At 40.8% G+C, this 57,671-nt stretch carries 53 protein-coding genes (2 of these 53 running past the window's edge); 29 read left to right on the top strand and 24 right to left on the bottom strand.

All coding sequences use genetic code 11. The features are described 5' to 3' along the window. Positions 1 to 754 carry the 5' portion of an ATP-dependent RNA helicase DbpA gene (gene dbpA / locus PVK79_RS02620; protein WP_145239907.1) on the bottom strand. The gene continues 635 nt to the left of window position 1, outside the view, so 754 of the gene's 1,389 nt are visible here — the first part of the coding sequence; the start codon lies at positions 752 to 754; its stop codon lies off the left edge, out of view. 224 nt (positions 755 to 978) lie between these two features. Here dbpA and PVK79_RS02615 point away from each other — a divergent pair, with 224 nt between their 5' ends. Then, positions 979 to 2,382: a M20/M25/M40 family metallo-hydrolase gene (locus tag PVK79_RS02615; RefSeq protein WP_149982165.1), complete on the top strand. Its 1,404-nt coding sequence runs from the start codon at positions 979 to 981 to the stop codon at positions 2,380 to 2,382. Positions 2,383 to 2,476: 94 nt separating this feature from the next. Continuing rightward, a complete protein-coding gene (locus PVK79_RS02610; protein ID WP_182732303.1) occupies positions 2,477 to 3,415 on the top strand; it encodes a tetratricopeptide repeat protein in 939 nt (312 codons plus the stop codon). A gap of 78 nt (positions 3,416 to 3,493) precedes the next feature. On the opposite strand, the gene PVK79_RS02605 is transcribed toward PVK79_RS02610, so the two are convergent. Continuing rightward, positions 3,494 to 5,455 carry an alpha/beta hydrolase family protein gene (locus PVK79_RS02605; RefSeq protein WP_257325246.1) on the bottom strand — a complete coding sequence of 654 codons (1,962 nt, stop codon included), beginning with the start codon at positions 5,453 to 5,455 and terminating at the stop codon, positions 3,494 to 3,496. 191 nt (positions 5,456 to 5,646) lie between these two features. Between PVK79_RS02605 and PVK79_RS02600 the strand changes: the two genes are divergently transcribed. Continuing rightward, entirely contained in the window at positions 5,647 to 6,936 is a 1,290-nt protein-coding gene (locus PVK79_RS02600; RefSeq protein ID WP_257325245.1) for a hypothetical protein, read from the top strand. Positions 6,937 to 6,992: 56 nt separating this feature from the next. Here the strand turns inward: PVK79_RS02600 and PVK79_RS02595 are convergent, their stop codons facing one another. Beyond that, positions 6,993 to 7,913: a DUF808 domain-containing protein gene (locus PVK79_RS02595; protein WP_145239915.1), complete on the bottom strand. Its 921-nt coding sequence runs from the start codon at positions 7,911 to 7,913 to the stop codon at positions 6,993 to 6,995. 123 nt (positions 7,914 to 8,036) lie between these two features. Between PVK79_RS02595 and PVK79_RS02590 the strand changes: the two genes are divergently transcribed. Further along, positions 8,037 to 8,321 carry an MliC family protein gene (locus PVK79_RS02590; protein WP_182735747.1) on the top strand — a complete coding sequence of 95 codons (285 nt, stop codon included), beginning with the start codon at positions 8,037 to 8,039 and terminating at the stop codon, positions 8,319 to 8,321. A gap of 76 nt (positions 8,322 to 8,397) precedes the next feature. Further along, positions 8,398 to 10,419 (top strand): methyl-accepting chemotaxis protein, encoded by a 2,022-nt coding sequence (locus tag PVK79_RS02585; RefSeq protein WP_257325244.1) that lies wholly within the window; start codon positions 8,398 to 8,400, stop codon positions 10,417 to 10,419. 84 nt (positions 10,420 to 10,503) lie between these two features. Here PVK79_RS02585 and PVK79_RS02580 read toward each other — a convergent pair whose 3' ends face one another. After that, a complete protein-coding gene (locus PVK79_RS02580; RefSeq protein WP_257325243.1) occupies positions 10,504 to 13,137 on the bottom strand; it encodes an EAL domain-containing protein in 2,634 nt (877 codons plus the stop codon). Between the two features lie 166 nt (positions 13,138 to 13,303). Here PVK79_RS02580 and ubiD point away from each other — a divergent pair, with 166 nt between their 5' ends. The 6 genes from ubiD to PVK79_RS02550 all read left to right on the top strand — a co-directional run bounded on the left by ubiD (position 13,304) and on the right by PVK79_RS02550 (position 17,255). Continuing rightward, positions 13,304 to 14,770 (top strand): 4-hydroxy-3-polyprenylbenzoate decarboxylase, encoded by a 1,467-nt coding sequence (gene ubiD / locus PVK79_RS02575; protein ID WP_145239922.1) that lies wholly within the window; start codon positions 13,304 to 13,306, stop codon positions 14,768 to 14,770. 86 nt (positions 14,771 to 14,856) lie between these two features. Next, on the top strand, positions 14,857 to 15,570 hold the full coding sequence (gene fre, locus PVK79_RS02570) for an NAD(P)H-flavin reductase (RefSeq protein ID WP_145239924.1): 714 nt from the start codon (positions 14,857 to 14,859) through the stop codon (positions 15,568 to 15,570). Positions 15,571 to 15,672: 102 nt separating this feature from the next. Next, positions 15,673 to 15,996, top strand: coding sequence for a hypothetical protein (locus PVK79_RS02565; RefSeq protein ID WP_257325242.1), 324 nt, complete (start codon positions 15,673 to 15,675; stop codon positions 15,994 to 15,996). Between the two features lie 29 nt (positions 15,997 to 16,025). Continuing rightward, complete coding sequence (locus PVK79_RS02560; protein ID WP_257325241.1) at positions 16,026 to 16,166, top strand: HTH domain-containing protein; 141 nt, start codon at positions 16,026 to 16,028, stop codon at positions 16,164 to 16,166. A 3-nt stretch (positions 16,167 to 16,169) separates the two neighbouring features. Continuing rightward, positions 16,170 to 16,739, top strand: a complete 570-nt coding sequence (locus tag PVK79_RS02555) for a helix-turn-helix transcriptional regulator (protein WP_257325240.1) — start codon at positions 16,170 to 16,172, stop codon at positions 16,737 to 16,739. A 108-nt stretch (positions 16,740 to 16,847) separates the two neighbouring features. Further along, positions 16,848 to 17,255, top strand: coding sequence for a CBS domain-containing protein (locus PVK79_RS02550; protein WP_145239928.1), 408 nt, complete (start codon positions 16,848 to 16,850; stop codon positions 17,253 to 17,255). Positions 17,256 to 17,326: 71 nt separating this feature from the next. On the opposite strand, the gene PVK79_RS02545 is transcribed toward PVK79_RS02550, so the two are convergent. The 9 genes from PVK79_RS02545 to cyaY form a co-directional block, all read right to left on the bottom strand. Continuing rightward, the gene (locus tag PVK79_RS02545) at positions 17,327 to 18,337 is read right to left on the bottom strand and encodes a hypothetical protein (protein ID WP_257325239.1); all 1,011 of its coding nucleotides are present in this window, start codon (positions 18,335 to 18,337) and stop codon (positions 17,327 to 17,329) included. A gap of 133 nt (positions 18,338 to 18,470) precedes the next feature. Further along, positions 18,471 to 19,478, bottom strand: a complete 1,008-nt coding sequence (gene add, locus PVK79_RS02540) for an adenosine deaminase (RefSeq protein ID WP_145239932.1) — start codon at positions 19,476 to 19,478, stop codon at positions 18,471 to 18,473. Between the two features lie 125 nt (positions 19,479 to 19,603). Then, complete coding sequence (locus PVK79_RS02535) at positions 19,604 to 22,297, bottom strand: CHASE domain-containing protein (RefSeq protein WP_257325238.1); 2,694 nt, start codon at positions 22,295 to 22,297, stop codon at positions 19,604 to 19,606. A 38-nt stretch (positions 22,298 to 22,335) separates the two neighbouring features. After that, the gene (locus PVK79_RS02530; protein ID WP_182717471.1) at positions 22,336 to 23,445 is read right to left on the bottom strand and encodes a heme biosynthesis HemY N-terminal domain-containing protein; all 1,110 of its coding nucleotides are present in this window, start codon (positions 23,443 to 23,445) and stop codon (positions 22,336 to 22,338) included. Further along, a complete protein-coding gene (locus PVK79_RS02525; protein WP_257325237.1) occupies positions 23,442 to 25,307 on the bottom strand; it encodes a uroporphyrinogen-III C-methyltransferase in 1,866 nt (621 codons plus the stop codon). Before PVK79_RS02525 ends, PVK79_RS02530 begins: the two co-directional genes overlap by 4 nt. Then, positions 25,308 to 26,246: a hydroxymethylbilane synthase gene (gene hemC / locus PVK79_RS02520; protein ID WP_149982317.1), complete on the bottom strand. Its 939-nt coding sequence runs from the start codon at positions 26,244 to 26,246 to the stop codon at positions 25,308 to 25,310. 62 nt (positions 26,247 to 26,308) lie between these two features. Continuing rightward, complete coding sequence (locus PVK79_RS02515; protein WP_145239940.1) at positions 26,309 to 27,211, bottom strand: DUF2914 domain-containing protein; 903 nt, start codon at positions 27,209 to 27,211, stop codon at positions 26,309 to 26,311. Between the two features lie 25 nt (positions 27,212 to 27,236). Continuing rightward, complete coding sequence (locus tag PVK79_RS02510; protein WP_257325236.1) at positions 27,237 to 27,893, bottom strand: alpha/beta hydrolase; 657 nt, start codon at positions 27,891 to 27,893, stop codon at positions 27,237 to 27,239. Then, the gene (gene cyaY / locus PVK79_RS02505; protein WP_145239944.1) at positions 27,890 to 28,213 is read right to left on the bottom strand and encodes an iron donor protein CyaY; all 324 of its coding nucleotides are present in this window, start codon (positions 28,211 to 28,213) and stop codon (positions 27,890 to 27,892) included. Before cyaY ends, PVK79_RS02510 begins: the two co-directional genes overlap by 4 nt. 148 nt (positions 28,214 to 28,361) lie before the next feature. Here cyaY and lptM point away from each other — a divergent pair, with 148 nt between their 5' ends. The 8 genes from lptM (at position 28,362) to PVK79_RS02465 (ending at position 34,514) form a co-directional block, all read left to right on the top strand. Further along, entirely contained in the window at positions 28,362 to 28,556 is a 195-nt protein-coding gene (gene lptM / locus PVK79_RS02500; protein ID WP_149982183.1) for an LPS translocon maturation chaperone LptM, read from the top strand. After that, positions 28,556 to 29,809 carry a diaminopimelate decarboxylase gene (gene lysA / locus PVK79_RS02495; protein ID WP_149982184.1) on the top strand — a complete coding sequence of 418 codons (1,254 nt, stop codon included), beginning with the start codon at positions 28,556 to 28,558 and terminating at the stop codon, positions 29,807 to 29,809. Before lptM ends, lysA begins: the two co-directional genes overlap by 1 nt. Positions 29,810 to 29,871: 62 nt before the next feature. Further along, a complete protein-coding gene (dapF, locus tag PVK79_RS02490; RefSeq protein ID WP_257325235.1) occupies positions 29,872 to 30,702 on the top strand; it encodes a diaminopimelate epimerase in 831 nt (276 codons plus the stop codon). Beyond that, positions 30,699 to 31,331, top strand: a complete 633-nt coding sequence (locus tag PVK79_RS02485) for a DUF484 family protein (RefSeq protein ID WP_182779224.1) — start codon at positions 30,699 to 30,701, stop codon at positions 31,329 to 31,331. The genes dapF and PVK79_RS02485 overlap by 4 nt, the downstream gene beginning before the upstream one ends. Further along, the gene (locus PVK79_RS02480; RefSeq protein WP_145239954.1) at positions 31,328 to 32,293 is read left to right on the top strand and encodes a tyrosine recombinase XerC; all 966 of its coding nucleotides are present in this window, start codon (positions 31,328 to 31,330) and stop codon (positions 32,291 to 32,293) included. The genes PVK79_RS02485 and PVK79_RS02480 overlap by 4 nt, the downstream gene beginning before the upstream one ends. Positions 32,294 to 32,305: 12 nt before the next feature. After that, positions 32,306 to 33,019 (top strand): HAD-IA family hydrolase, encoded by a 714-nt coding sequence (locus PVK79_RS02475; protein ID WP_149982187.1) that lies wholly within the window; start codon positions 32,306 to 32,308, stop codon positions 33,017 to 33,019. 17 nt (positions 33,020 to 33,036) lie between these two features. Further along, entirely contained in the window at positions 33,037 to 34,149 is a 1,113-nt protein-coding gene (locus PVK79_RS02470) for a retroviral-like aspartic protease family protein (protein WP_145239958.1), read from the top strand. A gap of 8 nt (positions 34,150 to 34,157) precedes the next feature. Beyond that, a complete protein-coding gene (locus tag PVK79_RS02465) occupies positions 34,158 to 34,514 on the top strand; it encodes a HopJ type III effector protein (protein WP_145239960.1) in 357 nt (118 codons plus the stop codon). Here the strand turns inward: PVK79_RS02465 and PVK79_RS02460 are convergent. Continuing rightward, positions 34,507 to 34,917, bottom strand: a complete 411-nt coding sequence (locus tag PVK79_RS02460; RefSeq protein WP_145239962.1) for a GNAT family N-acetyltransferase — start codon at positions 34,915 to 34,917, stop codon at positions 34,507 to 34,509. The two genes, PVK79_RS02465 and PVK79_RS02460, sit on opposite strands and share 8 nt — an antisense overlap. A gap of 46 nt (positions 34,918 to 34,963) precedes the next feature. Beyond that, positions 34,964 to 35,269 carry a DUF6482 family protein gene (locus tag PVK79_RS02455; RefSeq protein ID WP_145239964.1) on the bottom strand — a complete coding sequence of 102 codons (306 nt, stop codon included), beginning with the start codon at positions 35,267 to 35,269 and terminating at the stop codon, positions 34,964 to 34,966. Between the two features lie 85 nt (positions 35,270 to 35,354). Here PVK79_RS02455 and PVK79_RS02450 point away from each other — a divergent pair, with 85 nt between their 5' ends. From PVK79_RS02450 to PVK79_RS02440, 3 genes are all read left to right on the top strand, one after another. Continuing rightward, positions 35,355 to 36,047, top strand: a complete 693-nt coding sequence (locus PVK79_RS02450; protein ID WP_145239966.1) for a pseudouridine synthase — start codon at positions 35,355 to 35,357, stop codon at positions 36,045 to 36,047. An 81-nt stretch (positions 36,048 to 36,128) separates the two neighbouring features. Further along, positions 36,129 to 36,503: a BlaI/MecI/CopY family transcriptional regulator gene (locus PVK79_RS02445; protein ID WP_145239968.1), complete on the top strand. Its 375-nt coding sequence runs from the start codon at positions 36,129 to 36,131 to the stop codon at positions 36,501 to 36,503. Positions 36,504 to 36,512: 9 nt separating this feature from the next. Next, complete coding sequence (locus PVK79_RS02440; protein WP_257325234.1) at positions 36,513 to 37,724, top strand: M56 family metallopeptidase; 1,212 nt, start codon at positions 36,513 to 36,515, stop codon at positions 37,722 to 37,724. 235 nt (positions 37,725 to 37,959) lie between these two features. Here the strand turns inward: PVK79_RS02440 and PVK79_RS02435 are convergent, their stop codons facing one another. Next, positions 37,960 to 38,343 (bottom strand): MAPEG family protein, encoded by a 384-nt coding sequence (locus tag PVK79_RS02435; protein ID WP_257325233.1) that lies wholly within the window; start codon positions 38,341 to 38,343, stop codon positions 37,960 to 37,962. 273 nt (positions 38,344 to 38,616) lie between these two features. Here PVK79_RS02435 and PVK79_RS02430 point away from each other — a divergent pair, with 273 nt between their 5' ends. Continuing rightward, complete coding sequence (locus PVK79_RS02430; protein ID WP_145239974.1) at positions 38,617 to 39,498, top strand: DMT family transporter; 882 nt, start codon at positions 38,617 to 38,619, stop codon at positions 39,496 to 39,498. A gap of 56 nt (positions 39,499 to 39,554) precedes the next feature. Here PVK79_RS02430 and PVK79_RS02425 read toward each other — a convergent pair whose 3' ends face one another. From PVK79_RS02425 to PVK79_RS02415, 3 genes are all read right to left on the bottom strand, one after another. Next, positions 39,555 to 39,872: a DMT family transporter gene (locus PVK79_RS02425; protein ID WP_149982191.1), complete on the bottom strand. Its 318-nt coding sequence runs from the start codon at positions 39,870 to 39,872 to the stop codon at positions 39,555 to 39,557. Next, positions 39,872 to 41,404 (bottom strand): bifunctional GNAT family N-acetyltransferase/carbon-nitrogen hydrolase family protein, encoded by a 1,533-nt coding sequence (locus PVK79_RS02420; RefSeq protein ID WP_145239976.1) that lies wholly within the window; start codon positions 41,402 to 41,404, stop codon positions 39,872 to 39,874. Before PVK79_RS02420 ends, PVK79_RS02425 begins: the two co-directional genes overlap by 1 nt. A gap of 308 nt (positions 41,405 to 41,712) precedes the next feature. Continuing rightward, positions 41,713 to 44,004: a penicillin acylase family protein gene (locus tag PVK79_RS02415; RefSeq protein ID WP_182759931.1), complete on the bottom strand. Its 2,292-nt coding sequence runs from the start codon at positions 44,002 to 44,004 to the stop codon at positions 41,713 to 41,715. Positions 44,005 to 44,258: 254 nt separating this feature from the next. Between PVK79_RS02415 and PVK79_RS02410 the strand changes: the two genes are divergently transcribed. The 3 genes from PVK79_RS02410 (at position 44,259) to nadE (ending at position 49,233) form a co-directional block, all read left to right on the top strand. Continuing rightward, positions 44,259 to 47,624: an ATP-binding protein gene (locus tag PVK79_RS02410; protein ID WP_257325232.1), complete on the top strand. Its 3,366-nt coding sequence runs from the start codon at positions 44,259 to 44,261 to the stop codon at positions 47,622 to 47,624. Between the two features lie 38 nt (positions 47,625 to 47,662). Continuing rightward, on the top strand, positions 47,663 to 48,286 hold the full coding sequence (locus PVK79_RS02405) for a YceH family protein (RefSeq protein ID WP_145239982.1): 624 nt from the start codon (positions 47,663 to 47,665) through the stop codon (positions 48,284 to 48,286). A gap of 110 nt (positions 48,287 to 48,396) precedes the next feature. Then, positions 48,397 to 49,233 carry an ammonia-dependent NAD(+) synthetase gene (gene nadE / locus PVK79_RS02400; protein ID WP_149982194.1) on the top strand — a complete coding sequence of 279 codons (837 nt, stop codon included), beginning with the start codon at positions 48,397 to 48,399 and terminating at the stop codon, positions 49,231 to 49,233. Here the strand turns inward: nadE and PVK79_RS02395 are convergent. Then, positions 49,230 to 50,126 (bottom strand): sulfite exporter TauE/SafE family protein, encoded by an 897-nt coding sequence (locus PVK79_RS02395; RefSeq protein ID WP_257325231.1) that lies wholly within the window; start codon positions 50,124 to 50,126, stop codon positions 49,230 to 49,232. The two genes, nadE and PVK79_RS02395, sit on opposite strands and share 4 nt — an antisense overlap. Positions 50,127 to 50,344: 218 nt before the next feature. Between PVK79_RS02395 and folM the strand changes: the two genes are divergently transcribed. From folM to folX, 3 genes are read left to right on the top strand one after another with little or no spacing between them, the layout of a single operon-like run. Then, entirely contained in the window at positions 50,345 to 51,064 is a 720-nt protein-coding gene (gene folM, locus PVK79_RS02390) for a dihydromonapterin reductase (protein WP_182735035.1), read from the top strand. A gap of 19 nt (positions 51,065 to 51,083) precedes the next feature. Next, positions 51,084 to 51,638, top strand: coding sequence for a GTP cyclohydrolase I FolE (gene folE, locus PVK79_RS02385; RefSeq protein WP_145239988.1), 555 nt, complete (start codon positions 51,084 to 51,086; stop codon positions 51,636 to 51,638). Positions 51,639 to 51,642: 4 nt separating this feature from the next. Next, positions 51,643 to 52,002, top strand: a complete 360-nt coding sequence (gene folX / locus PVK79_RS02380) for a dihydroneopterin triphosphate 2'-epimerase (protein WP_145239990.1) — start codon at positions 51,643 to 51,645, stop codon at positions 52,000 to 52,002. On the opposite strand, the gene PVK79_RS02375 is transcribed toward folX, so the two are convergent. The 4 genes from PVK79_RS02375 to PVK79_RS02360 form a co-directional block, all read right to left on the bottom strand. After that, positions 51,999 to 52,433, bottom strand: a complete 435-nt coding sequence (locus tag PVK79_RS02375) for a YqaA family protein (RefSeq protein WP_145239992.1) — start codon at positions 52,431 to 52,433, stop codon at positions 51,999 to 52,001. The genes folX and PVK79_RS02375 overlap by 4 nt on opposite strands. A gap of 66 nt (positions 52,434 to 52,499) precedes the next feature. Continuing rightward, on the bottom strand, positions 52,500 to 52,871 hold the full coding sequence (locus tag PVK79_RS02370) for a DUF4870 domain-containing protein (RefSeq protein ID WP_145239994.1): 372 nt from the start codon (positions 52,869 to 52,871) through the stop codon (positions 52,500 to 52,502). 185 nt (positions 52,872 to 53,056) lie between these two features. Next, positions 53,057 to 55,237: a S9 family peptidase gene (locus tag PVK79_RS02365; RefSeq protein ID WP_145239996.1), complete on the bottom strand. Its 2,181-nt coding sequence runs from the start codon at positions 55,235 to 55,237 to the stop codon at positions 53,057 to 53,059. Between the two features lie 168 nt (positions 55,238 to 55,405). After that, on the bottom strand, positions 55,406 to 57,671 hold the 3' portion of the coding sequence (locus tag PVK79_RS02360; protein ID WP_145239998.1) for a S8 family serine peptidase. The gene runs 2,132 nt beyond the window's last position; 2,266 of the gene's 4,398 nt are visible here — the last part of the coding sequence; its start codon lies off the right edge, out of view; the stop codon is at positions 55,406 to 55,408.

Genomic DNA, 57,671 nt, shown 5'->3' with positions numbered 1-57,671 from the left:
TATTACAAAACACCACACAACTTTCTGGTTGAAACTTCAGCAGCAACAATTTTAATGTATTAAAACGTTGTTTGTTATTATCCATTTTATAAAAGTACTGTTTAATAGTACTTTTTTCTTGCTCTTCTTCAACCTTCACCATAACAGGATTGCTTAATACACGCTTGGCAATCGCTTCTATTGCGCGCGGAAAAGTGGCGCTAAATAATAAAGTTTGACGCTGTTTTGGTATACGCTCAATAATTGCATCCAAAGTGTCTTGAAAGCCCATATCAAGCATTTGATCGGCTTCATCAAGTACTAGCGTGTCTACATCATCTAAACGTAGCGTACCTTTGCGAATATGATCATCTACACGCCCAGGTGTGCCAACAATAATATGTGCACCATGCTCTAGTGAACCAATTTGTGGACCAATCGACACGCCACCACATAGAGTTAATATTTTTATATTGTGAATACCACGCGCTAATTTACGCATTTCCACAGCTACTTGCTCAGCCAACTCACGGGTTGGACAAAGCACTAAAGACTGTATACGAAAACGCTTAACATTAAGCTTGGCCAACACACCTAAACTAAATGCGGCAGTTTTACCTGAGCCAGTTTTAGCTTGTGCAATGATGTCTTTACCTTCAAGCACTGGCGGCAGGCTTTGCGCCTGTACAGCGGTCATTTGGGTGTAACCTAAAGTCGATAAGTTATCGACCAAACCTGATGGTAAAGCGAGTGATGAAAAAGCTGTAGCGGTCAAAGTAATTTCCAGTGCAATAAGTAAACATGAAAAGCCGCTGCAGATGCCCGACTTAGTTATGCTGCATAATAGCAGAATATACAAATTGCTACCATTAAGCTGACCATATTCTCAATAAACATTCACCATAACATCGCCACCGATAGGCATTTATCTCATCTACTTTTGTTGCTCAGTATTAAATGCTTTAATAACTCTCACTTGAAAATATAACCAGGTCAATAATGAAAAAAATCATCACCGGATTACTGCTCGCCGGCAGCTTTTTAGCCAATGCCGCCGAGCCTGAATTTACCGCAAAGCAACTTCAGCAAGTCACCGAACTAAGAACTAATGCCAGTAACAGCGAGTTAAGCTATCAATTGCTTGAATCGCTTACTACTGAAATAGGACCTCGCTTACCTGGCACAGAAAACGATAAAAAAGCCGTTGCGTGGGCCCAAGCTAAATTTAAAGAGCTTGGTTTTGATAAAGTATGGCTAGAAGAAGCAACCTTTCCTGAATGGCGCCGTTTTAGTGAAAGTGGCAAAATTTTAACGCCAAGCGAGCAACCTTTGCACCTAACAGCATTAGGCCACAGCGTTAGCACACCGAAAGATGGCATTACCGCTGAAGTTGTATTATTTGAAACGCTTGATGAACTTATCGCAGCACCAGCAAACAGCTTAAAAGGTAAAATAGCTTATATAAATTACCATATGAACCGTCATATTGATGGCAATGGTTATGGTCCTGCTGTTCGTGCTCGCTCAACAGGTTCAGTTGAGGCTGCAAAAAAAGGCGCGATTGGTTATATGATGCGTTCTGTTAGCACCGCACACCACCGCTTTGCTCATACCGGTGGCAGTCACTATCAAGAAGGTGTTACGAAAATCCCTAATGTGACCATTGCTAACCCTGATGCAGATCAGCTAGCTCGCTTAGTTGCACTAGGTAAAAATGTTACCGTAAATATCAATGTGCAAACTGAAGATCGCGGCCAAGGTACTGGCTATAACGTGATTGGTCAGTTCAATGGCACACAAAACCCTGAACAGTACGTACTGATTGGCGGTCATTTAGATTCTTGGGATTTAGGCACTGGCGCACTTGATGATGGTGCAGGCGTTGCGTTAACCATGGCTGCTGCCAAACATATTAGTGAAATAAAACGTCCTAAACGCAGTATTCGTGTAGTGTTATTTGCCGCTGAAGAGCTAGGATTATGGGGCGCTAAAGCTTATTTTAAAAAGCATGCAAATGAACTTGATAAAATTGTTGCCGCCGCTGAATCTGACTTTGGTGCTGATGTAGTGTATGGCTTTGAATCGAATGTCTCTGCAGCCTCGTTGCCAGTAGTGCGTGCAATAGCCAAGCAACTTGCGCCGCTAAATGTTGAATACATAGGTAAAAATAGCGCTAATGGTGGGCCTGATTTAATTCCATTTAAAAATGCCACCAGCGCGCCAATTTTTGAGCTGCACCAAGACGGTACTGATTACTTTGACTACCATCACACTGCTGATGATACGCTTGATAAGATCGATCCGGCTAAACTTAAGCAAAATACCGCAGCATATGCTGTATTTGCGTTTATGGCAGCTGATGCTAAAACTACAATTAAAGCAAAGCCTGTAGCGAGTAAATAAGCTAACCAAACATACTTTATTACAATTTTTTACTTTGCATCTAACCCTCCTTGTTTTAATTTAACGTAAAACAAGGAAGGGGAAAAAAGGCCATATGCTACTATTCAATACCAGCGATTCATTGTCGTTTTTCAGCCAAACAAAAACCTGCCCATACTGTCATCACGATGACTATCGACTACAAAACCACAGCCGCTTTTTGCGTTTTTCAATTGTCCCTATGCTGCCATTAGCATGGCATTACCAATACCAGTGTAGCCATTGTCAGCACAATGTGCAGCTTTCAATTATGCAACTGCCATGGTTAGAAAAGCTTTCTTTGATCAAATATTTTATAGGCTCGATATTACTTATCTGGTTATCAATTTACTTCTATACACAACATCTTGATGAGCTAAAAGCCAAGCAAGCAATACTCAGCCAGCCACAAGCATTCGATACTTACTTGGTACATGCTGATAAGTTTTCTAACGAACCATTGCGCCCTGAAAACCTAAAAGTAGCCCAAGTACTCGAGTTTGATGACCAAAATATCACCTTTCAAATCAGCAATTATCGCTATAAACGCGACAGCGGCATTACTATGGCTATGCGTACCAGCTTATTGATACAAAAAGGTTATTTCTCATCAAAAACAATAATTTTACCGCGCAGCGAAGTACAGCGTTTATATGATGAAGGCGCTATTTATGATGTACTACGCCCTTATGCATATAGCTTATATGGTGGTTTTGTGATGTTCCCACCACGCCCTAAACCGCTATATGAAGGGTTGAAGCTTAATAAAAATAATCAGCAAGGCATCATCTATTACAAAGATGGGTTATTTCCTGAAGCGTTCGAAAGCTTTTTACTCGCCAGCAAAGAAGGCTCACAATGGGGTCAGCTTAATACTGCGCAAATGTATCGTGATGGTGAGGGGGTAGAAAAAGATATCAGCCAAGCTATTTATTGGTATCAACAAGCTGCGAGGCAAAATAACCACAAAGCCAAAGTACAACTCAAAGAGCTGTGCCTTGAGTATTCCTGTTAATATAGCCAAACTACCCACAACAAGTGGATATAAATATGGCAAGCTTTTAGCTTGCCATTTAACACGTAAATACGACTGTTACATTGTTAAGTGTTGGTCTAAAAAGGTCAGCACTTTTTGATAATAACGAGTGCGATGTTCTTGCTTATAAAAACCATGCCCTTCATCTTCAAGCAGTTCATATATATAAGGATGTTTAGCTTTTTTAAGAGCCGCAATCAGTGATTCGGCTTGCTCAATCGGTGCACGCTGATCTTCACCACCATGCACTATCAGCACTGGAGCCTTTAACTTATCAATATTATAGCTAGGTGAAAAAGCCTTTAGTTGCGCTTCATCTGTACCCAAAACATTCTGTAAATAACGTTGGCCACTATCGCGCTCCGCAACATCCCCTTCTTTAAACATTAAGGGCAAATCATAAACGCCAACAACGCCAATCGCACACTTAAACATATCAGGTTCTAAAATCGCACTTTGTAACGCTGAGTATCCACCAAAGCTCGCGCCCATAATGCAGATATTGTTTTTATTAACTGTACCCTGCTCAACTAAATACTTCACACCATCTATAATATCAAATTGAATTTCAGCTCCCCATTTTCGATGCCCAGCATGCTCAAAGTTACGGCCAAAACCACCTGAACCTCTAAAATTAACTTTTAGTACGGCCAAACCACGGCTTGCAAGCAACTGTGCATCAGGGTCGAATCCCCACCAATCGCGCGGGCCATGTGGACCACCATGTGGCATAACCACTAAAGGTAAGTTTTTTTCTATGGTGTTATTCGGTACTGTTAAGTAGCCATAAATAGTTAAACCATCTCGACTGGTATAACTTACAGGCTTGGTCTGCGCCATTTGTTCTGCATCAATCCAACTGCGGGATGCAAACAAAAATCGTAAGTTATTACTTTTGGCATCGAATAAATAATATTGTCCAGGGTTACGATCATTAGAGGCATAAATAATATTAGTGTCGCCATCTTCAGTACTACTAACGAGTTGCACTTGTTCACCAGGTAAAGCGGAGATTAATGATTTTAAACGCATGCTTTTATCTGATTGCCCATCGACAAAAGCATAAGTTGGATAACCTAGTTCGGTTTCAATCGCAAATAGCTCTTTTGATGCTTCATCGACCCATATTTGCTTTGGTGAGACTTTCTCTTCCTTATGAATTAAATCAATTGCTCTGGTTTTTAGATTCAATTTATATAAGCCTTGAGCTTCACCACTTATTGATGCTGTGATATAGACAGCATCACCACTACTATCAAAAGCGTGCAACTCAACATCACTGTAAGTCAAACCAGCTAAATTAAGCGCTTGCCAATCTCCACCTGACTTTTCACGGATATGTATTGTAGGCTTAATGTAATCATCACTGGAAACAGCCACTCTGACATTTCCTTCATGGTCAGTCAAAAAGTTGGCCATACGTGACGGGGAGCGCGTAACTTTACGACGCTTCCCTGAAAAGATATCAACCTCATAAACAACCGTGTGCGGTTCACTACTTGATGTCCACGGGTAAGTCACTATAAGCATTTTATCTTCATCGTGGATTAAAGGATCCAGCAAATAAGAGGTACCATAAAGTGGTGTGGCCTTTTTGATACGAGAGCCAGTTTGCATTTCGCCAAGATAGCCAACTAAGTACTTAGCTTTTGAGCCATCAGCATTCACGCCATATAATTCCCCATAATATTCAGGGTGATCTTGCCAGCCGCGTAAGTATTCTTTTGCAACTACAACCCGATCATCACTTACCCAATGATAAGCACCAACTTGGGCATTGCTCTCAAAATTAATAGCGTGGTGAATTGTAAATTTTTTAGCATCTAAAATAACTAGCACCTTTTTACCTTCAGGTTGCATAATTACTGCAAGGTAGCTCCCATTAGGAGAGATTTTAACTTGGCTATATTCACTGCTGCGGCTGAAGTCATCGACTGCTGGAGCTGATTGATTTGCATCACTCATGAAGCTGACAACACACAAAGCAATAACAACAATAAACTGCATTATTTTACCCATACAACATCCTTTTATATTTATATTTATATTTATATTTATATTTATATTTATATTTTTTGCAATTGTACCCAGTAAGATTTTAAATAGATATCCATCCAAATACTTAAGTAAAGAACGAAGAGTACTTATTTACTTTGATTAAGTTACATTATAACATTGCCGATACATTATAACAAAACACCGGAATGTTAATGATTTTACCTAACTTTAAAACTAGCCTGATCGCATCTATGGTCACCGTACTGTGTGCTTGTAACAGTGAAATTGATGATCTTGCAGATAAAAATGCTGGGCTGGCAGATAACCATGATCATATCGGAATCACCTCAACAGGGCGTTTAGCCATTAGTCATGCTGATACTGCAAACGTATCAATTTTCGATACTGATAATGACACGCTACTTGAAATGTTTAATACTGCAAATATTGTTAGCGGCTTATATGCAAGTCCTAACAATCGTTTTGCGGTACTTATACAACGCGCGGATAACTATGTAGAATTTATTGATGGTGGTTTATACCAAGAAGATCATGATGATCACCTGCATGATTACGAACAACTACCTTCCTTTTCAGGTTTTACATTAACAAATGATAAGCCAACTCATTTTGATATAAGCGAACAGCAAGCGGCACTGTTTTTTGATGGCAATATAGATGCGGGGATCCCAGCAAGCTTTGCTATTTTAACTGATACATCAATTGAAGATGGCGAAATACTTGCAGCTCATAGCTTTACTAATGCCATGCATGGTACAGCGCAAATTCGCGGTGAATCGGTAATAACAACTTATCGCAGCGAAGATATAACTAGCGTGCTGCCAAATTATGTTGAACAACTGCATATTCATGGTGATCACTTTCATCAAGAACAGCGGTTTGCAGTGGATTGCCCTGCACTACATGGCAGTGCGCAAAATCACCAGCATATCGCTTTTGGCTGTAGCGATGGTGTATTAGTTATAACTGAAAAAGGTGGTGTGTTTAACGCAGCCAAAGTAGCTAATCTCAACAGCTTTGCTGAAGGTACGCGTATTGGCACAATTAAAGCGAGTAAACACAGCGAACTATTTTTAGGTATTGCACAAAGTAAGCTTTTTTACACCATCGACCCAGCATCAGCTGAAATGACACAGCTTGCATGGCAACAAAATACTGAAAATACCGTATTAGCAAGTGCACTCGATAGGATTACTGGCGAGTTTTATGTGCTTGGAAGTGACGGTTTCTTGTCGGTGCTACATGCTGAAGATGATTGGCAAGTCAGTGCACACTTTAAAGTACTCGAAAACCCAGCTGGTAACTATGCACTCGCTGCCTCTGCGGCCGACGATACTTTATATATCAGTGATGCAAACAACCAAACAGTATTAAGTATCGACACGCATGAGCAAACGACTAAAACTATTCTTAACCTTGATTTTATCCCTAATCAAATTACCTGGTTAGGTATAGCTGCTGAATCAAAACATGAACACTAATTAATTCAAGCAAATAACTTTCATAGCATTCCCTTGCTAATTCATTGCCAGCAAATTTACTTTGCTGGCTTTTTTGCTTTCATGCTGGCAATTCCATGATGAACCAACACAGCAACCGCACCGGCTAATACACCGAATAAACCATCGAACAGTAAAGGCGCAATAATCTCTCCCAGCGTACCTAAATTTGCTAGTGCAAACTCAGCAACAGCGATTTGCCAATGATGCAACACACTAATACCATGCACTAAAATTCCACCACCCACTAAAAACATCGCTACCGTACCTGCAAATGCTAAAAACGCCATTAAGCGTGGTGCTGCGGCTAATAAACCTTTACCTAATAATGCTTTAAAACGGTTTCCTGTTTGCTGTGCTTGGTTAAGCAAATACAAACCAGCATCATCGAGTTTTACAATCCCTGCCACTAACCCATAAACGCCTATGGTCATGATCACCGCAATAACACTTAAGACTAACGCTTGATTTAGTAGACTTGCACCCGCCACGGTGCCTAGAGTGATAACTATTATTTCTGCCGATAAAATAAAGTCGGTTCGAATAGCTCCTTTTACTTTTTGTTTTTCGTACTCAACTAAATCTAAATTTTCGATAGCATCTACATCATCATTTTTCGTAGCTGGTAATAACTTTTCGACTAACTTTTCAGCACCTTCAAAACACAAAAATAATCCACCAACCATTAATAAAGGTGTAATAAGCCAAGGTAGCCAAACACTTATTAATAACGCTGCAGGAACTAAAATTGCTTTATTTAAAAAGGAGCCTTTCGCTACCGCCCACACGACTGGTAGCTCACGATCGGCAGTGACTCCTGTCACTTGTTGCGCGTTTAAGGCTAAATCATCCCCTAACACACCCGCAGTTTTCTTCGTGGCGACTTTACTCATAGTGGCAATATCATCTAATAAAGTGGTGATATCGTCCAATAATGTCAATAGGTTAGTACCTGCCATCTCATTTCCTTTGCAGTTAAAAAATTTATAATAATCAACATAGCCTAAACAAGTATTTTCACCAAAGGTTAATTTTCGTTTGCTATGCTAGTTGCTAAACACACTTAGCCAAGGTACTTGTTTATGTATAAAATCCTATTAATTGCACTCGGTGTTATTAGCCTCAGTGCATGCACAGAACAATTAAATAGTCAGTCTTTCTCCTGCGATAGCCAACTAAGCGCCGTTATTACCAGTAATGATGAAGAAAGTGCCACGCTAAATTACAATCAAGTAGATCATTCGCTGACCAAACAAATCAGCGCCTCGGGCGCAAAATATACCAATGAAGATGTGCTGTTTTGGACCAAAGGGAATGAAGCAATGTTGATAATTGATGGCAACAAATATCATTGTAATTTAGAGTAATACAATCGCTCGCCAAACTTATAATTTATAAAAATACTGCTACACTCATAAATAATTAAGTATTTACGGGTTCACTATGCGCGCTATTGCTATTAAAACGAAACTAATTTTTGCCTTTGCCACAATTGGTTTTTTAATGCTCGCCAGCAGTAGTTTTTTTTACTGGTCATTAGGACAAATTAATCACGCCACTTCGGATATAGAAACTTTAGCTGTACCTGTACAACAGCAAAGTCATGCCTTGCGGTTATCGCTGTTATCAATCACCAAATTTAATGCTGTTGCATACAGCCAAACAAGTAAAGCCAGTTTGCAACAGCAGCAACAGAGCACTCATGAAGAACAAACTTTATTTAAAACCAAGCTAGAAGAATTAAGCTCTCAGCTGCACGACCAACCACAAATGCTGCAATTACTATCACAAATAACACAACGTTATCAAAAGTTTAGTGACACTAGCGCAACAATGTTTAACACCAAACAACAAGGCCTAACAGCAGCAACTCAGGTTACCTTATTAGCAAATGATTACGCTAATAATCTCGCTGATTTAAGTAATGGCTTACTTGATTTAGAACTAATCGAAGTAACACCGGCGCAACAGTCGTTATTAGCCGCTATTGTTGGTACCGCGACCCGCATTGACGACTTGCTATTCACTTTAGGCAATAATGTTAAGAGCATCAACCACATTAGCTCCCTACAAACACTCACAGAGCACCAACAAGATACCGCTTTTTTATTAGACAATATCCAATCTAATTTTACATACCTACAACAGCAAGCGAGTGAGTTAAAAAATCAAACAAATTTCAGCAACCTAAAAGACCTTCTCAGCTTAATTAATGAACAGTTGGCAACACTGTACCAGCAACAAAGTACTCTTTTGACCAGTAAAGTTGCGACCGAGCAAGCCTTTGCTGTATTCCAGCAACAGTTTCAACTTACCGAGCAGCTCATTATTGAGTTAAATCATTTAGCCGATAAACGCTTTGATACCTTGCAGGCAGATGCTCAGTCGGTGATCACTACCGGTTCGCGACTCGCGATTATTATAAGTTTAGTGCTTATTTCATTTGCAGCCTTGATCTGCTTTTTAACCACCAAAGCAATGTTAAAACCACTAAATGCTGTAAATAAAGCACTATCACGTATCGCTTCTGGGGATTTATCGAAACGTACAAAGCCCCATAATGATGATGAATTTGGTGTACTTTTAAACAATATCAATCAATTAAGCGATGATCTAAGTACATTACTAAGTGCGATAAGTGATAACGCCCACACCTTAGATCAATCAGCAATTCAAACCAGTGCACAAGGCCAACATATGACCGAAGCAGCACAGCAGCAATTAGATCGTATTGCAGAGGCCGACTCGGTGGCGCATAGCATGCATAGTAATTCCCAAGCGGTCTGTGAACGAGCTGATAACACCTCTAATGAAGTTGCTAATGCTTCGCAGTTTGCCCATGATGTAAACCAGATTGCTGATCGTAACAGCCAGCGTATCGCAGCGTTGCTTACTCGACTTGATCAAGCAGTACAAAGTACTAATGAGCTAACCCAGCACACACAATTAATTGGCGCGATCGTGGATACAATTAGTAGTATTGCTGAGCAAACTAATTTGCTTGCGCTCAATGCTGCAATTGAAGCTGCTCGTGCAGGAGAAAATGGCCGAGGCTTTGCTGTTGTGGCAGATGAAGTACGCTCTTTAGCTGCACGAACGCAAAACTCGACTAGCGAAATACATACAATGATCCAAACACTGCAACATCAGGCCAACACTGCTCATCATGAAATTAACGATGGGCAACAACAAGCAAAAGAATGTGTAGCAAATAGTAGTGAATTAAACCAAGCCGTGGATAAAATACAAAGTACCTTAGTGACAATTAACCAAATGAGTATGCAAATTGCCAGTTCATCACATCACCAGCTTGATAACAGCAATGAAATAAAACAGATTATGGCGCAGGTAACGGTGCAAGCACAAACGAATGCCGAACATGCAAAGTCTCTCGCCAACCAAAGTGAAGACGTTAACCAACTCGCTCACTCATTAACCAGCGCGGTAGAAAGGTTTAAGTTCTAACTCTGAATATAAAATCCATCTGCAGCTATTGTGATAATGATAAATACACGCCACAGAAATAACGTTGCAGTGGCGTGTAGCAGCTTATTTATTATTTTGCTCCGCGATAAACTCCCTAATGTATTTATCAAATAGTGCCGCTGGCAGTGGTTTGCTGTATAAAAAACCTTGAATATAATCACAATTTAGAGCATTTAAAAAAGCCAGCTGTGCAAAGGTTTCAACTCCTTCGGCAACAACTTTGAGCTGTAGGTTACTAGCCATTGAAATTATTGCACTGACCATCGCACAATCTTCAAGCTCATCGGGTAAGTCTTTTATAAACTCCCGATCTATTTTTAACTTACTCAGCGGAAAACGCTTTAAATAGCTCAACGACGAGTAACCGGTGCCAAAGTCATCAATTGCTAAACCCACGCCGGTTGCCCGTAATGCTTGCAACTGCTGCAAAATATTTGAGCTATTATCAGCAAGTAGCGTTTCTGTAATTTCAAGGGTTAAACACTGAGCTGATAACTGCGTTTCCTGTAGAACACTTTTAACTAACGCTTCAATATCTTGGCGAATAAATTGCACGCTAGACATATTTACCGTAACAAAAAACTGATCACCGAAACTGCTACACCACTTAGCAGCTTCGCGGCATGCTTCTCTGAGTACCCACTCACCAATTGGAATGATTAATCCTAACTCTTCACATACAGGAATGAATTGTGCCGGCGACACATCGCCAAGCTCCGCACTATGCCATCGCAATAAAGCTTCACAACCGACCGTTTTTTTATCATGGCTAATAATTGGCTGAAAATAAACGGTAAACTCGTTATTACTAAGCGCTTTATGAAGAGCATTTTCGAGCCTACTGCGAGCAGTCGCTTGTTCATGCAAGCCACTGGTAAAGAACTCAAAGCAGTTTCGCCCTTGTGCTTTAGCTTTGTACATGGCGCTATCAGCATTACGTAATAATATTTTGCGCTCGACTCCATCGTCGGGGAAAATAGTGATCCCCATACTGCCGGATACAAATACATCTTGCTCACCAATTTTAAATGAAGAACTAAGCGCCAGCAGAGTTTTTGTAGCTAGTCGCTCAATATCTGCTAACGTATTGATCCCTGGCAGTAATAGCGCAAACTCATCGCCACCTAAACGGGCAACTACATCAGAGCTGCGCATACATGCTTTAAGCCTTTTGGCAGCCTCAAGTAATAGTAAATCACCACTATTATGCCCTAGGGTATCGTTAACGCTTTTAAACCGATCTAAATCAATAAAACAAATTGCCAAACGCTTATTATCAGCTGTCGCACGGATCATTTCTTGATCTAGCTTGCTATTATAATGATAGCGATTTGCCAAACCCGTTAAGGTATCAAAATTAGTTTGTAGCCACATTTCCTGTTCATTTTCTTTGCGTAAAGAAATGTCGTTAAATAAGGCAACATAAACTTCAATGTCTTTTTCCTCGTCAAATACTACCGAAATATTGACCCAGCTCGGATAAATACTACCATCTTTGCGGCGGTTCCATATTTCACCTTCCCAATGCCCTACCTCATTTAAACGTCGATATAACACTTTAAAAAACGATGGTTTATGATGGCCCGAATTTAATATTGCAGGTGTTTTACCAAGCACATCTTGTTCTTGATAACCGGTGATCTGTGTGAAGGCTTTATTTACAGCTTGAATTTCATTATCACTATTAGAAACCAAAATACCTTCATTAGTTGTCGAAAATACCGTGCTCGCGAGTCGTTGCTGCTGGCGTGCTTTTAATTTTAAAGTGATATCACGAATTAAGTGTATTTCACCAATTTTGCTATTTTTTTCGTCGATAACTGCGGTTACTCGTGCCTCTCCCCAAAATACCTCTTTGGCTCCGTGAAATTGACACTCACTATCAACTCCAACAACTCCTTTCGGGCACTCAGTAAATGAGTAAATATTTTTATCCTTCAGTGGCTCGCCTGCCGTTAACTTTTGCACAGCCGCAGTATTAGCTGTAATGACCCTATGCTCGGCATCCGTGTAAACGAGCAGATCATCAATACTATTGAAAATCGCTTTTAGCGTCGCACTGTCTTTTTGCGCCGATTTTTTAGCTCGGCGTAATCGCAAAACTAACCAAGTTAAAGTCGCTAGCAGTATTATCAGTACAGAAATAGATATTAGCGCTAACAGCAATTGATCGGTGCGTTTTTGTTCTATTTCATTAGTTTGAATGGCAACCAATTGTTCAAGATTTTCTTGATAATGCCAAAGCGCTTTTTCAAGGTTACGTTGAGATGAAATATCATGTATGACAGAAAATAAAAAATATTTATTTTCAATTGTAAATGGGGCTGAATAAACGCTAACGGTACGTGTTTCACCGCTCGCTAATCGGTGTTTGAAAACAAAATAGTTTTGCCCTTTAGTCAGAGCCGCTTGGCGCTCCTGTGCAACTTGTTGCTCAGTAAATATATTAATTTGCTGGATACGCATTGTTTGCAATTGCGCAATACTGTAACCATAAAATGCAGCCGCTGCTTTATTAGCAAATTTAATTTCACCCGTTTGCGGTTCTACCACTAACATCACGGCACTGTGCTCATTAAAAAGCGGCATATTGATCACGGAATTTAATGATTGCTTAGCACTTACTTGATCTACATAGGTAATTACACAGCAAATAATAACAGCCTTGATAAATGTTTTTACGATAAGCCCACCCATTAATCAAAAACTCATTTCAAACATTTGTCCTAAACTATAGCTTACTCACCTTATAATGTAACAAAAATGATCGTTTAAATGTGCTCTAAAAACACCTCATTAATTCGCTTAACGTCTTTATTTAAGTATAATGCCAACAGTCTTTTAAGCTTTAAAGCGGCCCACAATGAAATACAAAGATCTACGTGATTTTATCGATTTATTAGAAAAAAAAGGTGAACTGAAGCGTATTCACCAAGAAGTTGATCCTTATCTTGAAATGACCGAAATTGCCGACCGCACACTACGTGCTAAGGGACCCGCTTTATTGTTTGAAAACCCTAAAGGTTATGATATCCCCGTGCTAGCTAACTTATTTGGTACACCAGAGCGTGTTGCCATGGGAATGGGTAAAGAACACGTTAGCGAACTGCGAGAAGTCGGTAAGTTGCTGGCATTTTTAAAAGAGCCAGAGCCACCAAAAGGCATTAGAGAAGCATTTAGCCAAATTCCAGTGTTTAAGCAAGTATTAAATATGCCTGCCAAAGAAGTTAAAAAAGCGCCTTGTCAGCAAGTTATTCTAGAAGGCGATGATGTTGATTTAACTAAGCTGCCAATTCAACACTGCTGGCCTGGTGATGTGGCTCCATTAATCACTTGGGGTTTAACCGTCACCAAAGGGCCTTTCAAAAAACGCCAAAACTTAGGTATTTACCGCCAACAATTACTCGGTAAAAATAAAATCATTATGCGCTGGTTATCACACCGTGGCGGTGCTCTCGATTTTCAAGAATGGTGTAAAGAAAACCCAGGCCAACCTTATCCGGTATCGGTAGCATTGGGTGCTGATCCGGCGACAATCCTAGGTGCCGTCACGCCAGTGCCAGATACCTTGAGTGAATACGCCTTTGCCGGCTTGCTACGTGGTAGCAAAACAGAAGTAGTTAAGTCGATATCCAATGATTTACAAGTTCCAGCCAGTGCTGAAATAGTTCTTGAAGGCTATATAATGCCGGGCGAAATGGCACCTGAAGGCCCTTATGGCGATCACACGGGTTATTACAATGAGGTTGATAACTTCCCTGTTATGACCGTGACCCACATGACACATCGTAAAGATCCTATTTATCACAGCACTTTTACTGGTCGTCCACCAGATGAGCCGGCAATTTTAGGGGTCGCACTCAATGAAGTCTTCGTGCCTATTTTGCAGAAGCAATTTCCTGAGATAGTCGATTTTTATCTACCGCCAGAAGGCTGTTCATATCGTATGGCGATAGTGACAATGAAAAAACAATACCCAGGTCATGCCAAGCGCGTGATGATGGGGGTATGGTCGTTCTTGCGTCAGTTTATGTACACAAAGTTTGTCATTGTCTGTGATGATGACGTTAACGCACGTGATTGGAATGACGTGATCTGGGCGATTACTACACGTATGGATCCCGCCCGCGACACTACTCTAATTGAAAACACACCGATTGATTATTTAGACTTTGCATCACCGGTTTCAGGTCTTGGTTCAAAAATGGGTATGGATGCCACTAATAAATGGCCCGGCGAAACCACTCGTGAGTGGGGCGAACCCATTGTGATGGATCAAGCGACTAAAGATCGCGTCGATGAAATCTGGCAAAGCTTAGATATTCTTTAACAGCTCTTTTAGAGGCTATAAACTCACTATGCGGATATGTTATTATTGTTCAAATAAAGTGCGTATCCGCTAATTTAAGGTAAAACATGCAAACATTACACGCTGAAGTTGTCGCTATCAGCCCACTCACTGAATTTGTTCACAAAGTAATTTTAAAACCTGTTGAAAGCGTCACCTTTGAAGCTGGCCAATATTTGCAAGTAGTACTTGGCGAAAAAGACAAGCGCGCGTTTTCAATTGCCAGCCGCCCTTCACAGTCTGATGAGCTAGAACTCCATATTGGCGCATCTGCAGTTGATTCATATGCAATGCAAACTTTAGAGCATCTTCGCCAAGCCCATGCTGAGAAAACTCAGGTGTTGATTGAAGCTGGCTTAGGCATTTCACAGTTGCGTCTCCAATGCGAACGTCCAATTATTTTACTCGCTGGCGGCACTGGGTTTTCATACGCAAAATCTATGGCTGATCATTTAAGTGAAATCGGTTGTGAGCGTCCGGTATTGTTCTATTGGGGTGTGCGTGAAGAGTCAGCCTTATATGCGCATACTGAAATGCAAACATGGGCCGATAGCCGTGAAAACTTTACCTTTATACCAGTAGTGGAAAACCCAACAGCTAGCTGGACAGGCCACACAGGCTACGTACATAAAGCGGTGATGAACGATATCGTATCGCTTGCCCCATATGATATTTACATGGCAGGGCGTTTTGACATGATAGGTATTGTGCGCGATGATTTCCTAGCACATGGTGCAATTCGCGAAAACATGTTCGCCGATGCATTTGCATTTATAAAATAGTATAACCAGAGTAACCAGCTTAATTTTTATCCGTAAGCTGGTTACTGACACTCCCTGACAGCCCGCTATGATTTACTTAGCTCTTCTTAAACAAGGAGAACTATGATGACCACAAATTTAATCGAAGTTGTAAATTTCAAACTAAAGACTGATACAAACTTAGCGCAGTTCCACATCGCTAATAATGATTTTCAGCGTTATATTGATAACCAATCAGGCGTACTTTACCGCTCCCTTGCTAAACAAGCCGATACCCAGCAATATAGTAGTATCATTTATTTTGCTACGGTTGCTGATGCCCAAAAACTGCGTGATACATTTTTTGATAATGCTATTTGCCAACAGTACACTTCTCTCATTGCAAAAGAATCGATAAAGCAGGATCGTTTTGAAGTGCTTAGCCAAACAGCTTGCCAACAAAGCTAACACTGTATTTTTGAAAACAAGGATAACCAATGCACAAATCAGAGCGGCTATTTCAATTAGTAAACATACTTAAGAGTCGCCGCTTTGCGATCACTGCAAACGAACTTGCCAATAAATTACAGGTATCTCAGCGAACAATTTATCGCGATATTCAGCACTTACAGAGCTAGGGCGTGCCCGTTGAAGGTGAGGCAGGCACTGGCTATTTAATTACCGATTACGATCTACCACCGATGATGTTTACTCTTGAGGAGCTACAAGCACTGTTGTTAGGTAGTAAAATGGTGAGCGCTTGGACTGATCCACAGTTAGCGGCGAATGCTCAAACTGCAATGACTAAAATTAATGCAGTGTTGCCTAACAAGTTAAAGCAACGCGTTGCAGAGCTGCCGTATTTAGTCTCTGCATTTCATCACGATAAAAGCCACCAAACGACCACTTTGATACTTCGTAAAGCCATCACTAATAAAACCTGCATTGAATTTCATTATCTGGATGTAAACCAACGACCAACTCAGCGTATTGTCGACCCTTTAGGACTGGTATATTGGGGAGCAAAGTGGACTCTTATCGCTTATTGTCAGTTGCGCAGTGACTACCGAGAGTTTCGCTTAGATCGTATTCAAAGCATTATTCCACTCGCCAAGGTATTTGATACTAATTCACAAAAAAGCTTAGCGCATTATATGGAGTTAGTGAAAGCCAAATACCAAACTCACTCTGATGGTCTGGCTCATAATTAAATTTAGCTGTGATTGTTGTTACCTATCAGCGCAATCAACATAAACAATTTCACAAACGGCCAATCCTTAACCATACTTTGAATAACTCATTAATTGGGAGAGACCCAAATGTTAAACACCAAAGTAAAAGATTTTATGCAGCGCAAGTTACCGCATATAACCCCTGAAACCGAGATGACCACAGCAATTGCAGAACTACAAAAATTCAAACTACTGGGAGCGCCAGTGTTTGATGATAATAAATGTTTAGTGGGCTTTATTTCTGAGCAAGAACTGCTAAAACCGTTAATGCAAAATAGTTATTTTTGTGACGGTGTGGTTAAGGTTTCACAACTGATGCAAACCGAGGTTGTAACCGTCAACGGCGACACCAACATAATGGAACTTGCCGAGCAAATGAAAACCGGTAAACCTAAAAATTACCCCGTTGTTGAAGGCACCAAAGTAATTGGCATGATTGGACGCAGTGATGTACTCAAAGCACTTTTTGATAACTACCTAAGCTGCCAGCAATAATGTGTTTTTCAAGCAATGCCTGACGCTAAGCGAACAAGGCATTGCCATTTGTTTAATGTGCGTTAATTAAGCTAGGGGTGCTCCGTAATATTTATAACCGCCGCATCTTTGGCTTTTATTAATACTGCGCAGTTTTTATCTGATGGTGCTAACGTCACTTTAACAACGTCACTCAACGTCAAATCGTTTACTCTATTTGCGCATCTTAGCGCTATTTCACCAATCTGCTCAGCATTCATTGAAATTGTAAAATTGAGTTTTAGAGGCTGATATACCCAACTTTGCCCTTTAAGCATTGTTTGTTGTAACTTAAACTCTTTATCACTTGATAGACTCTCATTTATAGGCTGCTGTAAAAAATCCATGCTTTGTTCGCTAATTTCAACATTCTCTAATTGAGTCATTGCCTTAATAGCTTGCCCAGCATTAAAAAACTGATTTTTATATAAGTGCCAACTATATAAATTTTGTAGTGTTTTAGAGGCAAGTGATGGTGGTAAGTCTGTATGAAGATAGCCTGCTCTTTCGATACTTTGACCGTAGTTATCCCACTCTTTTTGCGCGTAATAATAGCGACCTTGAATCCAATAAAGTAAAGCCTGCTCTTGTAAGTTTTTGGCATTATCTGATGACATATCGGTCAATAATTTTTCGACTTCAGCGAACCGCTGCTGAGAAAGCAGCTCACTTGCTTGCTCGTAACGAGTATAAAAACCGGGCGTAACAGCGTATCTACCAATACCAATCCCTTCCTTAGTCAAGCGAAGTAACAGCGTTTGCCCAGACGCAATAATGCCTTGCCCATCTGTTGCTGGCGAAAACTCGAGCTTTTCAAAGTATTTTTTTGTACGTGCAGTAAAATATTCTTTATCAGAAATATCGATAATATCAATATCACTCACTTTACCATCGATATCAATTACATAACTTACGTAAGCCCAGCCTTCTAAACGAGTGGCGCTTTGAGTTTTATTTAGCGTATTGTGATTATTAATAAGTTTCGCAGGTATGAATGATTCAGCCTTTACAAAATAACTATTTGCTAAAATCGAAAGAGTAAAAAATATCGTGAAAAATTTCATAGTCAGGTCCTTTAAGGGAATTACATCCTTACTTTATTTAGAAGCGCCATTCTTCTAGTGCAATAAATGTTTTTCTTTCCTGTTGATATTGCAAAAATGCGCTAGATAGCGCATTTCAATCATAAAACTTAAATTAATAAGTAGACGAGGCTTTTAGATCTCGTAAGGCTTGTTTTTCAGCATCACTCAAGTATGCAATATCAAGTGCATTGGCTTGGGCTTTTTCCATATCAGCCTGAGTAAGGCCTGCAGCAGGTCCTGCAACCATGTATTCATGTTCAATTTCGATGCCTTCCACTGCGGGATCATCGGTATTAATACACGCTAAAATACCATGATCTAAAAAGCGCTTCAGTGGATGCATATCTAAACTGGCTACTGTGCTGGTTTGCACGTTACTAGTTAGGCACGATTCAATACCTATGCGTTTATCACGTAGGTAGTCCATTAGCTTGGCATCTTCAATAGCTTTGACACCATGGCCAATACGCTCAGCACCTAGCTCATTGATTGCTTGCCAAATACTGGCAGCTCCCAGAGCTTCACCGGCGTGAATCGTTGCGCTAAGGTAAGCATCACGTACTTGCTTAAAGTGATCGACAAATAACTCGCCCGGAAAGCCAATTTCATCACCAGCTAAGTCCACTGCAACTAAATCATTTTTAAACGCGAGTAAGGCATCTAACTCTTGCTGGCAAACTTTAGTGCCATAAGTACGTGATAATATACCAATCAGATTAGCTTTAACCGTGCTACTTTGAGTCGCACTTTTAATACCATCAACTACAGCTTCAACCACACCTTGTGGATGTAAGCCTTGGCTTTGTGCCATGTAGTAAGGGCTAAAACGCAGCTCTACATAATCAAGACCTTGTGCTTGCGCATCTTCAATATTTTCGATGGCAATACGCCGACACGCATCGTAATCACCCAATACCGTGACGCCCCAGTCAAGCTTTTGTAAAAAGGCCATTAAGTTAGGCTCAGGATCGATAACTTGCACATGCGGTATTAAGTCTGCAACATTATCAGCAGGCAGCTTAATATTGAACTGACGACCTAAATCAAGAATAGTTTGCGCGCGGACATTACCATCTAAATGGCGATGGATATCTAGCAAAGGGAGTTTTTTATTGATCATAATTAGCACTCAGTTCAGTTAATTTGCGCGGATCATACGCACTTAAATCGGTAATTCAAGTTTAGATGATTTTGTTTGTATTATTGAGGTCATTTGTCAGCCCCGCTCGATAAAAGTACTAAAAATTAATCAGTACTCTGTTGTAGGTAATGCCATATGGTTTTAAATAGCTTTTCGGCATCGATTGGTTTTGTTAAATAGCCATCCATACCAGCTGCGAGAGCTTTTTTAACATCATCATCATGAGCATTTGCTGACAGAGCAATAATAGGAAGCTGATGTATAAATAGCTCATCACGAATCACTTTAGTGGCTTGCAAACCATCCATATTAGGCATTTGAATATCCATAAGCACTAAATCATAACGGGTTTCAGAGACCTTCTCAATGGCTTCAAAACCGTCACTGGCAACATCAGCAATACACCCTTTGGTTTTTAATATAGCGGTAGCAACATGTTGGTTTAGCGGATTATCTTCTACCAATAGGATCTTAAATTCAGCAAGCGATAAAGTACTCGTGTCAATCTCAGCAAAGAGAGGCTCTAATTGCTCGGCTTTAGTGAGAGGCGAGGTACGTGGTAAGGTAAAAGTGAAAGTTGAACCTTGTCCTTCCTCACTTACTAAACTAATATTTCCTCCCATCAATTCAACCAACTTTTTGCAAATACTTAACCCCAAACCTGTACCGCCGAACTGTCGCGAGGTAGAGCTATCGGCTTGTGCAAATGGTTGAAAAAGTTGCTGTTGAGCTACTTGGCTAATACCAATACCAGTATCACTGACACTAAAGTAAGTGACGTCTTGCTGCTTCCATACTTTGAGTGTGATTGTGCCTGTAGCGGTAAACTTAATCGCATTATTTAATAAATTTAGCAAGACCTGCTTTAAACGTATTGGGTCGCTATCTAGCTGTAGATCTGCGCTATTATCTAGTTCTAATATTAATTTCAGCGACTTAATATCAACGTCGAATTGCACCAAATTAACTAATTCATCAATAAGCTGATTTAACTCGATAGGCTCTTGTATTAAATCGAGTTTGCCAGCTTCCATTTTAGAGAAATCGAGTACATCATTTAATACTCGCAGCAACACACTCAGCGCACCATCAGCTTGTTCAATATAATGGCGGGCTTGTTGCCAATCTTGCTGCTGCAACGCTAAATAATGCAGACCTTTAATGCCATTGATCGGAGTACGTACTTCGTGACTCATATTCGCTAAAAACTGGCTTTTGATTTGACTTGCTTCATCTGCTTTTTGTTTTTCTTGACGCAACACTCGTGTTTGTTGAGCAACTTGCTCGCGCACCTGAATATTGGTGCCGGTCACTGAGATTAAAAAAGTGATCAGTAACCAAACAAATAACATCCCTAATATTTGTGCAAACCAGTACATTATCCATGACGTTTGTGTTGTTGGTTCAAATAACTGAACTTGCCAAATTCGCTGCCCGATAACTAACTGGTATTCACTCAGCAGTTCGCTATCGGTGCGAGATGCGCGGTAGATTAGTTGTCGCTGCTGCGCATCAGTCACATCGTAGAAGTGCATACTTATTTGACTGCGATGATTAAACTGCAAAGTATCAGCCAAGCGCGCTAAGTTAATAACGCCAACTACAAAGCCCCTAAAATCACCTTGCATATCTAAGTCACCAAAAACCGGAAAGAAAAACAATACCCCAGTATCATCATTGTTGCTTTGTACAAGCTTCATCGGTTCGCTAATAATCAACTCATTCAATGCTTTTGACATCATCATCACATTACGGATTTGCGCATTTGAGGCTAAATCAAAACCTACTACCCCTTCATTACCCAACATCGGATGTACATACTGTACAGGGTAATAACTGTCCCGTTTCGTCACACTCTGCCATTGTTGCTGGGGTGATTGCTCTTTTATATAAAATTCATTAAAGCCTTCTAGACGAATTTGTTGTTGGTATTGAGCAACCGTTGATAACGGTACATTTGGCACCCATTCTAGGGCAAGTACTTCATTGCTGTAATTAAGTTGAGTTGTAGTAAAACGCTTAAATTCAGCGTAACTGACTTCATCACTACTGGCAAAAAAAGTAGAAAGCAGAGCTAAATGCGCCGATACCTCATCTAATTTATGATTTATTTCCAACCGCACTTCAGCTACTTTTGCTTCTTGCTTTTGAATATCTTTGTCTTTTTTCACACTTGCCGCAGCATAAAAGCTAATACTTATAACGACATAAATAAGGAGTGAAGGTAAAATTACTTGTAAGCGATGACGCATCTGATCGTAATTAAAAGCCGCCAATATTAACGGTGTAAAAATTAACACCCCAATACTGTCGCCAATCCACCACGCCACAAAGTTATCAAAAGCGGTATGTATCGGTATTATATTATTGGACACCAATAAGCTAGTGCCTATCGCTGCAGCAATCACACAGCAAGCAGGCCCTGCAATGATCAAGCTTTGTACACTGTGTTTTAAAGAGGATAAATCTAGCGGAGCTTTAATTATTTTAACGATGCAATAGCAGCCTACCCAGGCCTGCAAAACGGCTGCAAAAGAGACAGCTAAAGCTTGTAAGAAAACCTGCCAATGCAGAATATCAGCAACACGATCGAGATGAATCATATTGGTGAGTAAAGCACCGAGCAAAACCCCAACTAAGGCGCGTCGCCCGCACAATAAAAACCCTGCAAGGGCAATGCCTGATGGTGGCCACGAAGCCACTGCATAACCATCAATAGCGAGCAGCGAATTACTGAAAAACCCAGTAATAAAATAAGCAAAGGTTAAACCAAACGTCAGAGTAAATATATTTTGCAATGCTCTGGCGCTCCTATTCAGGCCTCAACTAACTGTAATTACAAATAAAGGTCGAGTGCTTTTTGTGGTTGTGCGCTTTTACTATAACTAAGCTGTGCTTGTACTAAATATTCTTTGCTGTTCTCTGTGTTTAACGCTTTATCGAACACCCGAGCAGCAAGCTCATACTCACCATGAGCATTAGCTAAGCATGCAAGTGCCAGTAACAATGCTTGATTATCCGGCTCTTTTTTTAAAGTATCTTGTAAACTCGCCTGTAACTTTAATGCGTCTCCAGGGGCGGACACTTTTAATATATGTGCAAGCTCAATATGCTGCTCTGGTTTTTTCAGCATTTTAAGTAAACTTAATTCAATCTCATTTAAACGCCCAGCTTTTGCCATCGCAGCTAAGTAACAGCTATGCGCTTTTACTTTTACGTTTTTAGATAGTTGCTGATACTTATCGGTTAATTGCGATTCTGGCTGTGCCATAAAGTAGGTGGTTAATAATATCGACCATTGGCTATCTGTTAACGCTTTTTTACTTAGTAAACGCGGCATAAACTGCTCAAGCGCAGTCCATTTTTGCTGTTGCACAAGTACTTCGGCATACAATTTCAGCTCCAGCGCGGTGGCTTTTTTAGCTTCCGCTAACGCTTTTAATTCACTGCTTACTGTGCTGCAATCACCACTGGCTAACCAGAGTTTAGCCGCTTTTAGTTGGTTTTCTGGTGAAATTTGGTCAAGTAATCCAATCGCTTTGCTTGTGTCATTATTTTGTAAAGCCGCTTTAGCTAATAACGCATAGCGCACATCTTGCCAATTATCAGCCACGCTATTGTTTCCCAATGCCAGTTCTAGCTGTTCGCTATCACCACTGATCAGACTCCATACAGCTTGTTCAATCGCAGCTTGTTTACGCTCCTCACTACGGGCAAAAAAACGATGGCGAGTATTGCTGTATAAAGACAAAATATAACGAATAAGCTTATAAGTTAAATACAAACCCAGCGCGATAACCAAAATGGTCGCGCAAAAAGCAACGATAGACCCTTCAATAGTAGTTTTATTAAACGAAATTAATACATAACCCACTTCACCTATTAACATAGGCGATAAAGCAAGTAATACAGCAACTGCTAAAATAACCAATATTAAGCGGATCATTTTGCCCACTCCTTGATCTGCTCAGTACTTTGCAAAGTGATAGCTGGACTAAAGTTTAACTGCTCTTTGCTCAACTCCTGCAGCGCTTTAAGCGTACTTTTAGTTAGTGCTTCATCATGTTGGAAATAATCTTTTACTAATACTTCGGCTTGACTCAGAGCAGTAAAATAAATACTGGCTTGTTTAGTCAAAAGCGCATCTTGAGCTTGCGATAAATATAAACTTAATCGCTGTTGGATCAAATGACGCTCGTACTCTGTCAATAAAGGTTCAATAGCGATATCTTCACGTTGGCGAATTTTAATAAAGTTATCTTTAAATTGCTGCCACGAATTAGCTAAATTTTGCTGCCAATCACTAACGTTTTCGCTCAATACATGTTGCTCTTTTTGATCTACTTCTTGTGGTAATGCCACCGCATTGAAAACGAGCTTATCTACTTGCCCAAGTACACCGTGCAGCTTTAAATAAATTGCTTCTATTGCAACCGGCTCAACAGTGCTAAGCGCTTGCAAATCTTGATATATTGCTTGGCGAATAGCGCCAGTTCCTGGATGCTCTGCTAATAACGTATCTAATCGAGTTAATACTGCCGCCGCTCCATTATAATCATGCTCAGCCCACAGTTTAAACTCAGCCATACGCTGCAAACTAGTCACCTCTTGTGGATTAAGACTATATGTTTGTTGCTCTGCACGCTGCAAGGCGGCTGCTAATTGTTTTGCCGTGTTATCTGCATTTTCAGCTAAGCTAGCAGCAACTTTTTGCTCACTATTAAACAGCGCTTGTTGCAAGGTTTGCTGCGCAACTTTCACTGCTTGCAGCTCTTTACCGAGTAATTGGTTGTCAGCTGATAACTGATTAACTAACAGATTTGCTTGCTGTTGTGTATGAAGTTTTTGGTAAAACTGAAAACCAACACCAGAGGCCACAATCAACGAGATAAGTAATGCTAAGCTGCCAGTTTTACTTATTTTTTGTTTGTTGTTTTGGTTCGTTTCTTGTTTCATAGCAAAGTCTTTTTTTGTTGCCGAAGGAGAGTCTGCAACCTTAGCACTCGCCTTGGTTGAACTGCTTGGCGTTGCTTTAGGGTCAGCAAGCTGTGATGTTGGCTTTGTATCTTCACTCATAATGTTACCTTCGCTAATACAAGTAAACATAGCGCTATCGCTTGCACCTGCAGCAATGTGTATATTTGCCGAGTCAATCTGTTGCGCCGCAAGGTATTCACTAATGCGAGCACTGGCAACATAAAACTGGCACTGTCTGATCCACTCTAATTGTTTTGCGCCCAGTTCACGAAAAATCGCATCAACTGCCGCATTACTTGTTATGACTATACCTTTAACATCAAGGCTTTGCCAGTGGTCTAGCCAGTCAGTTGCATTACCTTCTACAGGGCCTCGTTGATAAACCACTAAATTATTTAAAAATGCCCCACGTTGCTTTAAGTTTTTTGCAATCGTTGCTCGGCCATCTTTACCTTTGACCAACACTATATTTAGACCATCAACTTGCTGTAATGATTTTAAAGCCAGTAATCCTTCAGAATCATGCAGTTTAGGCACGGCTGCTCGTACGCCAAATGCCTGCCAAATGGCTTCTGCCGTTTGTTCACCTACGGCATAAAATTGCGCTTTAGTATTGATATCGGGTTTAAGTGCCAACAATGCTTTGACAGCATCTTGGGAGATAAAAATAATTTTATCTGCATTCAGTAAAGGGGTCAGTTGAGTATTATCTGGGGTTAAGTAATCAATTTTCAAAACCGGAAATAAAGTCGCCTGATAACCCCCTTGCGACAGTTGCTCTGCAAGGTCGGCGCCTTTTCCATGTGGGCGAGTTATCAGGATCTGTGACATTTATGCGTCTCTATATACTTCAGCTAAAATTTTATCTGCGCCTAAAGCAAGTAACTGTTCAGCCAGTTGCACACCAAGCTGTTCAGCATCAATTGCTTTACCACTGATCTCAGCGCGTAAAATTTCGCTGCCATCAATTGCGCCCACTAAACCACGTAAATGTACTTGCTCGCCATCAACTAAAGCATAAGCGCCAATTGGCACTTGGCAACCACCTTCTAAACGGCGATTCATTGCACGTTCGGCATTAACACGAATACGTGTCTCGTTATGCTCAAGTGGTGCAAGTAACGCTTGGGTAACCTCGTCATCAATACGGCATTCAATACCTACAGCGCCCTGACCATTCGCTGGTAACGATTCTTCTGGTTCAATAAATGCTTTAATACGGTCATGCATCTGTAAACGAATTAATCCAGCAGCAGCTAAAATAATCGCATCATATTGGCCATCATCAAGCTTAGCTAGGCGAGTATTGACGTTACCGCGTAAATCACGAATTTCTAAATCAGGACGCAGTTCACGAATTTGACACTGACGACGCAAACTCGATGTACCAACAATAGCACCTTGTGGTAGCTGTGCAATGTTGGCAAAGGTATTTGACACAAATGCATCGCGTGGATCTTCACGTTCACAAATTGTATGCAGTGCTAACCCTTCAGGAAAATCAACAGGTACATCTTTCATTGAATGCACAGCGATATCTGCACGGCCATCTAACATGGCCTGCTCAAGCTCTTTAACAAATAGTCCTTTGCCACCGATTTTTGCAAGTGGTGTATCAAGAATAATATCTCCTTGTGTCGACATTGGTACTAGCTCAACAGTAATGCCGGCATGGAAATGCTCTAGCTGTGCCTTTACAAATTCAGCCTGCCACAGTGCTAATGCACTTTTACGCGTAGCGATACGAATAAGTTGAGGTTTTTTTGTCACGTTTTCAGTCATAAAAGGAGTCCAATTAATTTTCTTTGCTGAGCCTAAAGGTGAATAAACACTTACTCAGCTAAAATGCGAAATTCTTTTTGTGCCAATAAATGGCCCTGTTCGTCAACAACATCAACACGCCAGTTGCCAACTTGTTCAGGTAAAATAGTTTTATTAGAGTAAGTGCGATACCGAGGAGACGTTACACCAAGCTCAATACTAGCTAGCACTTCATTTTCATAGCGCCAAACATGCTTGACCGTCTGCCCTTGCATATTTTTAAGCTCACTAAAAAATGCCATTGTTTCAGTAAATTCATTTAAACGCACATCCGCTTTAAAAACATTAACGGGCTCACGATCAACCACTTCACGGGTCAATACTGCGCGGCTTACTTTGTCGGTATCAATTTTTGCACCAAGAGCAACGCTGGCAATATGTGCGGATGTAGCAAAACTATCTGGTTGCTCCGCACTAACGTCACTTTCTACTGGCTCATTATTGGTATTTGTAGCAACAATAGTATTAGCTGCAAGTGCTTGGCTTTGTTCGGGCTGATTACTATCAACAATTTGCTGCTCTGGGCTATCAGTTATCATCGCCATTTCTAGCGATTCACTTTTATCATCCACTACACTAGCATCATTACCATCATCAGCATTAATATCAGTGAGTGTCGACGCTTCGCTGACTACCTCAAACTCTGTATTGTCTGCTACCGTTGTTGAAGATGCTAAAGGCGCGTCTTCTTCGCTTGTCTGTGCAACAGACTCGGGGCTATCAAGGGGTTGTTGTTGATCATTTTGCTCAGCATTTACGGAGCTCAACAGGCTATAAGTAAAAATAACTAACGCAAATATCATCAGTAACGTAACGGTAACAATGCGCTGCCAATGCCATTGATAGGTTACCTCAGGCGCGATAGGTGCAGCCTCTCGACTCATACTTGCAGTGATCACTATTTTTTGTTTCATTTTAGCCTCGGCTACTCAACACTATTTAACTTAAGCGCGCGATCAACCAGTGGCGAATAGCCATTAGTTCTTCCCCGCAGAGCTGATGGCCCATTGGGTAATCTTGCCAACTTACATCCATGTTATGCGTTGTAAGTATGTCAAACGCATGACGACCTGCATCATAAGGTACTACTTGATCTTGGCTACCATGAGCCATAAATATCGACAAATCTGTATGTTTAGCTTCAGCCGTTAACTTATCTGGCACGCACATATAAGTCGAAAGCGCCATTACACCTGCCAGTTTCTGAGTTAAACGCGGTGCTAAATGTAGCGCAATAACGCCACCTTGAGAAAAACCAGCCAATATTATTTTATCTGCAGGAATACCTTTACCAAGCTCTTGCTCAATCAACTGCTCAACCTTCGCCGCTGATTCGCGTACCCCAGTTTCATCAGCGCGCTTGTCTAGATCCATAGATTTAATATCATACCAAGAACGCATTGCCATACCACCATTTATGGTGACCGGTTGTACCGGAGCATGCGGGAACACAAACCGCACACCTAATTCATCAGGCAATGCAAGTTGCGATGCGACAGGTAAAAATCCATCGCCTGAATCGCCTAAACCATGTAACCAAATAATCGTTGCTTGATGCTGGCCTTTTGCCGCGTATTCTACAAACTCTAAACTCATAGTGCTGATTGCCATTCTACCGTTTGGCCAGCTTGACGCGTTGTTGCTTCATTCATAAACTGCCAAAATTCTGCGCCCGAGCGATTATCAATCCACTTATCGCCACGCAATTCAAAATGGTGACCATTAAACTTAGTCGCCACCCATACTTGATGCAAAGGAGCTTGCTTATTAATCACAATTTTACTGCGGTCAGCAAAAATAATCTCCAAAATACCTTGTGCAGATTCATAGTCTAAGTCAGCTTCACAGTCATCCACTTGTTCTTCAATGGTAAACATAAGAGCTTCGGCTAATTGGTGGTATTCATGATCAGTCATTATTGTTTCCTTTTACGGGCATTTAGCCAGATATTCGGTACGAATTGCATGCAGCTAGTGTAACAGGAATAAATTCATCCGCGAATAGCTGCATTTTTTAGATATTCTGTTAATCTGCGATTATAAAGCCAGCAACACGATTAATCTAATGAAAGAGATGCATCTTAAACAATTAAAACGACTTTCCCCACTTGGTGTACTACTCATCACTTTAGCTGGCTGCGGACAAAGCGGGCCACTGTATTTGCCAGAAGATAAAGCCGAGCCAAATAAACCACAACAAGTAACAACTCCAGTTACGCAAACACAGTCATCAACAACTGAATCGAAACAGGACCAATAATGGACTTTTTTGACTATAAAAATAATCAGCTGCATGCTGAAGACATCGCTGTCAAGGAGCTTGCCGCACAATACGGTACGCCTTGTTATATATATTCTCGCAAAACCTTTGAGCGTCATTACCTTGCCTTTGCACAGGCCGCGACCAATCATAAAAACTTAGTTTGCTATGCTGTAAAAGCCAATTCAAACATTGCTGTTTTAAATGTGCTGGCACGCTTGGGCTCAGGTTTTGATATTGTTTCTAAAGGTGAGCTTGCCCGCGTCATTGCGGCCGGAGGCGACGCTAGTAAAGTGGTTTTTTCAGGGGTTGCCAAAACAGCAGACGAAATTGCCTACGCACTCAAGCTCGGGATTAAATGTTTTAATGTTGAGTCTGTCTCAGAGCTAGATCGTATTTCACACGTTGCCAGCGAACTTAATTTAGTCGCGCCAATTTCAATTCGTGTAAACCCTGATATCGATGCGAAAACCCATCCGTATATTTCAACGGGTTTAAAAGAAAATAAATTCGGTATAGATATTCTTACTGCAACAAGTGTTTATCAGTATGCTGCGTCATTGCCTGGCTTAAAAATCACCGGGGTTGATTGTCACATTGGCTCACAGCTGACTGAAATCAAACCATTTCTCGAAGCACTAGACAAAGTACTGGCTCTAATTGACGATTTAAAAGCCAACGGTATTGAACTCAGCCATTTAGATATTGGCGGCGGTTTAGGCGTACCATACAATGGCGAAGCGCCACCGCATCCAAGTGAATATGTGGCACATATCACCGATCGTTTAACTGATTATCAACACTTAGAGCTTATTTTTGAACCGGGCCGTGCGATTGCTGCCAATGCGGGTATTTTGGTTACAAAAGTTGAGTTTATAAAACAAAACCAAGATAAGTTTTTTGCAATCGTTGATGCCGGTATGAACGATATGTTGCGCCCTGCTTTATATCAAGCATGGCAAAAAATTGTGCCGGTAACGCCTCGTAATGACGACACACCCACATACAACTTTGATATTGTCGGTCCGGTGTGTGAAACCGGTGACTTTTTAGGTAAAGATCGCCTGTTAGCCTTACAACAAGGTGATTTACTTGCCCAGCGCAGCGCTGGTGCCTACGGCTTTACCATGAGCTCAAATTATAACTCACGGCCACGTGTGGCAGAGATCATGGTCGATGGCGAGCAGAGTCATTTGATCCGCGCGCGTGAAACTCTGGAAAGTCTATGGCAAGGCGAGAAAATTTTACCATAAACTTTTTGTAACGAGGCTGCTCTGTGGCATGATTAGCGCAGAGCAACCCGAATTAGAGCGCTATGTTAGTTAATTTTTCCAAAATGCACGGCCTAGGCAACGATTTTGTTGTAATTGATAACATTACACAAAACGTTTTCTTGTCACGAGACCAAATAAAAAAACTGGCAGATCGCCATTTCGGCATCGGCTTTGACCAACTATTAATGGTTGAAGCGCCTTATTCTCCGGATCTTGATTTCCATTATCGTATTTTTAATGCTGACGGTAACGAAGTAGAACAATGCGGCAATGGTGCTCGGTGTTTTGCCCGTTTTGTACGGATGAAAGGCCTTACAAATAAACATAAAGTCACCGTATCTACCAAATCAGGTAATTTAACCTTATACATCGAAAAAGATGGCCAAGTCACCGTCAACATGGGTCACCCTAATTTCGAACCGAGCAAAATTCCACTCAAAGCGACTAAGCGTGAACTGACTTATATTATTCGAGCAGATGAACACACCGTATTTAGTGGTGCAGTATCAATGGGTAACCCACATTGTGTACTTGAAGTTGATGATATAGAGACAGCTGACGTCAGCACTTTAGGCCCGCTACTTGAAAATCATGAACGTTTTCCACAGCGCGTTAACGTGGGCTTTATGCAAGTGATTAATTCTGAGCATATTAAATTGCGAGTTTGGGAACGTGGCGTTAACGAAACGCTCGCCTGCGGTACAGGCGCATGTGCAGCAATGGTAATTGGCCAAATTCAAAGTAAATTATCCACTACAGTACAGGTCGATTTACCGGGCGGTAGTTTGCAAATTCGCTGGCAAGGTGAAGGCCATCCAGTGCGAATGACCGGCCCTGCAGAGCATGTATTTGATGGGCAGGTCGCTTTATGAGTAACTCAAACGACAAAGTAACTAGTGAGCAAGTGAGTGAGTTTTTACAACAAAACCCATTGTTTTTAGCTCAAAATCCAGCACTATTAGCCCAACTTGAGCTGCAGCAAGCGCAAGGCGCAACCTCATTAGTGCACATTCAACAGCGTCAATTGCGTGAACACAACACAATGTTGAAAAGCAAAATTGACAGCTTAATTAAGCACGCAAAAGAAAATGAGCTAATTTATAGCTTGTTCAGCGAGTGTCATCGCCAGCTTTGGACTAACTACGACTTTAAAACTTTAGCAATAAACTTACGCAATATTATTTGTACTAATCCGGCGATTAATGAATGCCACTTGCTTAAGTATGATAAAAAGTTTGCGCAACTAATTGAACACCGCTTAGAGCATAATGGCGTTTATCTGGGTCGCGTAAATCAGCAAGAGCGAGATTTACTGTTCAGCCCTGCTACACAATCAACTGCGCTCTATTTAATTGGTAACAGTCAGCACCCTATCGCTATTTTGGCCTTTGGCAGTGATGATGCAAACCACTTCGAACCGGCAAAAGATAGTTTATTTGTACTTGAGTTTGTTCGCTCACTGCAACTTAGACTGTTGGAATTGGAACTAGAGCAGGCATGAGCGAGCAGCAGCCGCCAAATGTTGATCAATTATGTGACAAACTAAGCGATAAGTGGCGCACGCCAATCCTATTATTTAGTGATTATCTGCGCTTCGAAAGACAATACTCACCACACACTATCAGCCAGTACACCAGCCAACTTAACTTCGCTGCATTGTATTTCAGCAAACTGTGTAATGATTGGTCAAGCGTACAGGGTGAGCATATACGCCGTTACAGCATGCAGCTTAGAAGCAAGCAACTAAGTGGCCGTACGATTAGTTTAAAGCTCAGCTGCATTCGCAGTTTGTATAAGTTTTTAAAGACCAAAGATAACAGTCAACAAAACCATTATCATAATCCGGCAGAAGCAATCAAAGGCCCCAAGTTTGCCAAACCCCTGCCTAAAAACCTTGATGTAGACCAAATGGCACGGTTACTTGATATTCACGATGATGATCCTCTTGCAGTTCGCGATCAGGCGATGATGGAGCTGATGTATTCGTCTGGCTTACGAATTAGTGAGTTAGTTGGTGCCAATATACAAGATATAAATCGCAGTGCGGGGGAAATATTAGTCCGCGGTAAGGGCAACAAAGAACGCCTGTTACCAGTGGGAGGCAAAGCGCTAGAATCATTAAATAAATGGCTTAAACTACGCCCTCAATTTGCTCATCCAGAAGAAATTGCAGTATTTGTCAGTAGCAAAAAGTGCCGTATTTCAGCACGTCACGTTCGACTTCGCATGCAAGAGTGGGGAATAAAACAAGGTATTAGCAGCCAAGTACACCCACATAAATTACGCCATTCATTTGCATCACATATTTTAGAATCATCGGGTGACTTGCGAGCAGTACAAGAGTTATTGGGTCACAGCAGTTTATCGGCCACCCAAGTGTATACCCATTTAGATTTTCAGCATTTAGCTAAAGTGTATGACAACACGCACCCTCGCGCTAAAAAACGTTCAAATACCGACTAGCAAGGAGCTTATATGATCCGCTTTAATCGTGCCATTTCACCTTTTACCGTATTGAGTTTTGACTTAGACGACACCTTATACAATAACCATCCGATAATTACAGCAGCCGTTCAAGCACAGATAAATTATCTAAATGCATTGCCAAACTGGCAAGCACAAGGTAAAGACTATTGGCAACAGTGCCGTGAGCAGGCGCTACTTGATAACCCCGAGTTAGTCGACAATGTTACGCAGTGGCGCAAAAGCACTCTGCGTACAGCACTGGCAAAGCTCGGTTATCAAAACGCAGAGCTCGAACACCATGCTAATAATGCTTATCAAGCATTTGCTGATGCCCGCAGCCAAATTGTAGTGGATGATAAAGTGCTCGATTTACTTTCACAACTGAGTAAACGCTATCGCTTAATTGCTATTACCAATGGTAATGTAGAAATTGAACGTTTTAACTTAAATGGTGTATTTGAACTGGTTTTACAAGCAGGTATTCACGGTAAAGCTAAACCTCATACCACGATGTTTGAACAGGCCGCCGCCGCGCTTGGCGTCCCAACCCAGCACATTTTGCACATTGGTGATAGTTTAGACACCGATGTACAAGGTGCGCATAATGCGGGTTGTCAGTCACTTTGGTTAAATGACCAACCAGCTAAATATGCCTACAAAGGCTTAGCCGATATTGAAATAACTGATATTCAAGCGCTTAAACACTTTTTAAGCCAGCCATAATATTCTAGGAGCGAGCAATGAAAGGGACTGCTGTTACTAAATTTATCACGCTGCTGCTACTGCTATCAGTGGCACTTAATGGCTATTTATTGTGGCCACAACAGCAAGCAACAGCCCCACAAGCAGCCGTTAAATTGTCGCCATCAGTTATCGTTGAAAACAATCAGCAATCACTCTATCAGCAAGCTCTACAGCAATTTAATCAGCGACAGTTTACGGCTGCCTTAGCCAGCTACCAAGCATTAACTACAAGCCAGCCATTACAAGCTGAACAACTTTACTTTTTATGGTTAGATAAACTCGATAACTGGTTAAAAAATAATGAGCTCACAGTTGCTGAGACTTTTTTGCAATTATTTTTAAATAGCTATCCATACGATATAAATATGTTACAGCTTGATGCCGAACGTTTAGTGAAAAACCAGCAGCTACACCAAGCTATTGTTGCGTTATTATCATTGCAATCACTTGCCAATGAAAGCCAGCAAGCAGCCATTAATATGCGTTTAATACAATTGACCATGGCACAAATAAAAACGCTTACAGAGCAGCACGCGTGGCAAAAAACCATTAATCAAACCTTAGTGTGGCTTGATTATGATAACGAAAATCCTAATTACTTATTCGCACTCGCTAATGCGTATTACCATCTCGGTGACCTGCTAAGCGCGCAAGCAACATTAGATCGCTTTCCTTTGGAGCATCCATTACAAGCGAAAGTTGCTGAATTACAAACACGCATAGCACAAGCGCAAAGCGGTATTGATCTGGTGCCATTACGTCCATACGGCGCACACTATTTATTAGATATGCAAATCAACGATGCGCTCAACACCCAACTAATGATAGATACCGGGGCAAGCTTTACCGTATTACCAAATAACGTATTTCAAGCATTACGGCCAATACCCGACTATATTGATAGCTTAAGCATCAATACCGCCAACGGCCAAGTAATCGCAAAACGTTACCAACTTGATTCAATTTTAATTGGCCAGCAATATATTGAAAACTTTGAAGTGTTAGTAATTGATAACCATAGTGGGTATGGATTACTCGGCATGAATTTTTTACAGTTGTTTAAATTTAATATTAATCAACAAACTAATCAGCTAGAGTTAGCTAAATAAGGATGACTATGACACTCAACGATTTTTTAAGCCGTCTGGCTAATGAGCCACACACCATTGCATTTGCCGATACGATGGCAGTGATTGAAGCAAACTATACTTTTACAGCCTGCGCATTCAATAACCACGGCTTAAAAAGTGCCGTTGGTGAAAATAATGGCTCATGTAAAATTTTTGCTTTTGCTAAACTAAACCAACTAAGTAAACAAAATACTCTAGATTGCTTTGGCGCGTTTTATCGTGATGATGTACTTGGCAATCCTAATGAGCACGATCACATGAACATTCGCACATTTATGTTAGCACCAGAAGTAACCCCCTTCTTGGGCATTACTTTTGATGGCGAACCATTAACAGCTAACTAAGTGATTTTTCCATAAAGTAGCGGGTGCCAGAGCGAGGATAATTATCGAGTTGATATTTAACTTCATAACCACGATGTTCATAAAATGGTTTAGCTTGAAAATCTAAAGTATCAAGCTGAACTTGCAGCGCACCTAACTGCTTACCCTTTAATTCGATCGCGCTAAGTAACTTACTAGCTAGGCCTTGACCGCGTGCTTTTTCATCACACCAAAGCCAATTTATTTGTAACCAGTTACCAAATAATTGAGCAGCTACAGCCGCCACCACTTGCTGATTTTCATCAACAAATTTACACCCCAATGGCAGTCTTTGTGCATCAAAGTGAGCTTGATTATAAGCAACTATTTGCTCACGCAATAACTGTTCTAATACCTGTGAATCATCATTTTCAAACTGATACATGGTCGCTTTTTACCAAGTTAAAAGGTCAGTTTAAATGACTAACAAGTTAATATAAATGATTTTTACCGTAAGGCACCTCAAGCATATTACTGCCCACTTTTTCACTCTGGCCACACATTTCATCGTATGCGCTGGTATGACGCAATACCATTTGCGCATAACTAAGGTGGTCGAGTCGTTTTTGAATATGCAATGGGCTTAAGCCACGAATAAACTCCCCCTGCTCATCCGTTACATAATACTCAACATTGTTGATCATCACCGACACTTGGTATAAAGCCATTTCCAATGAGTGAACAATAACTTTTTGCAAAGGCTGATGGTTTTTAAGTTCTGATAATTTTATCGCCATGGTGAAACCCTTTTTACAGTGGATTAAGTTATCTGTACGTTGCTTTGATATACTTTGATCAATTTAAACCGAAGCGACTTAATTTATGAGCGAGAAAACTCGTCTAGCTAAATACCTTGCCCATGCTGGCGTTTGTTCTCGTAAACAAGCCTCGCGGCTGATTGATGAAGGTGTGGTGAGCGTAAATAACCGCCCAGCCAATCATATTGATCACGTTGATGATAACGACGATATACGCGTCAATAACACGCGCGTACAAGGTAAAGCAACGCGCGTTTATTATGCCTATCACAAACCGGTAGGAATTGATTGTAAACTCAATCAACATGACCCTAGCAGCTTAATTCACCATCTACCAACAGACACCCGCGTATACCCCATTGGCAGGCTAGATAAAGATTCTCGTGGTCTGTTAATACTGACTAATGATGGTGAATTTTGTAATCAGCTGATCCATCCTGACTTCCACCAGCCAAAACGTTATTTAGTCACTGTTGATAAACCGCTTAATGATGGCTTTAGCCAAAAAATGGCAAATGGTGTGCCTGTTGATAAACATATCACACTGCCATGCACCGTGGAGAAAGTAGCCGACTGCCAATTTAGTATTATTTTAAAGCAAGGGCTGAATCGCCAAATCCGAAAAATGGCCCATTACTGTGGCTATAAAGTGATTGATCTTTACCGAGAACAAATTGCCGAGCTTAATTTGGCCACCCTAAGCCTGCCAGAAAATACCTATCGTAAAATAAATAAATCTGACATTTTAAAAAACTAATTATTTTTATATAAAATAGTTGCAAAGTTTGATTACAGGTGTAATCTTAAGTTAAAGATTACACCTGTAGGCAATATATATATGATTGAATTATCAAAAGCAGAATTTGAAGTGCTCGATGCACTTTGGCTGAACTACCCTGCTACAGCAAGCCAAATTATCGAGCGTTTAAGCGATGATAAACAATGGCACGAAAAAACCATTAAAACCTTACTCGGTCGGTTAGTAAAAAAAGGCGCACTCAGCTTTGAAAAAGATGGCCGCCAGTATATTTACACTCCTTGCATGGAACGCGCTGAATACACGCTAAAAGAAAGTCAAAATTTTATTGAGCGTTTTTTTAGTGGCCGTATCGCGCCGTTAGTCAGCGGTTTTGCTAAATCTGAGCAACTTTCTCAACAAGACATCAACGAACTTAAAAAGGTGATTGATGACTGGGAAAAACAGCAAAAGTAAGGGCTTAATATGTTAGAAAACACCTTTAACTGGCTTCTTGAGCAGCAACTATTAATCAGCTTACTGATACTCAGTTTGCTGGTTTTAGAACGCTATTCACTAAAATGGCTCAATGCTAACTTTGTCTATAAGTTATGGCTAATGTTACCAATCACATTACTGCTAGCAAATATGCCAGAGCATTTTAAGCCGCTGCCAAACAACGTCATTAGCACTATGCTGATCAGCCCCAAGCAAGGTTTTTCAACAACGATTAGTATTAGTTGGGTACTAATTTATAGCGCTATATTTAGCATACTGGCGTTAACTGCCATCGTGGTACACCTGCGGTTTATCAACCAATTACGATTAACCAATCTTGATGATAAAGTGCTGATTGACGCACATCCCGACATGCAACTATTACAAAGTAGCGCCGTTAGTACACCAATGGTTATAGGGCTATTCAGTAATCAGCTAGTCCTACCAACCGCCTATACACAACACATTGATAGCACTGCGTTAACGCTGATCATTGAACATGAAAAAGTACATATAAAACGCGCCGATAATTTATTTAATGCGCTGGCATTAATGGCCACATTGCTGATTTGGTTTAATCCACTGGCTTGGCTTGGCTACATGAGCTTTAGACGCTTGCAAGAGCTGTCGTGCGACGAAAAAGTACTGACCAATAAAACTACTCAACAACGCATTTTATACAGTAAAGCTCTGATCAACTGTGCAGCAAATAGCCGTGCAGGGTTAATAGCTTACTCACACTATGGAGATAAAAACACGATGTTACAACGACTCAATCAAATCAAACACACCGGCAATAGCTCAATGATTGCCAAAGGCGCTTTACTTATTTTTGCAGCGGGTATGATCAGCAGCTTTGCTATCGCAAAACAACCTGAAGCAATAAGTAAGGTGCAAGCTATTTCACCCATCATGCGTATTGAGCCTATTTACCCGATACAGGCAGCTGAACAAGGTATCAGCGGTTCAGTAGTATTAAAATACGATATTAGCCCAGCCGGAAAGACACAAAATGTGTCGGTTGTGAATGCCAAACCTGAAAGAGTATTCGATAAAGAGGCAAAAAAAGCGCTAATGCAATGGCAATATAAGCCTTCAAATTCAGGCTTTAAAGATGTATTGGTACAGTTAGACTTTGCAATTGACAGTAATTACAAATCAGAAGAACTGATTGAAAAGGTGACTGTTGCGGCTAAGTAAATTTTAACAACCAAGACCCTAAAGCAAGCGCCTTATTGAAGCCGCTTGCTTTAGCGTTTTAAAAAACAAAGCTTATACCAATCGACTTAAATATTTAACCATTCTAGCGAGCTAAATAAAGCGCTAACTGCGTTATAATTTTTTCAAGTAGAACAACTACATGTCAAAATTTACGCCTTGTTATCACTGTATTTATCTGTCGCTATAAATGGTCAGTAACTTAACACTATTGGTATTACAAGCACACAACAATCATAGCGACTGCAGCAGCTAAACCAACCAGCCATGATAAAGAACGCAGTACGTCTAAATTTAGAAAGTAAAAAGCACAATATAGAACGCGGGCAATAATATGAGTAATGGCTAATAGCTCAGTAACTTGGTGGACATTATTGGTGCCCAGCACGGTGGCTAACGCTACAGCAAACACGGCCAATGATTCAAAACAATTTTGATGTGCCGCCAGCGCCCTTGCGCCAAATCCGGTGAGCTTAGACTGTTGCTCTCTTGGGTGCTTATTATCGTAGCCATCGAGCTTGTTCATTGCAAATGCCACGGGGGCCTTGGCAAAGTAAGGCATCAGTACAGCAAGTAGTGCGCAAATAAGTAATATCGTCATCGTTACTCCTAATCATAGTTTTCATTAACTTAGCACAGCTAAACTGATCGCGTAATTGACTTGAGTAATAAAAAAGCCGCAATGACTTATATGAAATAAATACAAGGCATTGCGACTAACAATAACATCGCGATAACTATAGCCCAAAAAGTTGGATTTGCAGCTGTGGCATATTGTCGCAGCAAAGATATTTTCATTTTATGGAATCTTAGTTCGCTTTAGAGCCCTGGCACTGGTAACTTATCCGCCTCTGTGAATTGCTGTTTTTTCATTATGACTTGGATCTTTTTAACTATTTTAGCCGCTTTTATGCAGTCGTGGCGCAACGCTTTACAAAGTAAACTAAGTGCGCATGTGAGTGTTGCAGGCGTCACCTTAGCGCGATTTATACTTGCAAGCCCACTTGCTTTGGCATACCTCATTTCATTATATCTCTATCAAGATGCTCCCTTGCCCACCTTCAACCTAGCTTTTATTAGCTACATTGTCGGCGCGAGCATAGTGCAAATTATTGCAACAGGATTAATGGTGACGTTATTTAAAATGAATAACTTTGCTGTTGGTGCTGGTCTTGCAAAAAGTGAAGCTCTCGTTGCGGCTATACTAGGAGTATTATTTTTTGGCGCGACGCTATCTTTATTAGGCTGGCTTGGCGTGTTTATTGGCTCAATTGCAGTATTACTATTAAGTGGAATTGCTAACATTAAGCACTTTAGCTTAAAAACAGCCTTACTAGGCTTGGCCTGTGGGACAGCATTTGCACTTTCCTCATCATGGATACGCGAAGCAAGCCTAAACTCAGGTCTGTCGTTTCCTTATTCCGCAGCATGGGTTTTACTGCTTATTATCAGCCTGCAAACTATCATGCTATGTGGTTATATTACAGTAAGGGAACGCTCAACATTTCGCGCTATGTGGAACCATAAAAAAACCACCAGTGCGGTGAGTTTTTTTAGCTGCATAGGCTCGATTGGTTGGTTTAGTGCGATGAGTTTACAGCATGTTGCCTATGTCAAAACCTTAGGGCAAGTAGAAGTATTTTTTACAATCTTGATCTCAGTTTTATGGCTCAAGCAGCCTTTAAAACGTCAAGATACCGCAGGGCTGGTGTTAATTGCTATAGCCGCAGTATTAGTCATGTTACCTTCGATATAAACAACAAAGGCGGCTCACTGCAACGTGGCCGCCTTTCGATTTTTTAATTCACTGAATTAATGGCTGATTTTCAATGTGATAACGCCGCTAATAATCATTAATACACCGGCAATACGGCCGAATGTTGCTGCATCATTATAAAATAGTATCCCTACTAAAAATGTTCCTGCCGCGCCAATACCTGTCCACACAGCGTAGGAAGTCCCCATCGAAATATCACGCTGTGCCAGCCATAACATAAAACCACTGGCGACCATAAACGCCACTGCAATGCCAATACCTAACCAGCGATGTTCACCCTCTTGCGACATTTTTAATCCTACAGGCCAGCCAATTTCCAGCAAGCCTGCAATAATTAAATAAATCCACGCCATTAATTTTCTCTCTTTTTCAATATTACATCGTACAGATCTTCACGACGATCTTTTAAGTTACGCACCGTGCCTTCACTGTGCAGAACTTTTAATTTATCCATATCTAAATCACTAAATAACAGCATTTCAGTATTGGGGGTTGCTTCATTAAGCGTAGCATCATGAGGGAACGAAAAATCAGACGGTGTTAATACCGCTGATTGTGAATACTGCACATCAAGACTTTCAACTTCTGGTAAGTTACCTACCGATCCGGCAATAACCACGTAGCATTCGTTTTCAATGGCCCGCGCCTGCGCGCAGTGGCGTACTCGTAAATAACTATTTTTGGTGTCGGTCCAAAATGGCACAAACAGAATATCGAGACCTTGTTTTGCTAAAATACGTGACAATTCAGGAAATTCAACATCGTAACAAATTTGAATACCCACGCGTCCAGCATCAGTATCAAATACCGCAATTTTGTCACCACCTTGAATCACCCAGTCATTTTGTTCATGAGGCGTGATATGAATTTTACGTTGTTCGTCAATTTTACCACTGCGATGGCATAAATAACTGACATTATAGATTTTATCGCCTTCAGCAAGCGGCATTGAGCCGGTGATAATATTCGCATTATACTCAATCGCCATACGCGACATCGCATCACGAAAAGTCTCCGTGTATTCGGCTAAATAACGAATAGCCTCGGTCTGATTTCTTTGCTCTGTAAGCCCCATTAGTGGCGCATTAAAAAACTCCGGAAAAAGAATAAAATCACTTTTGTAATCAGACACTGTGTCTACAAAATATTCGACCTGCGTGAGCATTTCTTCAACCGACTCAACACTGCGCATTTGCCATTGCACTGCGCCTACTCGCACTATCGACTTCGTTGATTCAAGTACCGTGTCGGTCGGTTCAAACATAATGTTATTCCACTCAAGTAGCGTGGCATAACCCACCGAATTTTGATCTTCCGGTAAATACTTTTTAAGTAAGCGTTTAACCTGGAAATCATTCGACAATTGAAAACTTAAAATTGGATCATACAGCTCTTTATGATCGACTTTGGCAATATATTCTGTTGGACTCATGTCACTGCTATGATTGTAATAACGCGGAATACGTCCGCCCGCCAAAATAGCCCGCAGATTATACTGACGACATAATTCTTTACGCGCATCATAAAGCCTGCGCCCTAAACGCATACCACGATGAGTAGGCGAAATAACCACATCTAAGCCATACAGCGCATCACCATCGGGGTCACTAAATACCCGGTCATGGCCGTCAACAATATCTTCATAGGTGTGCGGATTAGAAAAGCGCGTGTAATCAACTTGCACACTCAACGCAATCCCTACCAGCACGCCATCATCCACCATGCCCAACTGCCCTTCAGGGAACTGGTCAATCAGTCTAAATATAGTATGGCTTGGCCATGCACCACCTAAATCTGGATAAGCCTGATCCATCAAAGTTTTTACTTGTGGATACTGCTCTTTAGTTAAATTACAAATCTCAAGATGGGTTTTTTCTGCCGACATACACAACTCCTTTAGGCGTAGGACATTAAATTTGATAGTTCAATACGCGCATAATACGTGATCAGCTCTGAACGCTTGCTTAGTGCAGCATACCTAGCGCTGGTTTATTTTTAAGATAGCACCAACAACAGTGTTGAAGTAAGTATAAGTAGGTATAAATTTTTAGTTTTACACCTCTTTGCTCAGCTAACATTAACGCTGGTTTAGCGGTTTTCGACCTAAAGCTTAGGTTAATTGCACTTTATAAGAGTAAAAGTAATGGCCGAAATCAAGCGGCCACTACCTCAAAACAAGGTGGCTTTACTCATTTAAAGCTCATTTGCAGGTAATATTGTGATCTCATGCATTAGTGTTTGCGGTAATAGCGGCGTTGGTTTTGCAGCTACGTAGTCATCAAATCCTGCGCGATAAAATGGCGATAGTGGATGACCTGACTGGCCACCGGGAATGGCCATTATGGCGTTTTCTAAATGCCCAGGTTGAGCAATAAATCGCTGTGACGCACCAAAACTACGCCCCTGCACTGCTGGCATATAACTGTCGCCAAATCCTGGCGCTGTCGGCATATTTAATAATTTACTTAGTTGTGGTATTTGCTGTGCGAATGGATGCTCAATAACCAATTCATTAACTGTCCCCCACTGCCAACCTTTTAAGTTACTGCCAAACTCTTTACTTAAATTACTGACAACTTGACTAAATGAATCAGTTAATTGTGCATCCCAATCAGCAAATTGTGGATTTAACCAGCTATCTGGTTGCTGTTCAATAAGCTGCCATATTGCCGGCTCTAAATCACGTTTAACATACTTTAATGAACCGCCCTGAGCCTGTAAATTTGCTTGCATAGCCGTAAATACACTATTGATAACTTCATCACGATAACGCCTAACCAGCGTGTAGCCTATTGACGTTGCACAGGCGCAACCTTGCCAGTTCTCTAACTCTTTTATGTACTGCTGATTAGCCGAACTATTTCTATTAAGCTGTTGCAGCAATAAGCTATGCCACGGTTGTAAAAAGCGCGCCTGATTATCATGCTGCAACTGGTTAAAATTAGCTTCATTAAAATGTTGCTTTTCATACAATCTATCACGAATTTGACTAGATCGTGCTCCCAAGGCATAACCACCATTACCAAAACGCTGGTCATCCAAAGCCGATACAACGCGAGAGTTCCCAGTCCATAAACGGCCATCAACAGGATTTTTAACTTCCGGCCTTTGCTGTTCATTATGCTGCCAAAGTGTTGAGTAGTCATTTTCCTGAACAGCTAGTTCACTGGGCTTAATACGCCCTGGAATGGCTCCCATATTTTTCCAACCCGCATTGCCTTGGCTATCTACCACCATTAAGTTTTGTACTGGAATACCCACTTCACTGGCAATCAGCAGCGCGTCATCGACAGTGGTTGCTTGTTCTAATTTCAATAAATCCATATCGACTGCATAAGGTTGATGGCCAACCCAGCTAAGCGCATAAGGCTTGCCATTTATTTCTCGCACTGGACCATACTCACTCAATGTCAGCTTATATTCTTCAATTGACCCATCGGGTAGTGCTATTTGCTCAACTTCTTGCCATGTTTTACTGTTATCAGTTAATGCTACCCAATCGGCAGTATCGAGGTAACCATTAGTAAATCCCCACGCAATATTGTTATTAGTTCCCACCACAATTGCTGGTGCGCCAGGCAAGGAAACCCCTGTCACTTGGCTCACTTTTCCTGACATTGCATAGTTAAGTTGCGCACGATACCAAATAACCGGCACCGCCATCGACAAGTGCATATCATCCGACAGCATCCCAGCACCTGTGGTAGTTAACTGCCCAGTCACCGCCCAGTTATTACTACCACGTTCTTGATTTACATCAATCCTGAGTAAAGCTTGTAAGGTTTGCTTAGGAAATTCAGGAATAGTTAAATTATAAGGTGCGAGTGTGCTGCCATCTAAAGCCGCTTGATATTGACTGGGTTGAGTTAAAAAACTGACCATTTCTGGGCCATAAATATCGGCAATTTGAATTAACGCTTGGTCACGTTCAAAGGTCGCCGTTTGTAAATCTAAGTACATACTGTAAATCACTAACAAACTGTCTTCACTGCGCCAAGGCTTTTGCTCAGCGCCTGTTAGTAAATATTCAAAACTGCTAAAACCTACCTGTGCTAAGCCTTCGTTAACGCCAGCGGCATAACTTGTTAATAATGCTTGATCTGCTTGAGGCAATTGCTCAACAATCGCAGCGCTGCGTTTTCGTAACTGGTGGAAGCGCATTTTTTTATCCAAACCTAATGCTGCTTTACCAAACAGTTCACTCAACTCACCTGCAGCATTACGGCGCAACAAATCCATTTGAAAAAATCGGTCTTGACCATGTGCGAAACCTAAACCATACGCAGCATCAAGGCGGTTCTCAGCTGAAATAACTGCTTGACCCAGTTGGTCTCGGGAGATTTTTACCGCTTGGCTGACGTGGTTACTACGCCCATTACCATCAAGCGCCGGTAAGCTAATTGACAGTACACCATAAATAACTGCTGTTGCAGCCAATCCTAAAATTACGATTGCTAACACCAACCACTTGATAATTTTAAACATGAACCAGTCCTTTCACTCTTAATTAGCTCTATCATAACCATAGTTTTATGAAAAATAATGCGCTTAGTTCGTTTTTAGATAAAATAAATCACTGTAGCAACAACCAGCTTATATGAAGTTATTCTTAATACTTTCCCCACATAACGTGCGGTTATTTAAATAAAAAACAAATAGCTCAATTGATCGGACTATTTTTATTTCCGTGATAAATTGACTATAGTTGAACAGCCAAATATTAAAAGCACAAGTCGCTAATGCCATTGTTAAAAACAGATGATCACAAACAAGTCTACAAATTTAAACTGATATTTTGGTGCTCGCTCGTTTTTATTTTATTAATCAGTTTAGTGCTTGATCAGATCAGTTATAAACGTGCCCAAGAATCTCATCGACTATTAATTTTATCTGAAGTAAGTAGCTACCGTACTCAACTTGAATCAACATTAGTATCGAATATTCAATTGGTGCGTGGTTTAGCTGTTGCAGTTGCTGCAGAGCCTAATTTAGATCAACAACGTTTTGCCCAAATTGCCGCGCCATTATTCGACACCTCATCTGAATTACGCAATATCGGTGGTGCACCTAATATGGTGATCCGCATGACTTACCCATTGGCAGGCAATGAAAAAGCCATAGGGCTAAACTTTTTAGATAACAAAGCACAACGTGCAGATGCAATTCGTGCGCGTGATAACAATGAAATAGTTATGGCAGGCCCACTTACATTAGTGCAAGGTGGCGAAGCATTAATTGCCCGAGTCCCTGTGTACCTTCCCCCTGACAAGCATTTTTGGGGACTACTCTCGGTGGTACTCGACATAGACAAAATATATAAAAGAGCGGGTATCTACGAACTAGAAGAAGACTATGATGTTGCCATTCAAGGACGCAATGGCTTGGGTCTAAAGGGAGAGTTTTTCCGCGGTAAAGCGGATATTTTAGAGCGAAACCCTCTGGCGTTTACTTTAACCTTTCAAGGTGGCGAGTGGGAAATTTTTGTTACTCCTAAAGTTGGTTGGGCACCTCCAAATTCTGCGATTTGGCCGCTGAGATTAGCAATATTTACTATTTGCGGGCTATTAATTTTAGCCTTTTTATTATTCTTAAAAATGCTCAATCGCCAGCTAAGAAATGAAAAAATGCTAGTGACAATGAGTAGTCTTGCAAAAATTGGCGCTTGGTCATTTAACCTTGAAACACAACAAGTATATTGGTCAGATATGACCAAAAACATTTTCAAATATCCACTAGACGAACAACCTGATTGGCCAACGAACTTTTCTTACTTTAAAGAAGGCGAAAGCCGTGACACGATAAAAAAGCTCGTTGAGCGAGCAATTAAATATGGTGAAAGTTACGAAGTTGAGCTCGAAGTTATCGATTCTAAAGGTAATGCTTTATGGGTGTTAGTGCATGGTGAGGCCGAAATCCGTAATGGCCGCTGTATTAAGATTTTTGGCTCTTTACAAGATATAAACGTCCGTAAATGCATTGAATTAGAAAGCAGTAAAACCGCTTTGCACAATGAGGTACTCGCCTCACTTACCGTTAATAACGCTGTGTTGACTGGTAATTTAAAACAAGCAAAAGATATTATTACACAATCAATTTGCGATGCATTTAATGTTGAACGTGCCAGTATATGGCTGTTCAATGATGCAAGAGATCAACTGCAATCATTTGCCCATCATGGTAAACACACCCCAAATAACACTGCGTTACCAGCATGGCAGCAAACTGAGTTAAATAATTTTTTTACAGCCATTGATAACCAAGCAGTGATCCGCGCTTCAAATGCACTGAGCAATAAATTTACAGCCCCGCTTACAGCGCTCTATTTAGCCCCTTTCGACATAAAATCAATGCTTTGTGTATCTATCCCTACAGGAAGCGGGGCGATTGGTATTGTTTGTGCTGAGCATTGTCAGTATCCGCGGGTATGGTCGCGTAACGAAGAAAGCTTTTTAATTGCCGTTGCCGCTTTAATTGGCAGTTTATATTCTAGCGAGCAACGTATAGAAACCGAGCAACAATTAGTCACAGCAAAAGAAGCAGCGGAACAAGCTGTAACCGCTAAAGGTGAGTTTTTAGCGAGCATGAGCCACGAAATTCGCACCCCGATGAACGGTGTACTCGGGATGCTTAATATTGTGCAACAGACTAAGTTAGATCCTCAGCAAGCGCATCATATTGAATTAGCACAATCATCAGCGCAATCGCTGCTTAATATAATTAACGATATTCTGGATTTTTCAAAAATTGAAGCTGGTAAATTAAATATCGAAAAGATTGCTTTTAATTTACCGAAATTACTCGGTGAAGTGGTCGAGTCATTTGCCCTTAAAGTAGAGCAACATAATACTAAACTGATTTTAGATGCCACTAAAATTAATGTAAATAAGATTGTTAGTGACCCAAATAGGCTTCGCCAAATTATTAATAATTTACTCGGTAATGCCGTTAAATTTACTCATAATGGTGAAATTATCGTGAGCGCAAACTTAAAAAATACCACTAACGGGACTTTTTTAGATTGCTCAATTATTGATACCGGTATTGGTATTAAAGCCGACAAACAAGCTTCGTTATTTGATTCTTTCACTCAAGCCGATACCTCAACTACTCGCCAATATGGCGGCACAGGCTTGGGCCTGGCGATTGTTAAGCAGCTGTGTAATTTGATGGATGGAGAAATCAATGTCACGAGTGTTTATGGCCAAGGCAGTACATTTACTTTTTCCATTAAAGTACAGCCGCTACTGGGTAAAGAACAAGACTTACCGAGTCATTTAATTACAAACAAACATATTTTAATTGTCGATACTTGTCCGTTAAATAGCTCAATTGCGCAAAAACAACTGAATGTGTGGGGGGCACGTGCGCATATTCTCAAAAACTACCTAGCTTTGAGTTACTATCTCAATTCTAGCGATGAATTGATTGATGCTGTGCTGCTTGATTATAGCTTTTTTCAGCAAGCCGACGCCGCTGCAATTAATACATTGAAAACTTACCTAAGCAAGCATCACGTAAAACTGATCCTTATGGCACCAATGAGTTTCTCACAAGAAGCACATGCAAACTTGCCAATCGAAGCCGATTGCATGATTTTTAAACCACTAACGCCTTCGGACTTGTTTGATTCTTTGGCGAATGAAAAATTTATCGAGCAACAACAAAATAACAATGCACTACCAGCAAGTATTGCAATCAACAATACACACTTTGTAAATCAAGACAAAATCCTGCTGGTAGAAGACAATAAAGTAAATCAAGTCGTAGCCTGTGCATTACTAAAACAAGCAGGCATAAGTTTTGATATCGCTGAAAATGGTCTGGAAGCTATTGAAAAACTAAAAAACAAAACCACAGAACCATACAAGCTATTGTTAATGGACTGCCAGATGCCAGAAATGGATGGTTACCAAGCAACTAAGGCAATCCGTAATGGGGATGCGGGTGAATACTACAAAAACGTAACTATTATTGCGTTAACCGCAAATGCTATGCAAGGCGATAGAGATAAATGCCTCAGTGCAGGAATGACTGATTACCTAACCAAACCACTCGATTTTGATGCGCTTAATCCGAAACTGCAACAATGGCTTGGTAAACAATAAAGGTGTAAGCTAAGGCATAACAAAAAGAAGGATTTATTATGCAACTCACTGCTATTGAACAACGTGTGATCGGCTGCCTACTTGAAAAACAAAGCACCACACCAGAGCATTACCCGCTGTCACTAAATGCATTGACCAATGCGTGCAATCAAAAATCGAACCGAGAGCCAGTGCTCACGCTCAGCGAAACTGAAGTACAAGAGGCGCTAGACTCGCTAGTTTCCCAGCGGTTAGTTACATTAGACGAAGGGTTATCTGGACGCGTAACTAAGTTCGCACATCGCTTTTGCAATACTGAATTTGGTAATTTACAGTTAACGGAGCAACAGCGCGCTATTATTTGTTTAATGCTGCTACGTGGCCCACAAACCCCTGGTGAATTAAGAACCCGCAGTAATCGGCTCGCTGAGTTTAATAATGTTGCTGAAGTTGAGTCGGCATTAAATGCCTTGATGACTGCCGAACATGTGACTAAACACCCGCGAGAACCTGGCAAACGTGAAAGCCGTTACAGCCATTTATTTGCTGATCCACAAAGTGCTGTTGCAGTAGAACCACCTGAATTACCTGCACTCAAAGCTGACGAGTTGAATGAGTTACTTGCTGAAATTGATGAGCTAAAAGCTGAATTACAAAAAATTAAGCTACATTTAGGGCTTTAAATTAAACCCTTTGAATTAGATAATAATTCCAATTGCATTAAATAGAGATCATGCTTTTAAGCTAATTGGTATAACCATGACAACCAATAATATTATTAGGAGAGCTCAGCATGCGCGCTGAAATAGTGGCAGAAATGAAAGTCCAGCCAAATATAGACGTCAACAACGAGATCACACGCCGCGTAAACTTTATAAAAAACCGCTTAGTGGCAGCACATTCACGCTCTTTAGTGCTGGGGATTAGTGGCGGTGTAGATTCATCTACCTGTGGTCGCTTATGCCAACTCGCCGTTAACGAATTAAATGCGCAGCAGCAAACCGACAAGTATCAATTTATTGCGGTTCGCTTACCGTATGGTGTGCAAGCTGATGAAGCTGAAGCGCAATTGGCTGTTGATTTTATTCAACCAAATAAACGCCTAACAGTGAATATTAAACCCGCAGCAGACGGCATGCATGAGCAAGCATTAGCGGCAGTGGTAGGTTGCGGTGATGCACTGCCGGAACAAGCACAAATTGATTTTATAAAAGGTAATGTGAAAGCCCGCCAACGCATGGTCGCGCAATATGAAATTGCCGGACTGTGCCAAGGCCTCGTTGTTGGTACTGATCATAGCGCCGAGAACATTACTGGCTTTTATACTAAATTTGGTGATGGCGCATGCGACTTAGCGCCATTATTTGGCTTATCAAAACGCCAAGTACGCGCATTAGCCAAGCAGTTAGGTGCACCCGATTTACTCGTTAATAAAGCCCCAACCGCCGACCTAGAGTGTGATCGCCCTGGCCTTACTGATGAAGAAGCCCTTGGTTTAAGCTATGAACAAATTGATGACTTTTTAGAAGGCAAAGAAGTCAGTGACGAGGTAAGTGAAAAACTCATCGCAATTTATCTACGCACTCAACATAAACGCCAAGCTATTCCAACCATTTACGACGATCTTTAGGCTGTCATAAGTTCATAAACCGTAAATGACACTTCTAGGGCAATTAACAATAAGAAAAATGTGATTAATTGCCCGCTTTTTACTTTAGCACAAACATAAGCCCCTAAAGGTGCTCCTACTACGACCACTGGAATAGCCGCTAATAAATACGACTGTATTTCGCTACTTAAGCTATTGAAGAACCATACGTTAGCAATGCTTGCCACCACAGACGTTATTGCCATGATAATCACCGAGGTTGCAGTCGCTTTTTGAATATTAGCGTTGCAGGCGATAATCAATAACGCAAAAATAGCAATGTCAGCTCCCGAACCAACTAAGCCAGATGCAACTCCTCCAATAACAGCAACTAATGCAACTGTAAATGTACTAACGTGTATATCGGTTTGACTACATACATGTTGCACCCTGCAGTAAATACGCCATAAAAGAGTTAATGCGAAGCATATTAAAAGTACGCTAAAGACTCCTTTAACCACCATTCTTGGTAATTGATCGGCAATAAAAGTAAGGCTTAGTAATACGCCAACTAATGCAGCAGGAGCTGCGATTAATACCACTTGGCGATAATATGGAATACCAGTAAAAATAATGGTTAATGCGGCCGCACTCATACCAAAACTTTGAATCGCTAACGAGAATACTTTTGCGGTTACAGGATCTATTGCCAGTAACTTAGTCATCACAGGAAATGCTACTGCGCCACCACCAAGTGCAGTGCCACCAGCAACAAAAGACCCAAAAGCCATAGTCACAGCAATGCTAAACTCTGCGATAACACTTTGTAGCGCGGCATTTGCGCCTTGCCAAGCAATTAATGAACAATACACGCCAGCAACAAATAACCAGGGGATCATACGCAGTTTATGGATCGGTTTAGGTGATGATTGCATAGTTACAGATCATAAATTGAAGTTTTATTATTATGCCTGACAATCATCGCAGAGCAAATGATCGCAACTGTTCGTTACGGCGTACAAACAGATTGTTATATTGGTGCAATATCTTTGCAGTAAAGATGAAATAGTTCTGTAATTTAGTTTATAGTTGTTAGTAAACACATGGTAATCCAGCTCATCGCATTAAAAAACCTAAGGATTTGTATTTAGTTATGACATCGCCCATTTTAATAACAGGTGCCGGCCAACGTATTGGTTTAGCACTGGCAAAACATTTTATAGCCCAAGGGCAAGCTATTATCGTTACTTACCGAACTCGCCATCCCGCTATTGATGAATTATCTGACCATGGTGCTGTATGTGTTTACGCAGACTTTAGCACTGACAACGGCATTAATGAGTTTGTCAGTCAATTAAAGCTGCACACAAATAGCTTAAAGGCGGTGATCCACAATGCATCGAGTTGGGACTGCGAAGCGAATAATCCAGATAGCAGTACGCTATTTGATAACATGATGCGTATCCATGCAAAAGCACCTTACTTAATTAACTTAGCGCTTAGCGAGTTACTGTTAAATTTTCAGCAACAGCAGCAACACCCTGCTGATATCATTCATTTAACTGATTATGTTGTTGAAAAAGGAAGTCCAAAGCATATCGCATATGCCGCAAGTAAAGCCGCCTTAGAAAATATGACAAAATCATTTGCAGCTAAGTTTGCCCCGAATATTAAAGTGAACGCTATCGCCCCTTCATTAATTATTTTTAATGATCACGATAGCGATGAGTACCGAGAAAAAACCCTTAAAAAATCATTAATGGGCATCGAGCCCGGTTGTCGCGAAATTATAAACAGCGTCGATTTATTGCTTAGCAGCCATTACATCACGGGACGTTCTTTACCCGTAGATGGTGGCAGACATTTAAAATAACGGATTAATCGAGAAATTTATGCACGATCAATTAAAAAATAGTTACCACGAAATTATTACTGCTGTAGGTGAAGATCCACAACGTGAAGGCCTATTAGACACGCCAAAACGCGCCGCCAAAGCGATGGAATATTTGACCAAAGGCTATCGTCAAACATTAGAAGAAATTACCAATAATGCGGTATTTACTTCTGATGCAGATGACATGGTTTTAATTCAAGATATAGAGCTTTATTCGATGTGTGAACATCATTTATTACCATTTGTAGGGCGCTGTCATATTGCTTATATTCCTAACGGTAAGGTGCTGGGTTTATCGAAATTTGCGCGTATTGTTGATATGTTTGCACGCCGCTTTCAAATTCAAGAACAACTGACTCATCAAATCGCTAAAGCGGTTGAAGAAGTCACCGGTGCTAAAGGCGTTGGTGTAATAGTGGAAGCAAAACATATGTGTATGATGATGCGTGGGGTTGAAAAACAAAACTCAAGTATGCGTACGTCGGTAATGCTAGGTAACTTCAGAGCCGATCCAAAAACCCGCAATGAATTTTTACAACTTGTAAAAGGCTAATCCTATGGCCAATGCAATTATCCATGTAACTAACTTACGGCTGCGCACTTTTATTGGCTTTAATCCCGATGAACGTGAGAAAAAGCAGGATGTAGTGATCAATTTAGAAATTCACTATCCTGCTGAGCAAGCCTGTGAAACGGATCAAGTTGAACAAGCACTTAATTATAAAGTGATCACCAAAGAAGTGATTAGTATTGTTGAGCAAGGTCACTTTTTATTGCTTGAAAAACTAGTGGCAGAAATACTCAGTGTTTGCCATAGCCATAGCAGCGTGAATTATGCAAAAGTGCGAGTTGATAAACCTCACGCTTTGCGTTTTGCAGATTCAGTATCGCTAACACTCGATTGGAGTAAAGCTTAAAGCAACTTATCCAGCCCAACGGCAAAGGCTAGTACAAGCAAATAACGTGCGCCTTTGCCAAGGGTAACCAGCCATAAAAATGTCCACCAGCGCACTTTAAAAATGCCTCCTACAACTGTTAGCGGATCACCAATAATTGGTAGCCATGCCAACAACAGGCTATAAACACCATACTTTTCAAAGCGCTCTGCAGCCTTATCGATACTTGCCTGTGACACGGGAAACCATTTCCGATCCTTAAAACGTATGACTTGCGTGCCTAACCAGTAATTAACGCAACTACCTAGTACGTTACCAACTGTGGCACTGAGCCATAACAACCAAAGTAAATATTCTCCTTTGGTCACCATTGCTGTGAGTACCACTTCTGATGAGCTTGGCAATAATGTTGCCGAAATAAACGCAGTAAAGAACAGAGTTAAATAAGCCATCTAAGCCTTTATTAATACATATAAAAAACCCAGCATTTGCTGGGTTTGATAAAAATGAAGAGTAGTTTATTTTATCAATTGTAAGCTAAATGGGTAGTTAAACTCTTTACCGTCATTAGTTTTGATTGCGCCAATCACCACCATAATAAACGAGAAAATAGCGACTATAGGTAATAGAATTACTCCGATAACTGCAAACATCAAAATCAAACACACTATATATGCTATGAACATAGTGATTTGAAAGTTAAGCGATTTACGCCCATGTTCAGCCACTAATGGCATTTCGTCTTTTTTTATTAACCAGACAATCAGCGGACCGATGATACTACCCATAGGTATAATAAATCCGGCTAATGCGCTTAAATGACATAACATCGCCCACATACGCTCATCTTTACTCGTTATAACTGGTTCAACCTGTTGATTATCTTCCATTACCATCTCCTTATTTCGTTAATACCTATATGCTGACCTTTTTCAGTCTTAATGTCTAGATTTTAATCAGCGTCGTCGATACTGCTAAGCTCGAGCAAGTGTGCAAAACCACAACACTTAATTTAGACAAAAAATTAAGGCGTAACCTAAGTCACGCCTTAATTGTAAAACACTAAAATCAGTTATTACTTTTTAATACCAGCTAAATCTAAGATAAATGCATAATTTAGAGCTGTATCTTGAAGGCTTTTAAAACGCCCAGATGCGCCACCATGGCCTGCTTCCATATCAATTTTAAACAGTAATTTATTATCATCGGTTTTAAACTCACGTAATTTTGCAACCCATTTTGCTGGTTCAAAATATTGCACTTGAGAATCATGCAAACCTGTGGTGACCAACATATTTGGATACGCTTGTTTACTCACTTGATCGTACGGTGAGTAAGACAGCATATAATCATAATATAGTTTGTCATTTGGGTTGCCCCACTCGCCGTACTCGTTGGTTGTTAATGGTAAGCTCGCATCTAACATAGTGGTCACTACATCAACAAATGGCACAGCCGCAACCATCCCCTGATAAAGCTCTGGTGCTTGGTTTGCCACGGCGCCCATTAATAAGCCGCCCGCACTGCCGCCCATCGCGAATATTTTATCTTGCGCACCATACTGCTGGGTAACTAAGCCTTTGGTTACATCAACAAAGTCATTAAAAGTATTCTTTTTATTGAGTAGCTTGCCATCTTCATACCAAGGACGACCAAGCATCTGCGAGCCACGAATATGCGCGATAGCAAATACAAAGCCTCGATCAAGTAAACTCAAACGGCTACTAGAAAAACTTGGATCCATGGTTGCCCCATACGACCCATAGCCATATTGTAACAATGGATTAGTGCCATCTTTTTTGAATTTATCTTTGCGATAAACTAAACTCACCGGTACTTTTACGCCATCTCGCGCAGTAATAAATAGTCGCTCCGATGCATAATTATCGGCATTAAAATCACCGATCACTTGTTGCTGTTTTAACAGTGTTTTCGTTGTGCTATTCAAATCGATATCATACGATGAACCAGGCGTCGTCATACTGGCATAATATACTCGTAAGCTTTCGCTATCTAATTCATTATTACCATATGTACTGACCATATAACTGCTGTCATTAAAGCTCAGCTGCTGTTCATCACCCGACTTTAAGTTGCGTATCGTTAAACGAGATTGCCCCATTTCACGCTCTTTATACACTAAATGGTCAGTGAACAAATCGATGCCTTCAAGCTTAATATCATCACGCGCAGCGATCAGTGTTTGCCAATTCGCTTTGTCGTGCGCTTTATCTTTATCCACCGTCATTAGCTGAAAGTTTACTGCGTTAAGGTTAGTGACTATGTAATAAGTATCACCGAGTTTAGCAATATCATATTCTAGGTTTTCTTCACGTTCAATTAAGCGCTTTGGCTGTGCCTTGACGTCATTAGCATCAATTACCGACACACCTGAAGCGTTAGTACTGCCATGCCAAATATAAATTTCTTGTTTGTCTTTACTCTTACCAAGGCCAGTGTAATAACTTGTGTTAGTCTCTTCGTACACTAACTCATCTTGTGCTTGTGACGTACCTAAGGTATGGCGATAAACCTGATAACCTAGCAATGTCTGTAAGTCTTTTTTAATGTAATAAAAAGTTTTATTATCATTCGCCCAGACGATATCACCATCTGTCCCTTCGAGCTTATCTTCTAGTAATTTACCGGTCTTTAAATCTTTCACTAAAATAGAGTAGATTCGTCGACTTACCGTGTCTTCACCATATGCTAATAAGTGACCATTTGGGCTGACAGATAAACCTGTTGCCGCGAAATAGTCATGGCCTTTTGCCAACTCATTTACATCTAATATAACGTGTTGATCAGTGCCCTTATCATCGCTACTGCGAACATAAGTCGGGTATTCATTATCCCCTCGCGTTTGCGATGAATAATAATAATCGCCACTTTTAGTTGGCACGGAGTCATCATCTTTTTGAATGCGCCCTTTTAACTCTTCAAACAAAGTAGTTTGTAAAGCTTTAGTATGCTTTAGCATCGCATCAGTATAGGTATTTTCTGCATTAAGGTGTGCTATGACAGCTGCATCTTTTCGTTCATCGTCACGCATCCAATAGTAATTATCGGTGCGCGTATCACCATGAATAGTCATTTCGAAAGGGATCTTATTGGCTACCGGTGCAGTTACATTAACCACTGCAGCTTCACTCTGTACAGCCTCGGATTTTATATTATTTTGTTCTGGAGCTTTATTACAGCCCGCTAAAATAGCTAACGACAAAGCCGCTAACGCAAATGATTGACGTGTTTTCATAGTATTCCCTAGAGTTATTATTATTCCACTACTAGCAATATATCTAACTAGCTGTTGATTACCTATATTAGTTTGTAAAGCAATGTAAAAAGGGAGCCTAAGCTCCCTTTGTTTGATTAACTTTGCTCGTTAATCACTGATAATTAAAATGACTAACTAAACAATTAATTACTTTTGTTTTCGGCGGCGCATAAATGCAAATGGTGCAATAAGCAATGTTAACCATGCTAGTGAACCGCTGTCACCGTCATTATTATCGTCATCTTTGCCCACAATATTCTTTACTCGTATTTCAACATCAACAGCTTTAGAGTTATTACCCGCACTATCAACAGCGATAACACTAAATGTAAAGTTACGCTCATATTCATAATCAATACTACCTGCAACAACAATTTCACCCGCAGCATTAACAGTGACTAAGTCAGTGCCTGACACAATAAACTTAGTAACAGGACTTACATCAGCATCTGGATCACTAAAGTTGAGTTTACCAATCACAGTGCCAAGCGCTGTATTTTCATCAACACTAAAGCGTTGATTATCAGCAATAACTGGCGTGTTTTCTAATGCGTCTTGCGCTACAGTGATTGTTACTTCAACAGCTGCAGATTGATTACCAGCACTATCCGTTGCGCTAACCATCAGCTTTATCTCAGGTGTTGCATCATAATCAACGTCACCCGCCACTGTGATTTGGCCAAGTTCATCAATTGCAATACCGTTATGACCTGCAACTGTGTAGCTTACAATTGGTGTTACTGCTGTATCTGGATCAATAGCACGTATTTGACCAATCACAGTGCCTACCACGGCATTTTCTTGCACTTTAAAAGTTTGCCCGGCTTCGATAATTGGCGCAACTTCTGCTCCTTCATCAGCGACATTTAACACGTTAATCGTCACAATTTCAGCAGCTGACTGATGACCATCTTCATCAATTGCGACTATCTCTAACGTAATAGTACTTTGCTCTTCAAAATTAAGTAGTTGAGCAACGGTTAGCATCCCCGTATTATCAATCGTGATTGCATCACTTCCCGCTACAGTAAACATAGTGATTGAACTGTTATCTGGATCTGTGAAAGCTAATTGAGCAAATGCGGTAGCTACTGGGGTGTTTTCTGCAACAGAGAATACTTGGCCAGAATTTATAATTGGGGTTACTTCGCTCGCTTCATCTGCAACATTGGTAATGTTAATAGTAATAACAGCAGGCTCTGATGTATTTCCCAAAGTATCGATGGCAACAACGACTAGTTCAGCGATGTGCTTACCAACTTCAAAATCAACTAACTCGCTGTTTGATACAAGAATTTGCCCTTTATTATCAACACTAAAGCCTTGATGAGTTTGCGATTGCACATAAAACTCAGCAATCGCTAAATCTCTATCTGATTCCACAACACTCAAGGTGCCAACGAGATGGCCGTTTTCCGCATTTTCAACAACATCAAATGATGCATTTGCAAGCTTAGGAGCCTGCGTTTTTGGTAACACTAAGTCTTCAGCAGTCACTAATTTCAGTACATCTTGTAATGACGATGCTGTAAAAGCAAATGGCGCACTAGCATTCACAATCGCTTTTTCACCTGGCGCAAGTTGATTTACGACTGTATCACTGCCATCCACCGCAGTTAAACTCACTGACGCTGAAGAACTAAAGGTCGTAGCGCCAACTAGACTATCTGTTTCAAAGTACACGCCGCCACCATAAGATGGATAGCCTACAGATGCCTTAATATTTAACGGATCACCTAAATTATCACGTGTTAACCCAAGTGTGCTGCTACATACCGAGAAGGTAATGGTATCTGCACCGGCTGATTGATATAACGGTGTCAAAAACCGAAGCGTTTCTGCGCCAGCGTCATCGATAGTACCAATAACAGTACGTGAACGCCCTGGCGAAGTCGTTTTACGACCTCGGTCATTGTAGTTCTGCATAAGGAAGTCATAGGCACCATCGTTGTTGGTGTCTATATCTAAACGATAACCTGCTTGGAATACATGAGTGATCTCATCACGTAACTGAATCGATGCTGTAACTAATACACCAGATTCACATCCTTCAGCTGCTATTGCATTGAATGTCGTTGCAAGAATATTGAACGGTGCCTCTGCTGCTGACTTAACTTTACCAGTTGCAACAATATTTTCTGTCATTGTTGAAACTGTTGTTGCCCCGGTATTCTCAACGATAAGTTGCATCTCATTACCAACCACTTCCGGAGCAATACTTAATTCACTAGCCGCTTTTGGTAGCGCATGATAAACAACATGTAGCGCATAATCTGAATCAGTGTCATCCACATCGTCAAACACTAAGGCACCGTCAAACTCTGCGAGCGTTAATGCGGCGCTTCGTGCAGCTACCGACTCGGCATCAAATGGGTTTTCCAGTTTCCACTCGTGCAATTTACTAGGATCAACC

The sequence above is a fragment of the Pseudoalteromonas rhizosphaerae genome (assembly GCF_028885455.1).
Classification (GTDB): Bacteria; Pseudomonadota; Gammaproteobacteria; order Enterobacterales; family Alteromonadaceae; genus Pseudoalteromonas; species Pseudoalteromonas rhizosphaerae.
Note: the sequence above shows the minus strand (reverse complement) of the source record. Positions and strands in the feature narration are given on the sequence as shown.

What these genes read in the sequence shown, in the direction of transcription:
- PVK79_RS02410 (WP_257325232.1), top strand. Translation starts at nt 44,259, where the DNA reads ATGCCATTGTTAAAAACAGATGATCACAAACAAGTCTACAAATTTAAA.
- folX (WP_145239990.1), top strand. Translation starts at nt 51,643, where the DNA reads ATGGCCAATGCAATTATCCATGTAACTAACTTACGGCTGCGCACTTTT.
- dapF (WP_257325235.1), top strand. Translation starts at nt 29,872, where the DNA reads ATGTTAGTTAATTTTTCCAAAATGCACGGCCTAGGCAACGATTTTGTT.
- PVK79_RS02550 (WP_145239928.1), top strand. Translation starts at nt 16,848, where the DNA reads ATGTTAAACACCAAAGTAAAAGATTTTATGCAGCGCAAGTTACCGCAT.
- nadE (WP_149982194.1), top strand. Translation starts at nt 48,397, where the DNA reads ATGCGCGCTGAAATAGTGGCAGAAATGAAAGTCCAGCCAAATATAGAC.
- cyaY (WP_145239944.1), bottom strand. Translation starts at nt 28,213, where the DNA reads ATGACTGATCATGAATACCACCAATTAGCCGAAGCTCTTATGTTTACC.
- lysA (WP_149982184.1), top strand. Translation starts at nt 28,556, where the DNA reads ATGGACTTTTTTGACTATAAAAATAATCAGCTGCATGCTGAAGACATC.
- PVK79_RS02595 (WP_145239915.1), bottom strand. Translation starts at nt 7,913, where the DNA reads ATGGCAGGTACTAACCTATTGACATTATTGGACGATATCACCACTTTA.
- PVK79_RS02560 (WP_257325241.1), top strand. Translation starts at nt 16,026, where the DNA reads ATGCACAAATCAGAGCGGCTATTTCAATTAGTAAACATACTTAAGAGT.
- PVK79_RS02375 (WP_145239992.1), bottom strand. Translation starts at nt 52,433, where the DNA reads ATGGCTTATTTAACTCTGTTCTTTACTGCGTTTATTTCGGCAACATTA.
- lptM (WP_149982183.1), top strand. Translation starts at nt 28,362, where the DNA reads ATGAAAGAGATGCATCTTAAACAATTAAAACGACTTTCCCCACTTGGT.
- fre (WP_145239924.1), top strand. Translation starts at nt 14,857, where the DNA reads ATGCAAACATTACACGCTGAAGTTGTCGCTATCAGCCCACTCACTGAA.
- PVK79_RS02415 (WP_182759931.1), bottom strand. Translation starts at nt 44,004, where the DNA reads ATGTTTAAAATTATCAAGTGGTTGGTGTTAGCAATCGTAATTTTAGGA.
- PVK79_RS02440 (WP_257325234.1), top strand. Translation starts at nt 36,513, where the DNA reads ATGTTAGAAAACACCTTTAACTGGCTTCTTGAGCAGCAACTATTAATC.
- PVK79_RS02405 (WP_145239982.1), top strand. Translation starts at nt 47,663, where the DNA reads ATGCAACTCACTGCTATTGAACAACGTGTGATCGGCTGCCTACTTGAA.
- PVK79_RS02545 (WP_257325239.1), bottom strand. Translation starts at nt 18,337, where the DNA reads ATGAAATTTTTCACGATATTTTTTACTCTTTCGATTTTAGCAAATAGT.
- PVK79_RS02610 (WP_182732303.1), top strand. Translation starts at nt 2,477, where the DNA reads ATGCTACTATTCAATACCAGCGATTCATTGTCGTTTTTCAGCCAAACA.
- add (WP_145239932.1), bottom strand. Translation starts at nt 19,478, where the DNA reads ATGATCAATAAAAAACTCCCTTTGCTAGATATCCATCGCCATTTAGAT.
- PVK79_RS02515 (WP_145239940.1), bottom strand. Translation starts at nt 27,211, where the DNA reads ATGAAACAAAAAATAGTGATCACTGCAAGTATGAGTCGAGAGGCTGCA.
- PVK79_RS02615 (WP_149982165.1), top strand. Translation starts at nt 979, where the DNA reads ATGAAAAAAATCATCACCGGATTACTGCTCGCCGGCAGCTTTTTAGCC.
- PVK79_RS02365 (WP_145239996.1), bottom strand. Translation starts at nt 55,237, where the DNA reads ATGAAAACACGTCAATCATTTGCGTTAGCGGCTTTGTCGTTAGCTATT.
- PVK79_RS02585 (WP_257325244.1), top strand. Translation starts at nt 8,398, where the DNA reads ATGCGCGCTATTGCTATTAAAACGAAACTAATTTTTGCCTTTGCCACA.
- PVK79_RS02465 (WP_145239960.1), top strand. Translation starts at nt 34,158, where the DNA reads ATGACACTCAACGATTTTTTAAGCCGTCTGGCTAATGAGCCACACACC.
- PVK79_RS02480 (WP_145239954.1), top strand. Translation starts at nt 31,328, where the DNA reads ATGAGCGAGCAGCAGCCGCCAAATGTTGATCAATTATGTGACAAACTA.
- PVK79_RS02445 (WP_145239968.1), top strand. Translation starts at nt 36,129, where the DNA reads ATGATTGAATTATCAAAAGCAGAATTTGAAGTGCTCGATGCACTTTGG.
- folM (WP_182735035.1), top strand. Translation starts at nt 50,345, where the DNA reads ATGACATCGCCCATTTTAATAACAGGTGCCGGCCAACGTATTGGTTTA.
- PVK79_RS02420 (WP_145239976.1), bottom strand. Translation starts at nt 41,404, where the DNA reads ATGTCGGCAGAAAAAACCCATCTTGAGATTTGTAATTTAACTAAAGAG.
- PVK79_RS02470 (WP_145239958.1), top strand. Translation starts at nt 33,037, where the DNA reads ATGAAAGGGACTGCTGTTACTAAATTTATCACGCTGCTGCTACTGCTA.
- PVK79_RS02580 (WP_257325243.1), bottom strand. Translation starts at nt 13,137, where the DNA reads ATGGGTGGGCTTATCGTAAAAACATTTATCAAGGCTGTTATTATTTGC.
- PVK79_RS02530 (WP_182717471.1), bottom strand. Translation starts at nt 23,445, where the DNA reads ATGATCCGCTTAATATTGGTTATTTTAGCAGTTGCTGTATTACTTGCT.
- PVK79_RS02600 (WP_257325245.1), top strand. Translation starts at nt 5,647, where the DNA reads ATGATTTTACCTAACTTTAAAACTAGCCTGATCGCATCTATGGTCACC.
- ubiD (WP_145239922.1), top strand. Translation starts at nt 13,304, where the DNA reads ATGAAATACAAAGATCTACGTGATTTTATCGATTTATTAGAAAAAAAA.
- folE (WP_145239988.1), top strand. Translation starts at nt 51,084, where the DNA reads ATGCACGATCAATTAAAAAATAGTTACCACGAAATTATTACTGCTGTA.
- PVK79_RS02435 (WP_257325233.1), bottom strand. Translation starts at nt 38,343, where the DNA reads ATGACGATATTACTTATTTGCGCACTACTTGCTGTACTGATGCCTTAC.
- PVK79_RS02450 (WP_145239966.1), top strand. Translation starts at nt 35,355, where the DNA reads ATGAGCGAGAAAACTCGTCTAGCTAAATACCTTGCCCATGCTGGCGTT.
- PVK79_RS02475 (WP_149982187.1), top strand. Translation starts at nt 32,306, where the DNA reads ATGATCCGCTTTAATCGTGCCATTTCACCTTTTACCGTATTGAGTTTT.
- PVK79_RS02370 (WP_145239994.1), bottom strand. Translation starts at nt 52,871, where the DNA reads ATGGAAGATAATCAACAGGTTGAACCAGTTATAACGAGTAAAGATGAG.
- PVK79_RS02485 (WP_182779224.1), top strand. Translation starts at nt 30,699, where the DNA reads ATGAGTAACTCAAACGACAAAGTAACTAGTGAGCAAGTGAGTGAGTTT.
- PVK79_RS02525 (WP_257325237.1), bottom strand. Translation starts at nt 25,307, where the DNA reads ATGTCACAGATCCTGATAACTCGCCCACATGGAAAAGGCGCCGACCTT.
- PVK79_RS02605 (WP_257325246.1), bottom strand. Translation starts at nt 5,455, where the DNA reads ATGGGTAAAATAATGCAGTTTATTGTTGTTATTGCTTTGTGTGTTGTC.
- PVK79_RS02395 (WP_257325231.1), bottom strand. Translation starts at nt 50,126, where the DNA reads ATGCAATCATCACCTAAACCGATCCATAAACTGCGTATGATCCCCTGG.
- PVK79_RS02455 (WP_145239964.1), bottom strand. Translation starts at nt 35,269, where the DNA reads ATGGCGATAAAATTATCAGAACTTAAAAACCATCAGCCTTTGCAAAAA.
- PVK79_RS02590 (WP_182735747.1), top strand. Translation starts at nt 8,037, where the DNA reads ATGTATAAAATCCTATTAATTGCACTCGGTGTTATTAGCCTCAGTGCA.
- PVK79_RS02425 (WP_149982191.1), bottom strand. Translation starts at nt 39,872, where the DNA reads ATGGCGTGGATTTATTTAATTATTGCAGGCTTGCTGGAAATTGGCTGG.
- PVK79_RS02565 (WP_257325242.1), top strand. Translation starts at nt 15,673, where the DNA reads ATGATGACCACAAATTTAATCGAAGTTGTAAATTTCAAACTAAAGACT.
- PVK79_RS02460 (WP_145239962.1), bottom strand. Translation starts at nt 34,917, where the DNA reads ATGTATCAGTTTGAAAATGATGATTCACAGGTATTAGAACAGTTATTG.
- PVK79_RS02430 (WP_145239974.1), top strand. Translation starts at nt 38,617, where the DNA reads ATGACTTGGATCTTTTTAACTATTTTAGCCGCTTTTATGCAGTCGTGG.
- PVK79_RS02510 (WP_257325236.1), bottom strand. Translation starts at nt 27,893, where the DNA reads ATGAGTTTAGAGTTTGTAGAATACGCGGCAAAAGGCCAGCATCAAGCA.